This is a genomic window from Burkholderia sp. IMCC1007 (assembly GCF_027257875.1).
Classification (GTDB): domain Bacteria; phylum Pseudomonadota; class Gammaproteobacteria; order Burkholderiales; family Burkholderiaceae; genus Burkholderia.
The window spans coordinates 27,816-84,848 of record NZ_JAPVQY010000005.1 but is presented as its reverse complement, the minus strand read 5'-3'; the positions used below and the strand labels follow the sequence as shown (position 1 = coordinate 84,848).

Genomic DNA, 57,033 nt, shown 5'->3' with positions numbered 1-57,033 from the left:
CTCTCGATATTCCCCCGTTTTTTGCCCCGCGCCACGCATGCGTGCGCGGCATTGCGCACCACAGCGGTGCAACACCGGACGCGACGGGCGCTCGCGGTGCGTCGCGAACGTGCATGGTGGATGCTGCGGCGCGTCCGACGATCATAGTTCTCCCGCGTGTCACGGATATGCAATCTGCACTGCACCAAAAGCGGCAGCCCGAGCCCCCGGAACGACCGCGAATGGGGCGGGCCGGCACGCATACGGCGCAGCCGGCCCTGGGGGAAGTGCCGTCCCGGCAGCCGCGGCAGTCCGACGCGATGAACTGTCCGGTTAACCGGTCCGACCCCTCCACGCTATGCAGCCGTAATGCCGCCGACAACGCCCATGCATATTTCGACTGACACCGATCGAAAAAAAACATCGGGCCGACCGGCGCGAGGCGCGGTACGCTAGAACGTTGGTGCAGCAGACGGCGCCGCCTTTCAGGCGCCCGACTATAAAAAGCGAAGATCGAAATGGAAGCAAAGTGGCTGGAAGATTTCCTGAGCCTTGCGGATACCAAGAGCTTTTCCCGGGCCGCGCGTCACCGGCACCTGACGCAGTCGGCATTCAGCAGACGAATCGCCGCGCTTGAAACCTGGATGGACGCGAAGCTGGTCGACCGGAGCATCAACCCGATCACGCTCACGCCGGCCGGCCAGATGTTCCGCGCGCTCGCCGCGGACATCCTGCGCAGCATGTATGCGGCGCGCAATCTCGTGAACGGCTACGACCAGTTCGCGGCGAGCGACCAGGTCGTGCGCTTCGCGGTCGCGCATACGCTCGTGTTCACGCTGTTTCCCGAATGGCTCAAGCAGCTCAACAACGAGCTCGGCCACGTGACCGCGCGCGTCAATGCGGTGAACGTGCCCGAGGGCGTGCAGCAGCTCGTCGAGGGTGAATGCGACCTGCTGCTCGGCTATCACCACCCGCAACTGCCGATCGTGCTCGATCCGAACCACTTCCCGTTCGTCACGCTCGGCGTCGAACGGATCCTGCCGGTATCGACACCCGACGCACGCGGCAAGCCGGTGTTCGAACTGCCGGGCACACCGGACGCCCCGCTGCCGCTGCTCGCGTATTCGTCGGGCGCGTTCCTCGGCAACGTCGTCGAGATGCTGCTGCTGAACGCGTCCGAGTCGTATGCGCTGCATCGATGCTTCGAGACGCACATGTCCGAAGCGCTGAAGGGCATGGTCGTGGCCGGGCACGGCATCGGCTGGCTGCCGGAGAGTTGCGTCGCGAAGGAGCTCGCGGAAGGCTCGCTCGTGCGCGCCGGCTCGGAACACTGGATCACCGAGCTCGAGATCCGCCTGTACCGGTCGGCCCGCAAGCGCGGGCTCGCCGCCGAACAGCTGTGGACCTACATCATGAACCGGCCGCGTGCGACGGCCGAGCGCACGATCGCCGCCGATTCGCCGATCACGCCGCTCGCACCGGCCGTGCGCATCGCGCGCCGCAGCGCCGGCGGCAGCCGCTGACGCGCTGCATCGGTCGTCCATGCTCCCGTTCGCCACCGCGCGGCGCGAATAAAAACCTCCGGTCGTCCGGCGTTTTCGCGCTCCGCGGGATAGCGCGTTTTTCCGACCTCGCTTCAGCCCGACGATTATCCGCACGATTAATCAATACTACGAATGCGCCAAACGTTTGCGCGTCCGGACGGATTTTCTGCTCATTGCCCTCTTGAAGCCGAATTAATTTCCGATTCGTCAGGCGGAAATACCCTGTTACAGAAATCAATCGAAGTTTCGATTTTCATGCGATGACGGGTTTTTGAAAAAACGTCGCACCCTCTTTCCTGCCCCTCCTCCCCTGTGCTTCGAGGGTCATCATATTGCCTCGATGACAGAGGCAAATCTGCCTTTGATCAGTCGTTATTTTTCGGCAAAAAATTCGGTACGACTTACATCGGAAGTTACTGCACCGGTCACCTCTACTGCTCAGCAAATTGCGTGTCCGGCAATATCGACTTTGTTCAGTGCTAATCCATTTCGTCGAATAAATGCCATTCCTGTGTAAATACGACATTTAAAGTATGTGCCATTCGGGCTACACGCAGTTGTTTGTTCAAAACCCATCGTGTATCAATATCGTGTCGCAAAAGAACGCAGTTAATTCGACTCGGAATAATGCGTTGTCATCGATTCCGGATGGAGGTTTGCAATGTGTTCCTCGATGTTTGAACAGCAAGCTCGCGCGCTTCTCGGCATCGTCGTAACCGCCTTCTGCATCAATGCCGGGGCACAGACTCCGACCCAGACCCAACCCGCGACGCCTGCGTCCGGTGCGGGCCCGGATCGGTACACGATTTCGTACATCTGCGGTGATGCACGAATCGACGGTACGGCGCCGCTCCCCCCCGACGGCCGTCCGTACAACCTGGGTGTGTCGTTCGTATCGGGCGGCACGGGGCAACCGCTGTCGAACGTGCAGGTGCGGCTGAGAAGGCATGGCCGCGTCCTCGTCGAGTTCAAGGCAACGGGGTCGCGCTGTCTGTTCAGCGTGCCCGAAGCAAGCTACCGGGTCGAAGGGACTTATCAGGGGGCCACGCAGTTCGCGATCGTCGAAACGGGTGCCCTCACCACGCAGTTGAAATGGTGAACCGCATCCGAGCCCGCGTGCCGACAGCGCGCGGGATCGCACCGTTCCCCGCCATCCATCATACGAGGAGGATTGAATGACTCGTGCAGAACGACCGGACGGCGCACCCGTCCGTGAGCCCAAACCCTCATGGGGTCCGGGAAGGAGTGCGGCGCTCAGCATCGTTGCGTTTGCCGCGATCTTCGGGGCCTTCGCGTATGTCGAGCGAGACACGAGGGTCGGCCATGCGAGCGTGACGCACGACATCGCCGGCGCAATCGGAAGCACCGTCGGAAAGTACCGCAGCCTCGTCGAGACTGCGGCAACGGGCGCATCCGGCGCGGCCGCGCCCGGCGGCTCGACGTCGACCGTCGCGCAAGCCGCGACGCTCGCGCCCCCTGCATCGGCCACGGCGTCGGTATCGGCGACGCCCGAGCCGGCCGTGGCGCCCCAACCCGCAGCCCGCTCCACCGCGCGACACACGCGCCGCGCACATGCGCCGTCCACCCGGCTCGCAGCCGACGCGTATGCCGCGTCGGCCAGCGGTCGCCCCGCGCGGACGGCCGACGCGCATCGTACGTCACGTACGCAGACCTTGGCGCGCACGAGAAAACATGCCGACCCGGCACCGGGGATGCAGCCGCAGTCGTATACCGCCGACACCGCGCACATGGAGGCCACCAGCGTCACACGCGACGAACTGGAAGGCGCCCGCGCGCTGGCCAAGGCGCGCTCGTGCGCACAGGTCGACGCATGGAACTGCGTGGAGCACAACGCGAGCCGCGCGCTCGCCATCGACCCGACGAACAGCGAATCGCGCGCGCTGCTTGGACAAGCGATCCGCAACCGCCTGTAAGCCGGTCGGATGCCGCCGGGTCTCGCTGCCCGGCGGCGCGACGGCCGGCGCCATGCTCGTCGGGCGTGCAACCGACGTGCTCGTTACATAGTGAGGACACACCGTGGCCAACAATCGGAAACAACAATGCACCACCGTCGTTCCGCCCACCCGGCGGATCCTCCTGCATGCGCCGCTGCTTCTGCTGCTCGTCGCGTCGGGCTCCTGCCTGGCCGCCGAAGGCGACGAGCAGCCGCGCGGCACCAGCGAAATCGCCGGAACGAGCGGCGCGCCGGACGCGCCGCCGCCCGACATGCAGCCGGCGGGTGTGTCGATGCAGCGTGCCCGGACTCCCGGTGCGCTGCCCCCTAATGCGCCGACGCCGATCGCGCAGGCGTCCGATGCGTCGATGCAGCTCGCGCAGGCTTCGGCCCCGCGGCCACCGGCGAAGCCGACCACGGTCGTGATCGAACCGGAGGCGCCGCCGCCGAGCAATCCGGCGCCGGCCGCGCAACCGCCGGGTGCGCCGATGCCGGCCGCGCCGGCATCGGACACCACGTCCCCGACCATGCCGGCGCCTCATTCGCAGACGTCGGACGCGCCGATGCAGTTCGCGCAGGCAGCCGAAACCGCGGCTCCGGACAGCCCGGCATCCCGTTCGCAGATGTCCGATGCGCCGATGCAGTTCGCACCGGCGGCCGATCCCGCGGCGCCGGAGATCCCGGCACCTCGTTCGCAGACGTCGGATGCACCCATGCAACTCGCACAAGCGTCCGACATCGTGCCGTCGGGACCGTCCGCACCCGTGTCGCACGCGGCCGACGCGCCGCTGCCGCTCGCCCAGGCAACGGACACCGGGTCGCCCGAAACACCGGCACCGGCGCCGGCACCGGCCCCCAGCGCGCCCGCGCCGAGTGCTCACCCGTCCGACGCCGCGGTACAGGTCGCGCAGACGGCGGACACCGCACCGACCCATTCACCGACCCAGACCGCGCAAGTCTCCGGCACGCCGATGCCGAACTCGCCGGCGCCCGTTACCACGGCGCCCGGTGCGCCGCCGCCGTCGACGCAGGCGCCCGGTTCGCAATCGCCCGGCGCCGAGCTGCCCGGCCAGGCAACGCAGCGCTCGCAGGGGCCTGACGTCGAGACGCCGAACGCGAAGGCGCCGAACCTCCGTACCGCCGACGTCGCGACCGTGCGCAACGACGTGTTCGGCCTCGCGGCGAGCGGCGGCGCGGTGCAGGCGCTCCACGAAGCGAAGGCACGGCCCGATGCGTTCTCCGCGGTCGACATTGCGCAGCTGGAAGAACTGAAGATTCGCCAGCAGGTACGCGGCGGCCGCGACAAGTCGCGCTCGATGACGAGTCCCGACCGCTTCGACGACCTCAACAACGCATTGGCAGCGGCGGACGACCTCGACAAGCGGACGCCGGCCACCCCCGAGTACACGCCGGTCCGGACCGCGCTCGCCGGCGACCGCACGGTTGCCCTTGCCGCGCGCGGCGACATGAAGCAGGCCGTCGCGACGTTCGAGACGATCCCGTCCAACGCGGAAATCTCGATCGACGCACTGGCGGCCGTCGGCGATGCGTACCTGTACCTGAGCGAGCCGGCGAAGGCGAACGTGGTCTACGCGCGGGCGCTGCAGCAGGCGACCGCGTCGCCGACGGATCGCGCGACCCGCGGCTTCCAGTACGGCGCCCGCACGCAGCCGATCGAGCTGCGCGAAGGGCTGTTCTGGTCGTACGTCGACCAAGGGCGCGCGCCCGAAGCGAAGCAGGTGCTCGACGACATGGAGAAGTCGCTGCCGCCGGTCAAGCAGGTGACCAACGTCGGTCCGGGAGAAAGCGACTACCTCCGCTACTACCGGCTGCGCGCGCAGTACCTGATCTTCACGGGGCACGTCGACGAAGGGATCGCCGCGCTCGAGCAGCTCGAAAAAGAGGTGCCGTTCAACTCGGAGGTTCGTGCGGCGCATGCGGACGCGGTATCGGGCCAGTCGCATCCGCGCCAGGCGATCGCGATGTACCGCGCGTCGCTGACCGATCATCCGGACAGCGTCGAGATGCTCGCGGGCCTCGGCCGCGCGGCGCTCAACGCAGACGACTACGAGACCGCGAAGACCGTCGACCAGACGGTGGACAACACGTTTCCGGACAGCGGCGCCGTGCGCGCCTTCAAGCGCGATTACAAAGCGTATCGCAGCCCCGTGTTCACGACCGACCTGAGCTACGAACACGGCAACAGCGCGTTGGCCGACAACAGCTTCACGTCGGACAGCTACGTGTATTCGCAGCCGTTCGGCGACAACTGGCGCGTGTTCTCGCATACGTTCTTCGGCTACGCGCAGACCGACAGCGGCAACATCAAGCGCACGCGCACCGGCGTCGGTGGCGACTACCGGCACGGGCCGCTCACCGTGCAGGCGGAAGTCACGCGCTCGTTCGGCACGGACGGCCGCACCGGCGGCCGCGGGACGATCGCGTACGCGCTGAACGACTACTGGACGGTCAGCGCCGGGGTCGACAGCAACGACAACTCGCTGCCATGGAAGGCGTACGCGGCGCACATCTGGGGCCGCTCGGCGAACGCTTCGGTCGTGTATCGGCAGAACGACCGGCGCGAAGTCAAGCTGACCTACGGCGTGAGCCGCTACAGCGATTCGAACTTCCACCAGGAGATCGCGGCGACCGCCACGCAGCGCGTGTACACGTCTGCCCGGCAGCTCGTCAACGTATCGCTGGACCTCGGCACCGACAGCAACACGCGCAACGACGCGCCGTACTTCAGCCCGCGCCGCGACTACGCGGCCGCGGCCACCGTCATGCACCAGCTGCAGTTGTGGAAGAAGGGCGACATGGGCCTGCAGCAGCGCATCTCGGTGTCGGGCGGCGTCTACAACGAGCGCGGGTTCGGTTCCAGCGCGCTGTGGAGCGCGCGACTCGAGCATGCGTGGACGTTCAAGCACGACATTACGCTGAGCTATGGCATCGAGGTCAACAGCCATGCGTACGACGGCCAGCGCGAGCGCTCCGAAACCGGCTTCATGTCGGTCAACCTGCCGTTCTAACCAGGAGATCGCGTAATGCAATCCAGACGGACCTTCATGTGCGGATGCCTTGGCGCATTTGCTGCATGTTCGCTGTTCCCCGGCGTGTCCAACGCCAAGATGATCGACCTGCTGCCGCCGTCCGATCCGGCCGACGGCAAGACGTTTCGCGTGATCTGCCTGCACGATGTGCGCGACAACCTGATGGCGCAGTTCTCGTCGCCGTCGGCCATCATCGATCCGTTCGCGGTCGATACCGGCACGCTGACCGCGATCTTCTCGTGGCTGCAGACCAACAACTACCACACGATCACCGTCAAGCAGATCGAGGAGTCGCGGCGCGGCGGCAGGCCGCTGCCGCCGCGCTCGGTGCTGCTCACGTTCGACGACGGCTTTCGCAGCCACTACACGAAGGTGCTGCCGCTGCTCGAGCGCTTCAAGTATCCGGCCGTGATGGGCCTCGTTACCGCGTGGATCGATACACCGCCGGATACGCCGATCCGCATCAGCGACAAGGTGCAGGTGCCGCGCGAATATTTCCTGTCGTGGGACGAGGTGAAGAAGCTCGGGCAGTCGGAATTCGTCGAGCTCGGCTGCCACACCCACAACCTGCACCACGGTGCGGTCGCGAACCCGCAGGGCAACGAATTGCCGGCGACCACGTCGCACTTGTACCTGCAGGACCAGAAGCGCTATGAGACCGACGCCGAATTCCACGCACGCGTGCACGACGACCTGCAGACCTGCATGCGGCAGATCCACGAACGCACGGGCATCGTCCCGCGCTCGATGGTGTGGCCGTACGGCGCGGAAAATCAGCCCGTGCGCCAGATCTCGACGTCGCTCGGCATGAACGTCCAGTTCAGCCTCGACGCGGGCCCGAATACGCCGGACGTCCCGATGGATCGTCTGAGGCGGATCCTGCTGATGTACGACGTGGACATCGGCGGCTTCGAGCGCTCGATGCGGGAGCCCGCGTCGAACCGCGGCGACGTCGACGTGCCGGAGCGTATCGTGCAGATCGATCTCGATCAGGTCTACGATCCCGATCCGGCGCGGCAGGAAGCGAATCTCGGCAAGCTGATCGAGCGCATCTACCGGATGCAGCCGAAATCGGTGTACCTGCAGGCGTATGCGGACCCGAAGGGCACCGGCGTGGCGGAAGCGGTGTATTTCCCGAACCGGCACCTGCCGATGCGTTCCGACCTGTTCTCGCGTGCCGCGTGGCAGCTCAACACGCGCGCGAATGTGCAGGTGTACGCATGGATGCCGGTGCTCGCGTTCCGGCCGCCGGCCGACAAGCTGCGCGGGCTCGAAGCCGTCAGCGCATATGGCGGCGCGCCGGCCCGCGAGAACGGCACGCGCGTGTTCCGGCTGAGCCCGTTCGATCCGAATGCGCGGCTGATGATCGAGCAGGTCTACGAGGATCTCAGCAAGCACGCGTCGTTCAGCGGCATCCTGTTCGGCGACGATGCCGTGCTCGACGACTACGAGGACGCGGGCCGGCATGCGCTGAGCATCTATTCGCAGTGGGGGTTGCCGGCCGACGTCGGCAAGATCCGCGAGAACCCCGACATGCTGAAGCGCTGGACGCGCCACAAGTCGCGCTACCTGGTCGACATGACCAAGCAGCTCGAGCAGATCGTGCTGGCCTATCAGAACGTGGGCGACGTGCTGACCGCGCGCAACATGTTCGCGATGCCGCTGCTCAAGCCCGAGTCGGAAGCATGGTACGCGCAGAACTACGACGACTTCCTCGCGACCTACGACTACGTCGCGCTGATGGCGATGCCGTACATGGAGCAGGCGAAGGATCCCGACGACTGGCTCGACGAGCTCGTCAAGGCCGTGCGCGGGAAGCAGCGCGGGCTGCAGCGCACCGTCTTCGAACTGCAGTCGTACGACTGGCACGGGCGCAAGGCGGTGCCGGCCAGCACGCTGCTCGGTCAGATGCGCCGGCTGCGCCGGGAGGGCGTCGTGAACTTCGGCTACTATCCCGACAACTACCTGAACGACCAACCGCAGCTCGACGCGATGCGCGACGTGATGTCGCTGAAGAGCCGCCTCGACCCGACCTCCATCAACGCGCTGATGCAGATGCAGCAAGCACCTGGGACCAAGAAGCCATGACCACCCACAGCATCATCCAGCGCCTGCAGGACTTCGTCTTCTACTATCCGTTCTTCATGTCGTATCTGTGGATGATCGGCGGCGTCGTGCATTACTTCCTGCTCGAGGAAGGCCGCGAGCTGTCGACGCGCACGATCGCGTCGAGCGGCATTCCGAAGATATCGATCGTCGTGCCGTGCTTCAACGAAGCGGCGAACGCGCGCAGCGTGATCCGCCACCTGAACGGGATGGACTACCCGAACTACGACATCATCGCGGTCAACGACGGCAGCAAGGATCGCACCGGCGAGATTCTCAACGAGCTGGCCGCCGAGATCCCGCGGCTGCTCGTGATTCATCACGCGCGCAACGAAGGCAAGGCGGTCGGGCTCACCACCGCGGCGGCCGTGTCGACCGCGGAATACCTGCTTTGCATCGACGGCGACGCGCTGCTCGCGCACGACGCGATCGGCTGGATGCTCGAGCATTTCCTGAACGATCCGGGCGTGGGCGCGGTGACCGGCAACCCGCGCATCCGCACGCGCACATCGCTGCTCGGCCGCATGCAGGTCGGCGAGTTCTCGTCGATCGTCGGGCTCATCAAGCGCACCCAGCAGGTGTATGGCCGCATCTTCACGGTGTCGGGCGTGATCACGATGTTCCGCAAGACCGCGCTCGCCGACGTCGGCTACTGGAGCTCGGACATGCTGACCGAGGACATCGACATCAGCTGGAAGCTGCAGTGCCGCGACTGGCGCGTGGTGTACGAGCCGCACGCGCTCAGCTGGATCCTGATGCCCGAGACGGTCAAGGGGCTCTACCGGCAGCGGCTGCGCTGGTCCAAGGGCGGCATCCAGGTGCTGATGAAGTACGCGGGCACGCTGATGCGGCCGACGCAGATGATGATGTGGCCGCTGTTCGCCGAGTACCTGATCGGCATCACGTGGGCGTATTCGATGTCGTTCATCCTGTTGCTCGCGCTGGTCAACGTCGTCTACCCGCTTCCGCCGGACTGGCATGTATCCGTGGTGCCGCATTGGCACGGGATGCTGCTGGTCGCGACCTGCATCCTGCAATTGATCATTGGCAGCATGATCGATCGTCGTTACGACGAAAAACTCCTGATGTACTTCCTTGACACCATCTGGTACCCCGTCGCGTTCTGGTTGATCACCATGATCACCACCGTCGTCGCCCTGCCCGCCGTCGTACTGCGGGGCCGCGGCAAACGCGCCGTTTGGGTCAGTCCCGACCGAGGCATTCAACATGAAGAACGCGCCGATTATTGACCTTTCCCTGCGCGCACCGCGCGAAATGATCGCCGAACGCGGCAACATCGTCGGGCCCGTGCTCGTCGCATGGTTCCGGTTCGGGCGACCCGCACTGGTCGGCGGCGTGTGGGCATCGATCTGCATCTACACGTACCGCTACCTGCTGCCGTTCAACGAAGCGGAGATGCCGATCGAGCAGATCGTGTTCTACGTGACGAGCATCGCGCTGATCGCCGGCACGATCGTCACGTGGCTGATCGCGGGGCGCGTCGTGCATCCGTTCGCGTATCGATTGCGGGTATCGAAGATGTTGCGGCGCTCGGCGAGCGTGAAGGTGCGCTCCGTGCCGGCACACGCGCTCGCCGGCGAACGCCGGCGCGGCGCGCGGCGCACGACGCGCATCCTGGTCGCGTCGCACGATGCGAACGGCTCGATCTCGGGCATCGAATGGATCGCGCACGCGGAGCCGCAAACGCGCAAGTAGATCATCGGAGACGTGTCGTGCCGTGCGGATCGCGTTCCGCGCGGCGCGGCATCACTCCCGACATCGTGCCGCCGCGCATCGCGCGTCGGCCGGCCATTTCCTGTAGACGAGGTGAACCATGTGCGGAATCGTCGGAGCAAGCGGCCTGAAAAATCAGGTACCACAACTAGTCAACGCGTTGAGCCGGCTCGAGTATCGCGGCTACGATTCGTGCGGCATCGCCGTGCTGCGCGACGGACGCCTGCGCAGCGAGCGCACGCTGCGCCGCGTCGCCGATTTGCAGGACCGCGTGCTGACGCTCGGTCTCGAAGCGCAGACCTGCATCGCGCACACGCGCTGGGCGACTCACGGTGCGCCTTCGGAAATGAACGCGCATCCGATCATGTCGGGCGACACGATCGCGGTCGTCCACAACGGCATCATCGAGAACCACGACGAGTTGCGCGCCGAGCTGCGGCAGCGCGGCTACACGTTTCGCGGTGAAACCGACACCGAGGTGATCGCGCACCTGATCCACAGCGTGTATCGCGACGATCTGTTCGATGCGGTGCGTCGCGCGGTCAAGCGGCTGCGCGGCGCGTATGCGATCGCCGTGCTGAGCGCGCGCGAGCCGCAGCGGCTCGTGGCCGCGCGCGCCGGTTCGCCGCTCGTGATCGGCATCGGCGCCGAGCAGAACTATCTCGCGTCGGACTGCGCGGCGCTCGGCGACCTCACCGATCGCTTCGTCTATCTGGAAGACGGCGACGTCGCGCTGATCACGCCCGACCGGATCGCGGTGGTCGACGCGCTCGGCCGCGAAGCGCAGCGTCCGCTGTGCGAAGTGCAGGCGCGCGAAGGCGACGCCGCGCTCGGCCCCTACCAGCATTTCATGCAGAAGGAAATCTTCGAGCAGCCGCAGGCGATCGCCAGCACGATCGACGGCATCGACACGATCTCGCCCGCGCTGTTCGGCGCCAGCGAAACCGCGCGCGGGTTGCTGTCGAAAGCGAAGAGCGTGCTGCTGCTCGGCTGCGGCACGAGCTACTACGCGGGCCTGACCGCGAAGTACTGGCTGGAGAGCATCGCGGGCATCCCGGCGCAGGTCGAGATCGCGAGCGAATACCGCTACCGCGATAGCGTGCCCGACCCGCGTACGCTCGTCGTCGGCATTTCGCAGTCCGGCGAGACGGCCGACACCATCGGCGCGATCGAGCATGCGCGCGGGATGGGGCAGGACATGTCGATGGCGATCTGCAACGTGGCGACCAGCACGATCGCGCGCTCCGCGCCGCTGTGCTTCCTGACGCGCGCCGGCATCGAGCTCGGCGTTGCGTCGACCAAGGCGTTCACCACGCAGCTCGTCGCGCTGTTCCTGCTGACGCTGACGCTCGCGCAGCAACGCGGCCGGCTCGACGCGGCGCAGGTCGCCGCGCATCTGAAGCAACTGCGCGAACTGCCGGATCGCATCGGCCATGCCCTCGCGCTGGAAACGCAGATCATGGGCTGGGCCACGAAATTCGCACGCACCGAGAACGCGCTGTTCCTCGGCCGCGGCATTCACTACCCGATCGCGCTGGAGGGTGCGCTGAAGCTGAAGGAAGTGTCCTATATCCACGCGGAAGGCTACCCGGCCGGCGAGCTGAAGCACGGCCCGCTCGCGCTCGTCACGAGCGCGATGCCGGTCGTCACCATCGCGCCCGACGATCAGCTGTTCCACAAGCTGAAGTCCAACATGGCGGAAGTACGGGCCCGCGGCGGCCGGCTCTACGTGCTCGCCGGCCATCAGCTCGAGATCGACGCCGATCGCGACACGCACCTGATCCGCGTGCGCGAATCGGGCGCCGCGCTGTCGCCGATCGTCAACGTGATCCCGCTGCAGTTGCTCGCGTATCACGTCGGGCGCGCGCGCGGCGCCGACGTCGACAAGCCGCGCAACCTCGCGAAGTCGGTCACGGTGGAATGACGCGGGCGCCGGTCGTGACACGCGCGCTCGCGCGCGCGTTGCCCGCCCGCGCGGCCCGGCGCGCCGCCGCGTGGCGCGTGGCGGCCGCGCTGTGCGGCGCGTGCGGTGCCGTCGCGGTGCCGTCCCACACGTGGGCCGACAAGCCGGTCGTGCATACCGTCACCGTGGAGGCGCCGGCGCCAGCGCCGGCGTCGCCGCAGGAAAGCGGCGACCCGCGCCGCTTCATGCACGGGATCGGCGTGGCCGACGCCGGCGACGGGCGACGCTGGGTGTTCTTCAGCAGCTCGGGCGTCCCGCCGCGCGGCGCGCTGCGCAACGGCAACTGGCCGCACGACGTGTACGTCGGCGAATCGCTGCCGGGCGAGCCGCACCTGATGCACGTCCATACGTTCATCAGCCGCCCGGAAGCGCAGGAACCCGTGTCGATCGCGCAGAATCCGCGCGGCGACATCTTCGTCACGTTCGAGGACGGCTGGAACACGCCCGACCTGGTCAGCCAGCGCTACGGCGTCTATCGGCGCGACCTGAAGCCGATCAAGCCGTACCCGAACGACGTCGAGGCGGGCGGCCACTCCGGACACGTCGCCGCGGTGGGCGAACGCTTCGTCGTGTTCTATTCGGCGGACTGGGTCGACGGCGGCGGCGTCGACAACCTCGGCACCGGCGACGGCGTCTACGTGAAAACCTACGATGCCGAAGGACGCGTGCTGAACCACGTGCCGGTGGTCGCGCACCGCCGCGAGTGGTGGCCCATGATCGCGGGCTCGCCGCATCGCGCGCTGCTGGTCTGGCAGAAGTACATCGAAGGCAGCACGGACGCGGGGCTCGAATACGCGATGTTCGATCCGGTCACCGCGAAACTGGAAAAACTCGGCGCGCTGAACGATGCGATCCAGTACTACGTGTATTCGGCGGCGTACGTGCCGGCGGTCGACCGCTTCGTCGTCGTGACGACGACCGCCGCCAATCGCGGCGTCGCGATGCTGATCGATCCGGGCGGCCGTCGTCTCGCCACGCTCGATTGCCTGCCGGCGTCGGTGCGCGAGTCCGCGATCGGCGTCGACGGCACGCATGCGTATGTGCCGACCCGCGACGGGCGGCTGCTGACGCTCGCGCTTTCGCCGACGAGCATGTCGGTGAGCGGCGTGCAGCGCTCGCCGATTCCGTGGGGCGCGACCGGCACCGCCGCATTTCCGGCACGCGCAGGCGCGATGCATTTCGTGTCGCTGACGCCATCCGGTATGCGCGAAGCCGATTTCGACACGGCGCGCGACACACCGTTGCCGAAGGCCGACGCTCAGTGTCCGGCCAAGTGACGGCGGCGCGGCACGGCGCGGCGCGCCGGCGCGATGCGATGCGATCGCCCCATGCGTTCGTGCCGCTGCGTGCACCGCGCAGCGCGATCTCGCGCCGTCATCCGTCGGCCGGTTAGCCACGCAACCTGCCGGCGGCCGGCCCGATTCCTGGCACCACGCCGCTTGCGCGCCGAAGTCGCCAGCGCCGCCCGTACCGGATAGACTGTCGCCCGATTCCATCCATCGGCCGCGGCGCTCGCCTTCCTGCCGCCGCCGGAACGCCCTTCCCCGGAGAACGAATGCTGAAGCGCCAGTGGTTTTCGCTGTTGCTGCTGACGATGTGCTTGATCGCCACGCGCGCGTCCGCGCAGTCCTCGCTCGAACTCGATACCGACGGCACGCCGCGCGTGCTGACGCGGCAGACGCTGCTGGCCCGCCCCGACGCGACCGACATCCACGTGCCGCGAGACATCGCGTACGGCCGGCCGATGACGTTCCGCGCGGTGCCGTTTGCCGCGCTGCTCGGCGACACGCCGCTGCCCGCAACCGGCGTGCTCGAAACGCGGGCGGCCGACGGCTTCGCCGCGCAACTGCCGCTGGAGCTCGTGCGCCGCGCCGCGCCGGCCGGCGCCGTCGCGTGGCTCGCGATCGAGGAGCCAGCCCGTCCGTGGCCAAAGCTGCCGGGCAAGCCGGTCAGCGCGGGGCCGTTCTATCTCGTATGGCTGGGGCCGGACGCGTCGTCGGTGCGCGGCGAGCAGTGGCCTTATCAGATCGTGCGGATCACGGCCGAAGCGTCGCCGCTCGCGCGCTGGCCGTCGCTCGCCGTCGATCCGGCGCTGGCGGCGAACGATCCGGCCCGCGCGGGCCAGCGGCTGTTCGTCACGCAATGTCTCGCGTGCCACCGGCTCGACGGCGCGGGCAGCAGCCATGCCGGCCCGGACCTGAACACGCCGATGAACCCGGTCGACTACTTCCAGCCCGCCGCGCTGCGCCGCTACATCCGCAACCCGGCGTCGGTGCGCGACTGGCCGGGCCGCGTGATGCCGGCCTTCCCGCCCGATCAGTTGAGCGACCGGGAACTCGACCAGATCGTCGCTTACCTCAGCTACATGGCGCGGCGCAAGGGCGACAAGTAAGCCGCGCCGGCTCGCCGCTCAGACGTCCGGCTCCTGCGCGCTTTGCAGCACCGCGCGCAGCAGCACGTCGGCACCGGCCGCCGCCCATTCCGGCGTGATCGCCTCGGCCTCGTTGTGGCTCAAGCCGTCGACGCACGGCACGAAGATCATGCCGGTCGGCGCGACGCGCGCGACATAGCACGCGTCGTGGCCCGCGCCGGACACGATGTCCATGTGCGACAGCCCGAGCGCCTGCGCCGCGTCGCGCACCGCTGCGATGCAGGCCGGTGCGAACGGCACCGGCGGATACTTGAAGATCTGCTCGATCTGCGCGCCGAGCCCGGCGGCGTCGGCCACGCGCGCCAGTTCCGCCCGCAACGCGGCATCGAGCGCGTCGAGCACCGCATCGTCGGGATGACGAAACTCCACCGTGAAGAAGCAGGCGCCCGGCACCGTGTTGCGCGAATTCGGCCGCGCCTCGATCATCCCGACCGTCGCACGGGCGTGCGGTGCGTGGCGACGGCCGAGCGCATCGACGAATTCGATCATCCGCGCGGCGCCCACCAGCGTGTCGCGGCGGAACTCCATCGGCGTCGTGCCCGCGTGCGCATCGACGCCCGTGAGCGTCACCTCGTACCAGCGCTGCCCCTGCCCGGCCGTCACGACGCCGATCGTCCTGCCGGCGCGCTCCAGAATCGCGCCCTGCTCGATATGCAGCTCGTACGCGGCATGCAGCGGATAACCGCCGACCGGCTCCGTGCCCGCGTAGCCGATCCGCTCGAGCTCCTCGCCGATCGTCCTGCCCGCGACGTCGGTGCGCGACAGCCCGTATTCGAGCGTATAGACCCCCGAGAACACGCCGGCCGAAATCATCGCCGGCGCGAAGCGCGAGCCTTCCTCGTTGGTCCAGATCACGACGTCGATCGGGCGCTCGGTCTCGATGCCCGCATCGTTGAGCGCGCGCACGACTTCGAGGCCGCCGAGCACGCCGTAGATGCCGTCGTAACGGCCGCCCGTCGGCTGAGAATCGGCGTGCGAACCGGTCAGCACCGGCGCGGCATCGGGATTGCGGCCCGCGCGGCGCGCGAACACGTTGCCCATCCGGTCCACGCGCACCGTGCAGCCGGCGTCGCGCGCCCACTGCACGAACAGGTCGCGCGATTCGCGATCGAGATCGGTCAGCGCGAGCCGGCAGACGCCGCCCTTCGGCGTCGCGCCGATCTGCGCCATCCGTTCGAGCGACGCCCACAGGCGCTCGCCGTCGACGCGCGGCGCAAGTGCGAGGTCGTCACGCATTGCCGCTCTCCGGTGCGTCGTCGCGCGGCGCGGCCTGCAGCGCATAGCGGAAATCGCAGCGCTTGCCGCCCTGCATGATCGTGCTCGTGCGCGTCAGCGCGATGCGCGGGTCGTAGCCTTCGATGAAGTAGCTGTCGCGCGCGCAGCTCAGCAAGTGGCCGATCTCGCCGAGCCCCATCGCGTGGTACATCTCCGCGTAGCTGCAGCGATGCACGTCGTAGTCGTAGTGCGCGTCGTCCGCGCGCCGCACTTCGACGTCGAGCGCGTCGTCCTTCTCCCACAGCACCTGCAGCGCGATGAACGACTGCACGCTCGTGCCGTTCGGTTCCTGCGCGGCGAACGAGCGGCCCGCGTCGACGGCCGCGCCGCGCACCGCTTCCGCGATCACGGCCTGCGCGCGTTCGGTGCCGAATTCGCGCTTCATGATCTCGTAGATCGGCTTGATGATTTCCGCTTCGATGCGGCGCCGCGCGAGGATGCCGAGGCGCGTGTCGTCGGGCGCCGCGGCCGCGGATGGCTGGGTGGTATCGGTCATGGGGGCGTCTCCGTCGTTATTTCGCTGGGGTGCGCGCGCCGCCGAGCACGTCGACGACGGTCCACTTGCCGCCGCGCACCTGGTAGATCGTGAATGCCGGGTTCTTCAGGTTGCCTTCGTCGTCGAACGCGATCCGGCCGGTCACGCCGGAACGGTCGACCGCACGCACGGCCGCGACGAGCTTCGCGGGCTGCGTGGTGCCGGCCTTTTGCGTGGCGGCGATCAGCGTGGCGGCCGCGTCGTACGCGAACGGCGCGTGCAGTTCGATCGGCGCGTGAAAGCGTGCGCGGTATTGCGCGTCGAACGCGCTGCCGCCCGGCATCCGGTCGAGCGGCAGGCCCGGTTCGAGCGCCGTCACGCCGTCGCCGTCCTTGCCCGCGAGCGACAGGAAGGTCTGGCTCACGAAGCCGCCCGCGCCGAGCAGCGGCGCGTTCACGCCGAGCTGGCGCATCCGGCGCGCGATCGGCGCGGCCTGCGCGTCGAGCCCGCCGAAGAACACGAGATCCGCGCGCTTGCCCTTGATCGCGGTCAGCACGCCGCTGAAGTCGGTGGTCTTGTCGTTCACGTACTGGCGATCGACGATCGCGCCGCCGTTCGCCTGCACGCCCTTGATGAACTGGTCGGCCAGCCCCGCGCCGAACGACGTGCGATCGTCGATCACCGCGATACGCTTCGCCTTCAGCGTCTTCACCGCATAGGCGCCGGTGAAGTTGCCGCCCGCATCGTCGTGCCCCATGATCCGGAACGCCGTCGCGTAGCCCTGCTGCGTGTACTGGTGGCCCGTGGATGCCGGCGCGATCTGCGGAATGCCCGCATCGCGATAGACGCGCGACGCCGGCACGCTGCAGCCCGTGTTCCAGTGACCGACGACGCCGATCACGTGCCGGTCGACGAGTTGCTGCGCGACCGCGACGGCCGTGCGCGGGTCGGACTGATCGTCGGCCGCGACGAGCTTGTAGACGACCGGCTTGCCGCCGATGCTCGGATGCTTCGCGTTCGCGTCATCGATTGCGAGTTGCGCGCCGTTCTGCAGATCCTTGCCGATCCGTGCGGACGGGCCGGTGAGCGGCGCGGCGAGACCGATCAGGATCGTCTGCGGCGCGGATTGCGCGACGGCGGGAACGGCAGCGAGCAGCGTGGCCGCGGAGAATGCGAGGCTGGCGGGAAGGAAAGCGATTTTCATGTGCAGGGATCGGGAGCTCGAATCAAAACATGAAAAATATTAAATATTCAGCACCCACACCCCAAATATTCAATTGTTGGATGCTTATGCCGTTCCCGACACAATAACGCAATCCCATGTAAATAAAGGATATTTCTATGTTGTCGCTTACCCTGATTTTTCGATAAAATTCTATACATGAAAAATATCGAACAATTGCCGCATGATCCGCCGCTGCGCGCCGTCCGCGCGTTCGAGGCGTTCGCACGTCTGGGCTCGGTCACCGCGGCCGCGCATGAACTCGACATCACGCCGTCCGCGGTCAGTCATCAGCTGCAACTGCTCGAGGCATTCATCCAGACGCCGCTGACCGTGCGCGAAGGCCGGCTGCTCGCGCTCACCGACGAAGGGCGCGACTATTACCGTTCGATCAGCGCCGCGTTCTCGGTGCTGCGCAGCGCGACGCGCTTCGTGCGCGATCGTTCGTCGCTGCGGCAAATCACGATCAGCCTGATCCCGCTGCTCGGCATCGGCTGGTTCATTCCGCGGCTGCATGCGTTTCTCGCCGCCAACACCGACGTGGACGTGACCGTGCTGTATGCGCACCACCGCAACTACCGAAGCGACGCGTCGGACCTGTCGATCCGCTTCGGCACCGGCGACTGGCCCGGCTACCGCTGCGAGCGGCTGCTGCCGGGCGCGATGGTGCCGATGTGCAGCCCGTCGTTCCTGAAGCGCCACGGGCCGTTCCGCACGCCGGCCGACCTCGCGCAGGCGCCGCTCGTGCACGACGAGGATCGCAGCACGTGGGTCAACTGGCTGCAGGGCGCCGGCGTGCGCCATGTGTCGCATGCGGTCGGGCCGATGTTCGAGGACGGACAGCTCACGCTGAGCGCGGCGCGCGCGGATCTCGGCGCCGCGCTGCTGCGCGCGCCGCTCGTGGAACGCGAACTGGCGAGCGGCGAGCTCGTGAAGCTGTTCGATCACGCACTCGACGACGGGCGCGACTACTACCTGTGCACGCGCGAGGATGCCGACATGCCGGACGGCGCGCGACGCCTGGCCGAATGGCTGAGGAAGATGGCGGCGTAAACGCGCGGGCGGCCGGTTGTCCGCGCCCCGCCAAGCCTCGCCGGCGCCTTGCGGGTGGCCGCGGGTATATATATGATATGCATATCGTATATCGGAGGTTGCGATGAGCCGTATTCTGATTGATCTGTCGAATGGCCAGCTCGACGAGCTGGCCGCCATCGTCGAGACTGAGCAACGCCCTCGCGCTGCGATCATTCGCGATGCGATCGACGCGTATATCGCGCAGCACAAGCATTCGCATGCCGACAACGTGTTCGGTCTCTGGAAAGATCGTGCGGTCGACGGGCTCACCTATCAGGAGGCATTGCGCTCAGAATGGTAAAAGCACTCATCGACACCCATGGTGCGGCCCGGCATCCCGGCCGCCCGACTCCGGCCGACGCCTGCGTCGCGCAGCACCGGCGGCACCCCGCCGACACCGTGTTCGGCCTCTGGAGAACCCGCGCGCCCGACGGGCTCGCCTATCAGGAGGCACTGCGCGCGGAATGGTAAAAGCCCTCTTCGACACCAACATCCTGATCGACTACCTGGGCGGCGTGGAGGCCGCGCGAGCGGAGCTCGCCCGCTACGACTACCGCGCGATCAGCATGATCACGTGGATGGAAGTCCTGGTCGGCGCGACGGCGAGCGACGACGCGGCGCTCCGCGCGTGGCTTTCGTCGTTCGCGATCATCCCGCTCGATGGCTCGGTCGCGAATCGCGCTGTAACGATTCGCAAGGAACATCGGATGCGCCTGCCCGACGCGATCATCTGGGCGTCCGCGCAAGTGAACGGCCTGCTGTTCGTGTCGCGCAACACGAAGGATTTTCCCGTCACCGAGCCCGGCGTGCGCGCGCCTTATCAGATCTGACGTGAGCGGTGTCCGTCGAGCGCGACGGGCACCCGCCCATCCGTATCACGCCGCTTGTCCCAAAGCCGTGCGCGGGCGCATGCGCTAGCGGCGCGTCGTGCATCGCGCATGCCGCGATCGGAATTTCCGTGCCGCCGTTGCCGCGACGCTGACGACCCGCGCGTGCGCGTCGCTTGCGCGCGTCGATCGCGTCGATCGCTTCGACCACTTCGATTGCTTCGATCCCTTTGATCCCTTCGACCGCTTCGATCGCTTCGATCACTTCGATTGCTTCGACCGCTTCGACCACTTCGATTGCTTCGATCGAGTCACGCGCTTCATGAAGTCAACCGCGCCTAGCGGCCCAATTCGGTCCAACACGCCTACGAGCGCTGTGGTGTGTGTCTCGCCCTTCCTAAGCACGCCGGAGGCGTGCAGAGGGCCGCTATGGCCGCCCGATTGCTCTTATCCGCCTCAGCCGGGCCCGCGCTGGTGCCACGCGCCGCGACGAACCGGGGCCGGAAGAGATAGAAATTCCCGATGCCGCGGATTGAAACAAGCAATTTCCCAAACCTGGGGTGAACCCGGATACTGGCAACACTTCATCACCACCCAAGCAAAAGGAACTCGCAAGATGCCGATCATCAACACCCAAATCAAGCCGTTCAAGGCAACCGCATACCACAACGGCGATTTCGTGCCCGTGACCGAAGAGAACTTCAAGGGCAAGTGGTCCGTCGTCGTGTTCTACCCGGCCGACTTCACGTTCGTCTGCCCGACCGAGCTGGGCGACCTCGCCGACCGCTACGCGGAATTCCAGAAGCTGGGTGTCGAAATCTACGGCGTGTCGACCGACACGCACTTCACGCACAAGGCCTGGCACGACACGTCGGACACGATCGCCAAGATCAAGTACCCGCTGGTCGGCGACCCGACGCTCACGCTGTCGCGCAACTTCGACGTGCTGATCGAGGAAGAAGGGATGGCGCTGCGCGGCACGTTCGTGATCAACCCGGAAGGCGAGATCAAGCTGTGCGAAATCCACGACAACGGCATCGGCCGCGACGCAGGCGAACTGCTGCGCAAGGTGCAGGCCGCGCAATACATCGCCGCGCACCCGGGTGAAGTGTGCCCGGCCAAGTGGACGCCGGGTGCGGAAACGCTGACCCCGTCGCTCGACCTGATCGGCAAGATCTAAGGTCGCTGCGCGCCTCGCACGGGGCGCGCGACACGCATCACCACGGGCCGCCTCGCGCGGCCCGCGCCCTCCTCCGGCACGACGTGCCCGACCAGAATGATCAATACGGAATCCGAAACGCCATGCTCGATGCCAATCTCAAGAACCAACTGAAAGCGTACCTCGAAAAGATCACGCGCCCGATCGAACTCGTCGCGTCGCTCGACGACAGCGCGAAGTCGCAGGAACTGCTTGCGCTGCTCAACGAGATTGCGTCGCTGACGTCGAGCGTGACCGTAACCGAACGCCGCGACGACGCGGAGCGCAAGCCGTCGTTCTCGATCGGCGAGCCCGGCAAGCCGGCCGGCATCCGTTTCGCCGGCATCCCGATGGGCCATGAATTCACGTCGCTCGTGCTCGCGCTGCTGCAGACGGGCGGCCACCCGATCAAGCTCGACGACGACGTGATCGAACAGATCCGCGCGCTCGATGGCGACTACGCATTCGAAACGTATTTCTCGCTGTCGTGCCAGAACTGCCCGGAAGTCGTGCAGGCGCTGAACGTGATGTCGCTGATCAACCCGCTTATCCGCCACGTCGCGATCGACGGCGCACTGTTCCAGAGCGAAGTCGAAAACCGGCAGATCATGGCCGTGCCGACGATGTTCCTGAACGGCGAATCGTTCGGCCAGGGCCGCAGCAGCGTGAAGGAAATCCTCGCGAAGCTCGACACCGGCGCCAGCGCCCGCGCCGCGAAGTCGCTCGAAAACAAGCCGGTGTTCGACACGCTGATCGTCGGCGGCGGCCCCGCCGGCGCGGCAGCCGCGATCTATTCGGCACGCAAGGGCATCGCGACGGGTGTCGTGGCCGAGCGTTTCGGCGGCCAGGTGCTCGACACGATGGCGATCGAGAACTTCGTGTCGGTGCAGGAAACCGAAGGGCCGAAGTTCGCGACCGCGCTCGAGCAGCACGTGAAGCAGTATGAAGTCGACATCATGGACGTGCAGCGCGCCGATGCGCTGATTCCGGGCGACGTACACCAGATCCGCCTCGCGAACGGCGCGGTGCTGAAGGCGAAGACGATCGTCCTGGCGACCGGCGCGCGCTGGCGCGAAATCAACGTGCCGGGCGAGCGCGAATACCGCAACCGCGGGGTCGCGTACTGCCCGCACTGCGACGGCCCGCTGTTCAAGGGCAAGCGCGTCGCGGTGGTCGGCGGCGGCAACTCGGGCGTCGAAGCCGCGATCGACCTGGCCGGCATCGTGAAGGCAGTCACGCTGATCGAATTCGGCGCGCAACTGCGCGCGGACGAAGTGCTGCAGCGCAAGCTGCGCAGCCTGCCGAACGTGACGATCGTCACACAGGCGCAAACGATCGAGCTGACCGGCGACGGCAGCAAGCTGAACGGGCTCGTCTACAAGGATCTGCGTTCGGGCGACACGCAGCGCATCGATCTCGAAGGCGTGTTCGTGCAGATCGGCCTCGTGCCGAACACCGAATGGCTGAAAGGCACGATCGAATTGTCGAAGCACGGCGAGATCGTCGTCGATGCGCGTGGCGCGACGTCGGTGCCGGGCGTGTTCGCGGCCGGCGACGTGACGACGGTGCCGTTCAAGCAGATCGTGATCGCGGTCGGCGAAGGCGCGAAGGCATCGCTCGGTGCGTTCGACTACCTGATCCGGCAAGACGCGACGCCGGCCGCGGCCGCTGCGCCGCAGGCCGAAGCAGCGATCGCCGCGTAACGCGCGACACGCCGCACGGAATCGTCTCTCTTGGCCCCGCATGCCCTGGTCGGCATGCGGGCCTTTTTCATCCGGTGTCGGTTTGCGATGCGCGAGCGCACTTGGCGGCGGCGCTTGCCTTACTGAGCCACGACGGGGCCGGCGTTCGCCGGGGCCGGGGCCGGGGCTGCGGCCGGCGCCTTGAAGCTGCTCGACTGGCGGACCAGCTGTTCCGTCATCGCGGCACCCACCGCGTTCGGGCCCGCCGACGCGTGCTGACGCTCGGGGTTCGATGGCGGCACCGATGGCGGCACGTATTGCGGCGGCGGCAGCGACGGATCGAGCTTCGCGGATTCGCGCACGAGCTGAGCCGTTTCCGGCGTTTCCGTATTTCTGTTCGTGGTCGCCGCCGCGTGGCGCTCGAGGCCGTCGCGCTTGCGCATCGCGTGTTGCGTCGGCTGATACGCCGGCTGGCTCGGCCGGCTCGCCTGCGCCGCCTGAACCGGCGGTGCGGATTGCACGGGTTGCACGGGCTGCGCCGGTGCGACCTTCGGCGGGGTCGCGCCGTCCGGCTCGACCGTCACGACATGGACGGTCGGCGGCGGCGCACTGGGCTTCGCCGGCGCTGCCTGCGCGGCGATCACCGGCACGACGGCAGCCGATGCCGGCGCCGAACCCGCGCGCGCGGCGGGCACTTGTTGCGGCACGGAATCGTCAACATGCGCGGACGGGACGGCGACCGCCGCAGGCGGCGCAATCGACCCTTCCGCGGTATGGCCGTCGTTCGCGGCCGCTACGGCGGCAGCAGGCGCGGCGGAATCGCCGATGCCGGCTTCCGCGATCGCGCGGTGGTCCGCACGCAGCAGCATCACGTAGCCGGTGCCTGCCGCGGCCACCAGCAATCCGCCGGCGATCATCAAGTTTTTTCGGGTACGAGTCATGCTTGCTCACCGAGCCTGTCGATGGGAACAAGCCATCATACGCGTGCGTTCGCGCTTGATCTCGCGCGAATACATTTCGTTGCATTGATGCCGACCACCGGTCGCCCGGGACGTGCTACAGCGCGCTGCCCTATCGTCTGACGGATCGACGCCGCCTGATTCCGCCCTTCAGATGCAGAAGACGGCCACCGCGATCCCGCCGAACAACGCCCACTTGACGATGTAGTACACGGTGCGATTCCACGCCTTCAGCCGCTTGCCGGCGCGGCGAATCGCATACAGGTACTTGAATGCATGATTGAGTCCGCCGGTGCGGTCCCCCGTTTCGTTCGGCGACGCGGCCGCGCGCATCAATAGTTGTCCGAACGCATCGTTGATGCGCTGCGCCCACCGATATTTCATCGGCCGGTCGATATCGCAGAACAGGATCACGCGATCGTGTGCGGTGCGGTTCTCGGCCCAATGCAGATAGGTCTCGTCGAACATCACGGCGTCGCCGTCGCGCCATGCATACGACTCGCCGTCGACGACGATCCGGCACGCATCGTCGTTCGGCGTGTCGAGCCCGAGGTGATAGCGCAGCGAGCCTGCATACGGATCGCGATGCAGCCCGAGCTTGCCGCCCGGCGGCAGCTGCGCGAACATCGCGGCCTTGATCGACGGAATCCGCGAAAGGATCTCGACCGAGCGCGGACACAACGCCTGCGCGGACGGGTGCGGCGCGTCGTACCACTTCAGATAGAAGCGCTTCCAGCCGTTGCGAAAGAACGAATTGAAGCCGATGTCGTTGTACTCGCCCGACGCCTTGATCCGGCTTGCGTCGCGCAATGCGAGCGCTTCGCGGCGGAACGTCTGCCATTCGCGCTGCAGCACCGCGAGCTCCGGAAAGTGCCGCGTGTCGAGAAACGGCGTGGTCGGCACCGACGAGAACGCGTAGGAAAAGCAGTTCAGCGGTGCAGTGAAGGTCGAGTGATCGGATAGTTGCCTGAACAACCTGTGCCGAACCTTGCCGCGCCGATGCGTGTACACGACACACGCAATGAACACGATCAACAGGACCCAGCGCATCGTGATATCCCCCGTAAGCTGTTTGCCAAAATTCTAGGTACGGGGAAAATTTCCTGCGCTGACGCGCCGGCGGTGCGATGCGCGTCAGCACGACGCGGCGAGCCTGCCGATGAAGCCAGCCCAAAACGCCGAAAAGCCCGTGCAGACGGGCTTTTCGGGGCAATCGGAACGCACGCGCGGCGTGTGCCGACGCGCGTGCATGCGGCGATTATTCCGGAAACGGCAAATCAGTTTGTCCGTCCGCGCGCATGCCGAACGTGTTGAGCGTCATCGCGACGAGCGCGTAATAGCCGAGCAGCGCGACGAGGTTCACGACGGTCTCGTGACCGAACCGCGCCTGCGCACGCGCGAAGGTTGCATCGCTCACGCGCTTCGTGTCGTACAGCTCGGTTGCGAACGCATGGATCAGCGCATCGTCGTCCGATTCGAACACCGGCTCGACGCCACGCCGGATCGCGTCGGCCGTCGCGGCCGGCACGCCGGCATCGAGCGCGATCGGATGATGGATGTGCCACTCGGCCTGCGAGCGCCAGCGCGCGGCGGTCACGAGGATCGCGAGCTCCGACAGCCGCAGCGGCAGCCCCGTGCGATAGCGGCAGAACGCGCCGAGCTTCTGCGCGTGCTGGGCCAGCTCGGGGCTCGCGATCCAGCCGAGGAACGGCCCGTTCAGGTTGCCGCGCGGGCCGCTCAGGATCTCGGCGAGCACGGCCTTCTGCTCGTCGGTGGCCGATGCGGGATCGAACGGAGGGAGTCTGTCTGTCATGGCGAGAATTCCGTGAGGTCGTCGTTTACGCGCCGGCCGATGCGAGCGCCGCATCGATCGCGCCGGACAGCCGCTCGACGATCGTGTCGATCTGCTGCGCGGTGCAGATGAACGGCGGCGCAATCAGGATGTGATCACCGTGCACGCCATCGATCGTGCCACCCATCGGATACACCATCAACCCGCGCTGCATCGCCTCGCGCTTGACCGCCGCATGCAGCTTCAATGCGGGGTCGAACGTCGCCTTGGTGTCGCGATCGCGCACCAGCTCGACGCCGACGAACAGCCCGCGGCCGCGCACGTCGCCGACATGCGGATGTGCGCCGTAATGCTCGCGCAACGACGCGCGCAGTTGCTCGCCGCGCGCCTGCACGTTGTCGAGCAGCTTCTCTTCGGCGATCACGCGCTGCACTTCGAGCGCGGCCGCGCATGCCGTTGCATGGCCGAGATACGTATGGCCGTGCTGGAAGAACCCCGAGCCGTCGACGATGGTCCGGTAGATGCGGTCGCTGACGAGCGTCGCGCCGATCGGCTGGTAGCCCGCGCCGAGCCCCTTGGCGATCGTCAGCAGATCGGGCGCGACACCGTCTTCGTCGCACGCGAACAGATAACCCGTGCGCCCCATCCCCGACATGATTTCATCGAGAATCAGCAGCACGCCGTACTTGTCGCACACCGCCCGAATCTTCTTCAGGTAGGTCCGCACCGGCGGCACCGCGCCGGCCGTCGCGCCGACCACCGTTTCCGCGACGAACGCGGCGACGTTTTCCGCGCCGAGTTCGACGATCTTCTGCTCGAGCTCATCGGCCAGACGCTGCGCATACGCGTCGTCGGTTTCGCCGGCCAGCTGATCGCGATACGCATAGCACGGGCTCACGTGATGCGCTTCGATCAGCAGCGGCAGGAACGGCTCGCGCCGCCATGCGTTGCCGCCGATCGCGAGCGCGCCGAGCGTATTGCCGTGATAGCTCTGCCGGCGCGCGATGAAATGGCGGCGCGACGGTTCGCCCTTCTCGACGAAATACTGGCGCGCGAGCTTCAATGCGGCTTCGATCGCCTCGGAGCCGCCCGACACGAAATACACGTGCTCGAGGCCGGCCGGCGCCGCGTCGACGAGCCGGTCGGCGAGTTCCTCGGCGACCTCGGTCGTGAAGAACGACGTATGCGCATACGGCAGCTGCTGCGCCTGCCGCTTGATCGCGTCGATCACGCGCTGGTTGCTGTGCCCGAGACACGACACCGCCGCGCCGCCGCACGCGTCGATATAGCGTTTGCCGGTCGAATCGATGATCTCGATGCCGTCGCCTGCAACGGCAACGGGCAAGGTGGCGCGCGGAGCGCGATGAAAAACGGTCGTCATGCGTTGCCTCATGGTTCAGGACGCGCTCGGCGCGTGCGCTACCGGCACGATGCGCGTCGCGAAGCGCTGCGTGCCGGGTTGATGGACGGTGAAGTCGATCGCGGTGTCATGAATCTCGAACACCGCGGTGGCCAGTGTGTTCTCGTCGTCGGGGTCGGCCGGGTCGTCGCGATAGATCGGCAGCCCTTCCGGCGCGCGATCGCCGAGCACGCGCAGCAACGCGGCTTCGTCGAGCGCGTCGATGTGCGGCGTCAGCGCATCGACCCGACGCTGGCGATCGCCGGACGACTGCGTGACGATCTGCGCTTCCGCGTCGCAGCCCGGATGCACGAGATGGTTCGCGTGGCCGGTGAGGTGCGCGACATCGACGACCGAGCAACGCGCGACGCTCGCCTCGATGCTGAGCACCCGCGTGCCGCCGGTCGCGCCGAGCGTGTGATGGAAACCGCTCGCGCGGGCATGCGTGCGCAGCACGTCGGCTGCCGCATCGAGCGACGTCGCGTCGAGCACCGCGCGCGCGAGGATCATCCGCGGCACGCCGGCCGCCGGCGTGCGGATGCGCAGGTTGTTGATCGCCTGCGCGATGCCCGCACGGTTCGTGGCGAACGTATGGCCGGGCAGCGAGCCCGGGTAATAGAAACTGATGAAGCCGGGTTTGCCGTGCGGCTGCACGTCGACGAGCAGGCACCGTTCGCGCAGGTACGGATCGCCGTCCTCGTTGTGCGCGATCCAGCGTGTGCCGTCCGCGCCGCGCGCGGCGAGCGTCGTGCAGCCGTCCGGCGCGTTGTGGATCAGTTCGCCGCGGCAGTTCCACAGGAAAATGTCGTCGGCCGGCCAGCCGATGCCCGTGGCGATCCCGTCCAGCTCCGCGACGAGGTCGGGGTACGCGGCCAGCGCGGCCTGTCGCAGTGTGTCGACGAACGGATGGCCGCGCCAGCGGCGCACGGCCTGCCATGCGCCGCTCTGCTGCATGTACGTGTCGAACACGGGGCGCGCGAGCTCGCCGAGACGCACGCCGATGTCGAACGGCGTGCCGGCGATGACGGGAGAAAGGAAAAGCGGCATGTCGGGCGTTAGGGTCTGATTCCGGTGGCGTATCGTCCACCCGGCCGGCGCCGGCCGTCAAACGATGCCGGGGCGCCCGCCGCACGTGACAGGCAATACGCGATGAGGAATTAGACAACCACACAACATATGTTGTCAATATTAAATTAATGACAACAATAAGTGCAGCGACTGCCGCCCTTCAGCAGGCCGTCTCACGCCGCCACCCCGCTCGCCTGATGCGCAACCAGCCGCGCATACGCGCCCTGCCGCGCGATCAGCTGCGCATGCGTGCCCGCCTCGATGATCCTGCCGTGCTCGATCACGAGGATCTTGTCCGCATTGCGCACGGTCGACAGCCGGTGCGCGATGATGACCGACGTGCGCTGCGCCATCAGGTCCTCCAGCGCCGCGCGAATCTGCTGCTCGCTGATCGTGTCGAGGTGCGACGTCGCTTCATCGAGGATCAGCACCGGCGCATCCTTCAGGAACGCGCGCGCGATCGCGACCCGCTGGCGCTGCCCGCCCGACAGCTGCACGCCGCGCTCGCCGACGCGCGTCGCGAGCCCGTCCGGCAGCCGCGCGACGAAGTCGCCGAGCGCAGCCTGATCGATCGCACGCTGCACGTCGGCGGCGGACGCGTCGCTCGCCGCGAGCCGGATGTTCGCTTCGAGCGTGTCGTTGAACAGGTAGGTATCCTGCGCAACGAGTGCGATGTGCTGGCGCAGATCGTCGAGCCGCAGGTCGCGCAGATCGATGCCGCCGAGCGTCACGCGGCCCTGCTGCGGATCCCAGAAGCGCAGCAGCAGGCTCGCGACCGTCGACTTGCCGGCGCCCGATGCGCCGACCAGCGCGAGCGTGCTGCCGGGCGGCACCTCGAAACTCACGCGATCGATCGCCGGCACGCTGCGGCCCGGATACGTGAAACCGGCTTCCTCGAACCGCACGGTCGCATTGCCGGACAGCGCATGCGTGCCGTCGACGACCGTCACCGGCTCCTTCTCGAGCACACGCAAGCGCCGCGTCGACGCGATCGTGTCAGCCAGTTGCCGCGCGACCTGACCGATCTCCGCAACGGGCATGAATGCGGCCACCGCGACGAGCACCAGCAGCGGCAGCGACTCGTGCGCGAACCAGCCGCGCGCGCAGAGCAGCGCACCGAGTGCCGCGACGGCCAGCCCGCCGAGCCCGCTCGCGACTTCGAGCGCGGCGCTCTGCGTCGACAGATCGTCGAGCAGCTTCGCGCGCTGCTGCCGGTACGCATCGGCTTGCGCGACGAATCCGGCGCGCCGCCGCGCGATGGCCTGGAACGCGGTCAGCTCCGCGAGGCCCTGGATCGTTTCGGTCAGATGCGCGCCGAGCTGGCCGAGCGCTTCGCGCGCGCCGGTGCCGAGCCGGTCGACGTCGCGCCGCGCCAGCACCGGGGCCAGCCCGGCCCACAGCAGGAACGGCAGCAGCACGAGCGCGAGCGGCCATGCGATCGACGCGAGCAGTACCAGCACGCCGGCCGGCACCAGCACCGCGACGAACGCGGGTGCAAGCGTATGCGCATAGAAGTACTCGACGGTCTCGACGTCCTGCGTCGCGAGCGCGACCAGATCGCCGGAACGACGGCGCAGCAGCCCGGCCGGCGCGAGCCGGTCGAGGGTCGCGAACAGCGCGATGCGCATTTCCGCGAGCATCCGGTACGCCATGTCGTGCGCGAGCCACGATTCGAGCCAGTGCAGCACGGCCGCGACCGGCGCAACGACGAGCAGCGCCGCGACGAGCGCGCCGTTCGCATGCCCGCTCGACACGCCGCCGACCACCAGCGCGCCGATCACGCCGACGCCGATGAACGCGAGCACGCGGCCGATCCCGAACAGCACGGTCAGCACGACCTTGCCCGTCCACGGGCGTACGAAGCGCAGCAGCGTGCGCAGGGTTTCGGGCCAGCCGATCGTCGCCGCGTCGTCGTTCAGCGGCGTCACCTGCGGGCCCGAGGCCGCACGTGAGCCCGCGCCGCCGGCGGCCGCGGCCGTGCCGACGGCTTCGGCGGCCGCTTCCATCTGCGGCCCCATCAGCCGGCGATACGGGCCGTCGCGCACGATCAGCTCCGCGTGCGTGCCCGCGTCGACCACCCGCCCCTGATCGAGCACCAGGATGCGATCGGCGCCGATCACGCTGGACAGCCGGTGCGCGAGCACCAGCGTCGTGCGGCCGCGCGTGAGCCGGTCGAGCGCCTGCTGGATCAGCGCCTCGTTCTCCGCATCGACCGACGACAGCGCCTCGTCGAGCAGCAGGATCGGCGCATCGCGCAACAGCGCGCGGGCGATCGCGATCCGCTGGCGCTGGCCGCCCGACAGCATCAGCCCGCGCTCGCCGATGCGCGTCGCGTAGCCTTCGGGCAGCGCCGAGATGAAGTCGTGTGCGTTGGCCGCGCGGGCGGCCGCGATCATGTCGGCGTCGCTCGCGTCGGGACGGCCGAGCCGCAGGTTGTCGGCGACGCTGCCGTCGAACAGCGTCGCGTCCTGCGCGACGACCGCGATCATTTCGCGGACCTGATCGGCGTCGAGCGCGCGCACGTCGTGACCGCCGATGCGAATCGCGCCGCCCTGCGCATCGTGCTGGCGCAGCAGCAGACGCACGATGGTCGACTTGCCCGCGCCGCTCGGGCCGACGATCGCGACCGTCTCGCCTGCGCGGACCGTGAAGCTCAGCGCCGCATGCGCATCCGCGCGCCGCCCCGGATACGCGAAGCTGACACCGTCGAACGCGATCTCCGGCCGCACGTGCGGCACGCGCGGCGCGACGGTAGTCGGCGTCTCGCTGCGGGCGTCGAGCAGCGCGTGGATCGCGTTCGCCGCCGACTGGCCGATCATTCCCTGATGCAGTACCCCGCGCAGGTCGCGCAGCGGCCGGAAAATCTCGCTGCCGGCCATCAGCACGATCAGCAGCGCTTCGAGACTCATGTCGCCGTGGCGCACGCGCCATGCGCCCACCGCGATGACCGCCGCCGCGCCGAGCCCCGTGCCGAGATCGGTGAAGAGCCGCGTCAGCAGCCCGAGCGCGAGCACCCAGAACGTGCTGTCGGACAGCGCGCGCGCCTTCTCGGCCAGCTTCGCGCCGAACGCGCGGCTCTGGCCGAACGCCTTCAGCGTCGGCAGCCCCTGCACCGCATCGAGAAATTCCTCGCCGAACGCCTTGAACGCCGACGAACGCGCGAGCGCCGCGCGACGGTCCGCGCGATGCACGAGCTGCGGCAGCGCGAGCGTGACGAGCGCCGCGACCAGCAGAATCGCGGCCGTCGGCACGTCCCACCATGCGAGCACCGCGAAGATCATCACCGGCGCGCACGCGGCGATCACGAGCTGCGGCAGGTAGACGCCGAAGAAGGTCTGCAGCTGCTCGACGCCGTCGACGACGGCGAGCATCACGCCGCCCGTGCGCTCGCCGCTGAACCACGCGGGGCCGAGCGCGGCGATCCGGTCGAACAGCCGCGCGCGCAGCGCGGACTGCACGCGCCCGGCCGTATGCTGCGCGAGCAGCGTGCGGCGATGGTCGAGCCACGCGCGCAGCAGCACGCAGGCCGCCGTCACAGCGACGGTTTCGGCGATATCGCGCGCCGGTGCGCCGGCAAACACGAGCGCCAGCACGCGGCCGAGAAACACGAAACGCAGCATGCCGACGCCCATCGCGAGCAGCCCGAGCGCGACCGCGGCGGCGACCCGCCCGCGCAATCCCGCCATCATCGCCCATAGTCGTCGGTCGAAATACATGAAGCCCTCCGGTCGGTTTTTCGTTGCGGTTTTATTGACCGAACCAAGGCTACCTGCGCGCCCGACACGCGGCAAAAGATGATTTTTCAACGGGTGTTGAGTCAACTACAATACCCCGCATGTCGCACCTTCCTCCGCTCAGCGCATTGCGTGCTTTCGAGGCGGCCGTCCGCCTCGGCGGGTTCGCGCGCGCGGCGGCCGAGCTGAACGTGTCGACCAGCGCGATCAGTCATCAGATCCGTGCGCTGGAAGAATCGCTGGGTGCACGGCTGCTCGAACGCAGCACGGGGCTCGGCGGCATCAGCCTCACATCGGCGGGCGCGCGCCTGCTGCCGGCCGTCAGCGACGCGCTGTCGAAGCTGACCGACGCATGCGCCGAGATTCGCGGCACCGCCACGCAACGGCTGACGGTGTCCGCCAACGCGCCGTTTTCGTCGATGTGGCTCGCACGCCGTCTCGCCGAATTCTCGTCGCTCCACCCTGACACGCCGCTGCACGCGGTCGTGGTCGACGACGAACCGGATTTCGCGCGCAGCGGCGTCGATCTCGCGATCGTGCACGTGCCCGCGCATCGGCTGCGCGCCGACGACGACATCCTGATGCGGGAAACCGTGTTTCCGGTCTGCAGCCCCGAGCTGTTCCCGTATGCGTCGGGCTACGTGTGCCGCTCGCGGCTGCTGCAGGAGATGCACGAGGACAGCCCCGAGATCGACTGGCGCAACTGGGCGTCGGAATTCGGGCTGCCGGGAGACTTCGAAACGAAGATCGTCCGCTACAGCAGTTTCAGCCAGGTGATCGGCGCGGCGGTCGGTGGCGCGGGCATCGCGCTCGGCCGCGTGCCGCTGATCGAGCCCGAACTGCGCAGCGGGCGCCTCGTGCCGCTGGTGCCGGGCCTCGCGCGCGATGCGTCATGGCGCTTCGTGCTGCGCCGCAATCCGTCGACGCGGCACCGGCTGCTCGATCCGTTGATCGCGTTCCTGCATCGCGAAGCGGATGCGCCCGCGTTCAATGTCGCGAAGATCGTTGCGCCCGCATCCAACGACAGTCATGCGCGCGGCGCGGGCGGCGCATGACGGGCCGGCACGCGAAGCCGATGCCGGCCGCCCGCCATCGCGTCACGGCGTAGCGAAGAACAGCGCGACGACGCAAGCCATGCCGGCAAACCACACGACCGAGCGCAGCGACGCCCAATTCAGCAGATACATCAGCGCATAGACGACGCGGATCGCGACGAACGCGATCGCGAGCTGGTCGACGTGGTGCGCGTTCGCGCCGTTGTGCCATGCGACGACCAACGCAGCGGTGAACAGCGCCAGCGCTTCCCACGCGTTCTGATGCGCGGCCTGCGCCCTGGCACGCCAGCCGGCGAGCTTCGCCAGGTACTCGCGCGGCGCATGGTTGTCGTAACCTTTGCGCGCCTTGGCCAGGAACGTCATCGGGAACGGCAACAGCGCCACGATGAACAGGCACAGCTGGGACGTCGTCATCAAAGTCTCCTCCTTTATGCTTACATCGTTCAATGACATGATCGCCGGAAGCCTAGCATTGCACCGCGCCGATCGCGCACCGGTTTTCTAGACGGCAGACTCGGCATTCGCGGCCGCCGGAAGCCGCGCCGCCAATGGTTCGGCGCCAAAAATTCCACCAAATCATCGACAAAAACGTTAATTAAAACTGGTCGAACACCAATAAGATAGCGCTCGACACTGGCTCAGCGCATCGCCGCGCGAGCCTGCCGACCCGAACCGCGCCGCCGCGCGCACCGAACGACTTTCGACCCGAGTCCGACCATGCCCCGTCCCATCGTCGCCCATATCCGTCCTGACGCCGTCCGCCACAATCTCGACTTCATCCGCCGCACCGCCGCGCAGTCGCGGGTGTGGGCCGTGGTCAAGGCCAACGCATACGGTCACGGCATCGAGCGCATCTATCCGGGACTCGCGGCCGCCGACGGCATCGCGCTGCTCGATCTCGACGAAGCCGTGCGCGTGCGCGAGCTCGGCTGGGACAAGCCGGTGCTGCTGCTCGAAGGGATCTTCGAGCCGGCCGACGTCGAACTCGCCGATCGCCACCGGCTGACGGTGGCCGTGCACTGCGACGAACAGCTCGACCTGCTGATCGCCGCGAAGCCGCAGCAGCCGATCGACATTCAGCTCAAGATGAATGCCGGGATGAACCGGCTCGGCTACCGGCCGCACGCATTCCGCGCCGCGTGGGAACGCGCGGCGAGCGCGCCGACGATCGGCACGATCACGCTGATGATGCATTTCGCGAACGCCGACGAAGGCGAAGTCGACTGGCAGCTCGACCAGTTCGATGCGGCCACCGCCGGGATTCCGGGCGAGCGCTCGGCGTCGAATTCGGCGGCCGTGCTGTGGCATCCGCGCGCGCATCGCGACTGGGTGCGGCCCGGCACGATCCTGTACGGCGCATCGCCGACCGGCGCGGCGCGGCACATCGCCGACACGCCGCTGATGCCCGCGATGACGCTCACCAGCAAGATCATCGGCGTGCAAACGCTCGCGCCGGAAGAAACGGTCGGCTACGGTCGTCGCTTCACGGCGGACCGGCCGATGCGGATCGGCGTCGTCGCGTGCGGCTATGCGGACGGCTATCCGCGCCACGCGCCGACCGGCACGCCGATCGCGGTGGACGGCGTGATGACGCGCGTCGTCGGCCGCGTGTCGATGGACATGCTGACCGTCGACCTGACGCCGTGCCCGCACGCGGGCATCGGGTCGAGCGTCGAGCTGTGGGGCGATCAGGTCAAGGTCGACGACGTCGCGGAAGCCAGCGGCACGATCGGCTACGAGCTGATGTGCGCGCTCGCGCGCCGCGTGCCGGTCGTGATCGTGCCGCCGGGTGCGTCGACGGCCGAGCCGGCGTTGCGCACGGGCAGTTACGGGCGCTGACGCGCGCAGATCGCGGAGGCGGCGGCATGCGCGCGTGGCGTTGCGGCGTCCGGATCACCCGGACCGTCCGGGTTCATGCGCGGGCCGCTCGTCGCCAGCGACCCGTTTTTGCTGAGGAGCCTTGACGACGCTCGACGACGGCTGATGACGTGACGACGCTTGACGACGCGTGCGGAACGCAAGCGCCGCTGGCGAGAATGCGCTACCGCCGTGCCGCCGCGCTTCGCGTCACGAACGCCACGTCGGCTTGCGCTTCTCCAGGAACGCGTCGATCCCCTCGCCGGCGTCCTCTTCCATCATGTTGCGCGCCATCACGTCGCCCGCGAACGCGTACGCGTCGTCGAGCGACAAGTCGCGCTGCCGGTAGAACATCTGCTTGCCGTAGCGCACCGCCGCCGGGCTCTTCGCGACGATCTCCGCGACCTTGCGCGCGACGGCCGCGTCGAGCGCATCCTCGGGCACCGCTTCGTTGACGAGCCCCCACGCGGCGGCCGTCGCCGCATCGACGAAACGCCCGGTGACGAGCATGTCGAACGCGCGCTTCGTCGCTACATTGCGGCTCAACGCGACAGCAGGCGTCGAACAGAACAGCCCGACGTTGATGCCCGATACCGCGAAGCGTGCGGTGTCGGCCGCGATCGCGAGATCGCACGCGGCGACGAGCTGGCAACCGGCCGCCGTCGCGATGCCGTGCACGCGTGCGATCACCGGCACCGGCACGGCGCGCATCGCGACCATCACGCGGCTGCATTGCGCGAACAGCGCGCGGTAGTAGTCGAGTTCCGGCTTGCTGCGCATCTGCCGCAGGTCGTGGCCCGCGCAGAACGCCTTCCCTTGCGCGGCGAGCACGACGCAGCGCACCGTCGGATCGGCGGCCAGCGATTCGAATGCGTGCTGCAGGCTCTCCAGCATCGCCTCCGACAGCGCGTTGAACTGCTGCGGCCGGTTCAGCCGCAGCGTGACGACGCCGTCGCGGTCTTCGCGCAGCAAAATGGGTTCCGATGACGAGGGATTCGAATCCATGATGGGTCCACCTGGTTGACCGGGTCACGATAGGCTAGCGGCCCAATATAGTCCAATCCGTGGCGCGCGGGCGTGAACGCGCAACCTGCCGCGCATCAGCACGGCACCCCAGATCGCGTCGAACGTGTTTAGCCGCGCCGTCATTTCCGGTTCGTCCGGCACATAACGGGTAGAGACCGTCGAGCCGTCCCTCACGCTGACGTCGCCGCCCGCCGCACGCGTGTCAGCCCGCGAGCTTCTTCAGCGCGTCGAGCACCGCGTCGCCCTTGAACGGCTTCACGATCCAGCCCTTCACGCCGGCGGCCTTGCCGCGCTCCTTCATCGCCGGGCTGCTTTCGGTGGTCAGCATCACGACGTTGACGGATGCGTTCGCCAGTTCGCCGCGAATCTTCTCGACCATCGTCAGGCCGTCCATGTTCGGCATGTTCACGTCGCTGATCACGAGGCGCACACCGGGCGTCGCCTTGAGTTTCGCGAGTCCGTCCTTGCCGTCCACCGCCGTCGCGACGTCGAGCCCGTGATTGCGCAGGAAACCCGCGACTTCGTCGCGCACCGTGCCCGAATCGTCGACCACCAGAATCTTTGCCATGTTGTCTTCCCCTTTCGTCGTTGCCGACTTCAATGTTCAAAACAGTTCGAGTTCGCCCGCTTCAACCATCGGCCCCACGTCCTGCACCGATTCGCGGAAATCCTCCGGCGACCAGCTCAGGCTGAACACGAAACGCTGGTCGAGCTGCACCGATCGCCCCGATGCCCGGTCGGTCATCCGGTACTTGAAGCAGAGCTGCGGACAGTCGCCGCCGAACGAAATGAACTTCTGCTTGTGGTTGACGACGAGCGGCACCTGCACCGGATGGCGGGCAAGCGCCTCCGCGTCGCCGAGATAGCGGTTCTTGAATGCACCCCACACGAGGTTCGTCAGTTCGCCGAGCACGCTGTTCACGTCGCGGAAATCGGGTGCGCGGCCGTCGTCGCGCGTGCCGCCGATCATGTCGAGCAGCGGCTGCTCGCTCGTCTGCAGCAGCATGTAGCCGCGGCACCACGCGCTTTCCAGCGCGATCAGGCTGAACACCTCGCCGAAGATGATCTGGTCGCGCACGATGCACGGCGTGTCGCGCTCGATCGCGAGGCCCGGGAACAGGCTGTCGAGCCGCGCCTCGGTGATCTCCGCGATGCCGCGCACGAGCGCATTCGGGTAGTCGCGGCCGAACAGGTATTCGTCGATCGCGCGCTTGAGCGGCGTCAGGTCGTCGGCGCCGTAGGCCGCGCATGCGACGCGCGCGAGTGCATCGGGCAGCCCGTCGTGCGATGCGGCAGACGTACGGCGCAGGATGATCGGCAGCTCGGGGCGCAGCGCGTCGATCTGCGTCGCGATGATCGCGCTCTCGGCCGGCGAGCCGCCGTAGTCTTCGGCGAGCAGGATCGCGCCGAGATCGATGTTCGAGCGCAGCACCTTCAGCAGCCGGTTGCGCCGCACGGTCAGGCCGACCAGATTGTGCTCGTCGCAAAAGCGCTTGATCGTCGCGGCATGCTCGCGGCTTTCGTCGAGCACGAGCACCTTGCTCACGGGTTGGTCATCGGTCATCTCGCGCAATCCTCGGTATCGGTCAAAATAGTTCGAGCTCGCCGCCCGTGTCCACCGCGGCCGCTTCCGGCACGTGGAAATCGACCGGCGCGTTCGCGCATACGCACAGCGTCGCGCCGATCCGCACGTCGCCGCCGAGCGTCACGTCGTACGCCGCCACGTGATCGGGATTCAGCGCCGGCAGGTAATCGATGCTCGCGCCGCTCAGCAGGTACGGCGTCGACATCCCGAGATCGGGAAACGGCGCGATCAGCGCCTGGTTGATCGCGCCGCAGCACAGGTTCGCGATTTCCATGAACGCCTCGGGCAACGGCCGTTGCGAGCTTGCGCCCGGCATTGCGGCGGCGAAATGACGGCGCGTCGCATCGTCGTCGCGAAAGCGCAGCGCGAGCAGCAGCCGGAAGTGCAACGCGGAAATCGTCAGCACCGCGACGTGCTCCGGCACCTTCGGCGTCGAGCGCGACTTCGCGCGCGACGGATCGTGCGATGCAGCGTGTGCATCGTCGTCGTCGGCGGCGGCCGGCCGGATCTCGCACGCGCCGCCGGCTGCGAGCCGCGTGCGCGCCGCATCGAAGAAGATCCGCTCGAAGCCGGCCCGGGCCTGCGCACTGATCACGCCGCCGCTCCTTCGAGCCGCGCATGCAGTTGCCCCGCAAGCGTCTCGACGGTCGCGAGCGCGGCCGTGATCATCTTGCCGCCGGCCTGGATGTCCTGGAACGTCGCGGCCGTCACGAGATCGTTGCGGTTCAGGCTGTCGCGATAGCTGTTCGACAGTTGCTGCGAGCGCGCGGCAAGCCCGCGCACCTCGCTCGCGACGATCGAGAAGCCGCGTCCGGCGGCGCCCGCGCGCGCGGCTTCGATCGATGCGTTCAGCGACACGATCGACACGTGCGCGACGATCGCCGACAACTCCTGGTTCTTCGTGCGCATGTCCTGGTTCTGCGTGGTCAGCGAGATCATCTGCTCGTGCCAGCGCTCGAACGTGCCGGCCAGTCCGCGCAGCCGCGCAGCTTCGTCGGCGAGCTTCGTCGCATGCTGCGACAGCGCGGCGCGCTCGGCCGCGAGCGCCTGCAACGCGTCGTGCTGCTCGGCAGCGCCGGCCGTTGCGCGTGCAAGCGCTTCCTCGAGCGCCGCTTCCCGCTGCGCCCATGCGTCGGCCGCGTCGGCATGCGCTGCCGTCGCCGCAGCAGCGCGCGCGTCGGCCGCGCCGAGCGCGTCGCGCAACACGTCCGCTTCGCGCGTCATCGCAGCGACGAGCCGCGCGCGCGCCATCCGGCACACGATCGCGGCAAGGGCCGCGACCACCAGGCCGCCTGCCAGCGCGGCACCGATCGGGATCATCCACGCTTGCACGGTCACTCCGTTGCGTCGGCGTTCGCGACGCCAGCGGACACATGCGCGGCTTCGTGCGTGGCTTCTTGCGCGGCTTCGTGCGCCCCGCCGTTCGCCGCAAAGCGCTCGGGCAGCGACACGATCGTCTGGAAGGCGCGATACGGCGCGCCGACGCAGTCGTCGGTGAAGCGCAGCGCGATATCGCCGCCGTCGCGCTTCAGGAAGTTGCGCACCGCATCCATCCCGACGCCGCGCCCCGACACTTCGGTCACTGAGCGCGCGGTCGAGAAGCCGGGCCGGAAGATCAACTCGGCAACGGCCTCGTCGGACAGCGCCGTTTCGTTGTCGTCGTCGATCCAGCCGCGCTCGCGTGCGATGCCGCGAATGCGGTCGAGCGCGAGGCCGCGACCGTCGTCGCCGAGCACGAAGCGCAGCGCACCGTTGTCGACGTCGACCGCGATGTCGATCGTGCCGGCCGGCGCCTTCCCTGCCGCGCGACGCTCGTCGGACGTTTCGATGCCGTGGTCGACCGCATTGCGCAGCAGGTGCATGAACACGTTCTTCAGCGTCGCCGCGATCTCGCTGCGCACGCGATGGCCGTGGCCGTTGACATGCACGACGGGCGCCGGCTTGCCGAGTTCGGCCGCGAGCGACGGCAGCGACTCGATCACGCCGCCCAGCGTTTCGCCGATGCCCTGCGTGCCGAACTGGCTCAGCAAACGGCGCACCGAATCGCGCGCCGCGTGCCAGTCGCCCGCGTTCGCCGGATCGGCGTGGTCGAGCATGCGCAGGCTCTCGCTGATGTGCGCGCGTTCGACCATCAGATAGTCGGCGCCGCCATGCTGCGCCGGTTCGCCGTGGCGGCCGAGCGTGACCGCGTTGATCGTCGCGTAGTGATCGACGGCCTCGCGCACGCGGGACAGGTCTTCCATCAGCGCGTCGCGGTTCCACTCGGGGCCGCCGTCCACGCGGCGCAGCGATTCGTACGCCTGCTCCGCTTCGTGGACGATGTTCGTCAGGTGCTGGAGGCTGTAGGTGCGCGCATTGCCCTTGATCGTATGCATGTTGCGGAACAGCGCCGCGACGATCGAATGATCCGCGCGTTCGTGCTGGCGGATCATCCGCTCGTTCTCGCTGAGGAAGCCCTTCGCGCTGTGCACGAAGTCGTGGAACTTGTCCTGGCTGATCGACAGGATCTCGCCGATCATCTCGAGACGGCGCTGCTGCTCGCCGGCCTGCGCGGTCAGCTCGCGGATCTCGGTCACGTCGCGCACGCACAGCATCAGGCGCGCGACCGTATCGGTCTCGTCGGTGATCGCCGACCAGCTCAGGTCGAGCCATTTCTCGCGGCCGTCCGGCATCCGCTTCGCGACTTCGTTGACGAGCAGATGCGCGTTGAACGCGAAATTCATGCTGTCCTCGCCGAGACACGCATGCACGGCCGCATCGATCTGCGAGCGCGCGTCGGAGCCGATGCTCGAATCGTCGAACACGAGCGCCATCAGGTCGCGGCCCGCGATGTCGCTCGTCTCGAAGATGGTTTCGAGGTAGGCCGAATATTCCGCATGCACGACGCCGCCTTCGACGACGGTCAGGATCCCTTGCTGCATGTTCTGCAGCATGGCCTGGATGTCGGCCGTCTTCTGCTTCAGTTGCGCGGCGTTCTCCTGGATCTTCTCGATCATCCCGTTGAACGCGACGATGGAGTGACCGATCTCGTCCATCCGGCCCACCGGCACGCGGCGCGTGAAGTCCTGGCTCGTCGCGATCTCGCTCATCATCGTCTGCATCCGGCTCAGCGGACGCGTGATCTGGCGATACAGCACGAAGCCGAGCGCGGTCAGCAGCACCACGACGGTGCCAGCCACAACGGCGATCGCGGTCGCCGTGGTCGACAGCATCCCGTTCAGCGCGCGGATCGCGTCGTCCTTCTGGCGATTCTTCTCGACCCGCAGCGTGTCGACGATGCTTTCCAGTTCGTCGCGATACTGCGCGACGTTCGCGAACAGGTAAGCCTGCGCCATCTCCGGCTTGCCGTCCGTCTTCATCTTCACGGTATCGTCGATCGCCGAGAAATAGTTCGTCGCGCTGTCCTTCGCCTGCGCAACGAGGCCTTCCTGCGCGTGCCCGACGGCGGACTTCGCCTGCGCGTCGAGCGCGGCGCGCAGTGCGCGCTGCTTCGCCTTCAGCTCGGCGCGTGCCTGCGCGGCGGTGTTCGCGTCGGGCGCGTAGACCAGCGTCATCGTCGCGATCTGGATGTTCTTCACGTCGGCGACGAGATCCGCCGATGCGAGCGCGCTCGGCACGATTCCCTGGGTAACCTGACGCACTTCGGACGCGCTCTTGCGCGTCTGGTACACGGCGTATACGCCGATCGCGGACAACGCGAGAAACGTCAGGACGACTAGCAGCGTAATGCGATGACGGATGGTCATGAGTACAGCTCCCCGCAGCGATCCGGCTTCGATCGCCCCTTGGCCTGTTGAAAGAATGTGAGCGGCGAATTATCGGGGATGGTGTATGACGGTCCGATGACTGAAAATCAATCAGTCATTGAGGAAATCGCAATGATTAATTGCAACGAGAAAAGGCTAAAGTTTTTGCGGAATTTGCCGTTAACTTCCGGTCTACCCCGCTCCATCGGGCCTCCCGGCCGACCAAGCGCGTCGAATTGCGGATATTCATTCTTATACTCATGATCCGCGAACTTGATCCGATCGAATATCGGTAAAACGTTTGCGCATTATCCACGGGTCGCATTCTTTCTGAATGTCTTTACGCGTGACGCAGAATCGAATGCGCGGGCTGTCGCCAACCCGCGCCGCCGTCGCTCAGGGATCGAGCGCGCCGCCCGACCAGCCGGCCGACGGCCGCGAGCCCGTCAGCTTCAACGCGACGTCGCCCTGCGCGACCAGCCGCTCGCGATTGCGCGTGACGATGCGCCCCGCCTGCGGCGCGACCAGCACGTGCTCGCTGCCGGGCACGCCGGGATGCGCGACGATCCGCGCAATGCGTTCGCCGGCATCGACCATCGCGCCGAGTTCGCGCTCGTACACGAGCACGCCCGACACCGGCGCGAGCACCGTCTCCATGTGCGCGATCGGCACGGCCGCGCCGCGCCATGCGTGCACGCCGGCCGGCTCGGCGATCACGCCGCGGCCCCGCAGGAAGGCAAGCAGGCCGTCGGCATCGCGCTCGGCGAGCGCATCGGATACGTCGGATTGCCCGCGCAGCTCGACGGTCGCGACGAGCCGCTCGCGCAGCGTGCCGCCGCGCGCCCAGTGCGACGCGATCGCGCCTTCGAACGCGCCGTCGTCGTCCTCGTCCCACAGGATCGCGACATCGGCATCGAGCGCCGCCGCGAGATCGCGGCCCGCGGGCCATAAATCGTGGTGAAAATACACGTACGGCAGCGCGTCGGAATCGGTGTGCAGGTCGAGCACGATGTCGGCGTCGCATGCGGCGTCGAACAACGTGCGCTGCCACGCGGCGAACGTCGTCGCGGGCCGGCGCGCGGCGGCCGACTCATGGAAATGCCGGTTGAAATTGCGGTGCGTCGCATCGTGGAAGCGGCCGAGCAGCCGCCCTTGCCGGAACTGCGCGAGCCCGAGCGGGTTCGCCTGCGGAACGACCGTCACCGTGCCGCGCAGCACGCCGCGGTCATGGGCCGCACACAGTTGCGGCAGCAACCGGTGCAGCACGAGCATGCCGGCGATCTCGTCCGCATGCACGCCGGCCTGCAGGTGCACGCGCGGCCCGTCGCCGCCCGACAGCCGCCACGCGCGAATCGCGAGCGGCTGCCCGCCATCGCCCGGCACCGGCCATGTCAGCGTTTCGATCATCGTCTGCCCTCCATTCGAAGCCACCCGTGCATCACGACGCCGCGCGCAGGCTCGCGACGAATGCCGCGATGCGCTCGCACGCGTCGGCCAGCGTCGCATCGTCGACGACGAAGCCGAAGCGCACGAAGCCGGACGCAGTATCGCCGAATGCGCTCGCGTCGAGCAATGCGACCTGCTTCGCGCGGAACAGCCCCCACGTGAACGCGTGGGCGTCCAGCCCCGTGCCGCGCACGTCGACCATCATGAACATCCCGGCCTCCGGCAGCAGGCAGCGCAGCCCCGGCACGTCGCGCAGGCGCGCGTAGGCCAGGTCGCGGCGGCGCCGATACAGCTCGCGCATGCCGGCGACGATCGCCGCCTTGTTGTCGAGCGCGGCGACGGCCGCCTGCTGGATGAAGCCCGGCAGCCCGTACAGCATGCACAGCGCGAGCCGCTCCGCGTGCTCGATCAACTCGGTCGGGCCGATGGCCCAGCCGACCCGCCAGCCGGGCATCGCATGCGACTTCGACAGGCTGCCGATCGTCACCGTGCGTGCGGCCATCCCCGGCAGCGATGCGATGCCGACCATGTCGCGCTCGAACGTCAGTTCCGCGTAGACCTCGTCGGACACGACCCACAGATCGCGCTCGCACGCGAGCCGCGCGATCCGTTCGAGATCGGCGCGCGGCATCACGACGCCGGTCGGGTTGCACGGCGTCGCGAAGAAGATCGCCTTGGTGCGCGGCGTCACCGCCGCCTCGAGCGCGGCGAAGTCGAGATGAAAGCCGCGCGACGCATCGACGGGCACCGGCACGAGCGTCGCGCCCGAGGCGCGCACGCTCGCTTCGTACGTGAGGTACATCGGCTCGGGCACGATCACCTCGTCGCCGGCCTCGCACAGACACATCGCCATCGCGAACAGCGCGTTCTGCGCGCCGGCCGTCACGATCACGTGCTCGGCGCCGACCGGCTGCCCGGACGCTTTCGCATGCTCGCGCGCGATCGCCGCGCGCAGCTCGGCGCGCCCGCGCACTTCGCTGTAGTGCGTATCGCCGCCGCGCAGCGCGGCGACCGCGCGCTCGACGATCACGTCGGGCGTCGAAAAATCCGGATCGCCGACGCTCAGGATGATCGCCGGCTGCCCTGCCGCGACGGCGCGCTGCGCCGCGTAATGAATGTCCCATGCGGTCGTGCGCTTGCCCTGCAGGCGATCGACCAGCTTCGAATAGTTCATGCGTTCTCCATCGCGCGGCGCCAGGCAGCGGCCGCGCCGTCAGTGGTTCGTTCAACGCGGCATGCGCACCGGCACTCGCCGCTCGAGCCGGCCGAATGCGCGTTCGATCGCGAACGCCAGCACGACGTAGATCACCGCGATCGCCAGCAGCGGCTCGTAGGTCCGCAGCGTCTGCGCACGAATGTAGTTCGCGGCGCCGAGCACGTCCATCACCGCGACGGTCGATGCGAGCGCGGTCGATTTCAGCAGCATCACGGTCTCGCCGGCCAGCGTCGGCAGCAGGATCTGGATCGCGCGCGGCAGCCACACGCGCCGCGCGATCAGCGACGGCCGCATCCCCATCGCGCGCGCCGCCTCGATCTCGCCCTTCGGCACGCCGCGCAGGCCCGCGCGCAGCACCTCGCCGACATACGCGCCGACGCTGATCACCAGCGCGAACGCGACATACCAGAAGCCGTCGCGCAGGAACGGCCACAGCACGCTGTCGCGCAATGCGGGCCAGCCGGCGAACAGCGAGCCGACGCCGTAGTAGATCAGGTAGATCTGCACGAGCAGCGGCGTGCCGCGGATCACTTCGGTGAAGGCCTTGCTGACGCGCGCGACGACCGGATTGCCCGACAGCCGCGCGAACGCGACGGCGATCGCGAGCGCGAAGCCGAACCCGGCCGAGATGACGAGCAGCTTGACGGTGGTCAGCACGCCGAGCAGCAGCAGCGACCCGTAGGAGGACAGTACGCTCAGATCCATGACGTTGATCCGGTTCGATCGAAAAATCCGTGGAAAGACGCGACGCGGTTCACGATGCGGGCATCCAGCGGCCGAAGCGCCGCTCGATCTCGCGGAACAGCATGCCCGACAGCGACGTGATCGCGAAGTACACGGCCGCGACCATCAGGTAGTAGTGCAGGTACTCGCGCGTCGAGCCGGCCGCCTGCTTCGCGGTGTAGAGCAGCTCGCTGTAGCCGACCACGCTGATCAGCGCGCTGTCCTTCACGAGGATCAGCCACAGGTTCGTGAAGCCGGCCAGCGCATACGGCGCCATCGCCGGCAGCGTCACGCGCCGGAACACGAGTGCCGGCGATGCGCCGAACGCGCGCGCGGCCTCGATCTGCCCGTACGGGATCGCGAGGATCGCGCCGCGGATGATCTCCGCCGCATACGCGCCCTGCACGATGCCGAGCACGATCACCGCCGCGGCAAAGCCGTTGACCGCCACCGGCCCGACGCCGATCGCCGTCATCAGCAGGTTGATCGCGTCGGTGCCCGCGTAATAGAGCAGCAGGATCAGCAGCAGTTCGGGCACCGCGCGGCACACCGTCGTGTAACCCTGCGCGAGCCGTTGCAGCACGCCCACGCCGGACAGTTTCGCGGCCGCGCCCAGCAACCCGAGCACGACGCCGACGACGAACGCGCCGAGCGAAATCTCCAGCGTGACGCCCGCGCCCTGCAGCAGCGCGACGCCCCAGCCGTCCGGATCCATGCCCAGGTAGCCCACCCATCCCCAACCGTCCATGCCGCCTCCTCCTGTTCCGTGCGTGGCGCGCGTCTGCGCGTATCCGGGCGATCAGTGCGGCCAGAGGTCGATCGGGAAGTACTTCTTCGCGATCTGCGCGTACTTGCCCGATGCGTGCAGCTGTTCGAGCGCCTGGTCCATCTGCTGCTTGAGCGGCGCATCGGCCTTGCGCATGCCCGCGCCGACGCCGTAGCCGAAGATCGCCGGATCCATCTTCACGCTGCCGGGGCCCTTCAGCTCGAACGCGGAACCGTCCTTCGACTTCAGGAAATCGAGAATGCCGAGCTGGTCGAGGTACATCGTGTCGATGCGGCCCGCGACGAGGTCCGAGTTGCAGTCGTCCTGCGTGTTGTACAGGCGCACCGTCGCGGTCTTGCCGTACGCCATCTTGATGAATTCGGCGTTCGCGGTGGAGCCCTGCACGCCGATCACCTTGCCCTTGAGGCCGTCCGGCGTCAGCGTGAGCTTCTGGTTCTTCGCGCCGACGAACGTGCCCGGCGTCTCGTAGTACGGCCGCGAGAACGCGATCACCTTCTGGCGCTCCGGCGTGATCGACATCGAGTTGAAGATCACGTCGATCTTGCCGCTCTGGAGCGCGGGGATGATGCCGTCCCACGCGACTTCCTTGATCTCGCACTTCGCGTTCATCTGCTCGCACAGCGCGCGGATCAGGTCGGCCTCGAAGCCGCTCCACTGCCCGGTCGGGCTCTTCATCAGGAACGGCGGATACGGCTCGGCGGCCACGCCGAAACGCAGCACGCCCGGCGACGCGTGCGCGGAACCGAACGGCGCGAGCGCCGCGACAACGAGACTCAACAGACACAGCAGATTGCGTACGACGCGTTTCATGGTCGGACTCCTTGCGGGAAAGATAGGGATCGGTGGGACCGGCATCGGGCGACCGGCATCGGTCGGGACGGCCGCGCACGCATGCACGGGCCGTGCCCGCGGTTCAGTTGCGTTGCCGATGTGCATTGACGAACTGACGGCAGCGTTCGCTCTGCGGCGCATCGAAGATTTCACGCGGCGTGCCGCTCTCCTCGACGCGCCCTTCGTGCAGGAACAGCACCTTGTTCGACACGTCGCGCGCGAACGCCATCTCGTGCGTGACGAGAATCATCGTGCGGCCTTCGCACGCGAGATCGCGAATCACCTTCAGCACTTCGCCCACGCGTTCGGGATCGAGCGCGGAGGTCGGCTCGTCGAACAGCATCACCTTCGGCCGCATCGCCAGCGCGCGCGCAATCGCGACACGCTGCTGCTGGCCGCCGGACAGGAATGCGGGATAGACGTTGCGCTTGTCGGCGAGACCGACGCGCTCGAGCAAGTGCTCGGCGCGCACGATCGCTTCGGCGCGCGGTTCGCGCAGCACGTGCACCGGCATCTCGATCACGTTTTCGAGCACGGTGCGGTGCGCCCACAGGTTGAAGCTCTGGAACACCATGCCGAGGCGCGTGCGGATGCGCTCGACCTGGCGCGGATCGGTCGCCACCGTGCGACCCTTGCGGTCGACTTTCAGCCCGATCTCCTCGCCGTCGACGACGATGCGCCCACGGGTCGGCGTCTCCAGCAGGTTGATGCAGCGAAGCAGCGTGCTCTTGCCCGAGCCGCTCGCGCCGATCAGCGAGATCACTTCGCCCTCGTGCGCGCTCAGCGACACACCCTTCAACACCTCCAGCTCACCGAACCGCTTGTGCAGGTCCGTCACCTGCACGCGCTCCTCGACGGCTGCCTTCACGCTCTCCACCCGCGCCAACATGCTGTCTCCTGTGTCGAATTCTCACGCCCGTCCCGCGCGGGATCGCGGCGTCTTGTTGAATGGCCGACCAACCTCATGCGGAGTCGAGTATAGGCCCTGTTGAACAGTGGTTCAACAGATTTCAATAATCTGCGAGCAAGGGTTTTCGCGGGTTCCGTCGCTGTAATTGAACAAGCGTCCGACACTCCCCTATAATCGGTGCCATGACGATTCCGTAAGGTCACTCCGTGAAAAAGACTCCTGGCAGCGCACCGGTTCAGACCCGCAGCCGCGGCATCCGAGAAACGCCCGCCGTGCGGCAGCAATCGATCATCGACGCGACGATGCGCTGCATCGCGCGCTACAGCTATTCGGAAACCACGATCGACCGCATCTGCGCGGAAGCGAAAGTGTCGCGCGGGCTGATCAACCATCACTTCCAGTCGAAAGACGAGCTGATGGCGCAGACCTACAAGCGGCTCGCGGCCGACCTGCTCGACGTGTCGCGCGCGGCCGCCGCGAATGCGGCGGGCCCCGAGGACAAGCTCGACGCGATCATCAAGGTATGTTTCGCCGCGCCGGTGTTCACGCCGAAGAACGTGAAGGTATGGCTCGGCTTCTGGAGCGTCGCGCACAGCGACCCGGTGATCCGCAAGGCGCACAAGGAGCTGTACGCCGGCTACCGGCAGGCGCTGAAGAAGCTGTTCGACCAGATCGCGGAAGTGCGCGGCGGCAGCGTCGACAGCGATCTCGCCGCGCTGACGCTGACGGCCGTGATCGACGGGTTCTGGCTCGAACTCGCGCGCGACCCGACATCGTTTACCGCGGAAGACGCGCTGACGAGCTGCCTGCGCGTCGTCGATTCGTTCCTGCCGCCGCCGAAGACGGCGCGCAAGCGCGCGTAACGGACGTCATGCACCAGGCCGCCGGCGCGTGTCCGGCGGCGGACGCTACGGCCTCGCACTGCGAGGCCGTTCGCGTTTTCAAGCCGCGCGAATCTCGATCAGATATGGCGCATCGTGAGCGGCCGCTTCATTGAGCGCACCGGCCAGCGACGCGCCCTCTTCGACGCGCTGCGCGCCCCATCCATACGCGCGCGCGATCGCGACGAAATCGGGCGTATGCAGATCCACGCCGACCGGCTCGACGCCACCGTCGACCATCGCCCGCTTGATTTCCCCGTAGCCGCCGTTGTTCAGCAGCACGACGATCACGCGTGCGCGATGCTGCACCGCGGTGCCGAGCTCCGCGAGCGTGTACTGGAACCCGCCGTCGCCGGCGATGCAGACCACCGGCCGCGACGCATCGCCGAGGCTCGCGCCGACGGCGGCCGGCAGCCCGTAACCGAGCGAGCCGAAGCCGACCGACGCGTTGAACCAGCTGCGCGGGCGCGGTGCAGCGAAGCCGACGTTGCCCGCGTAGACGATGCGTGTGGAATCGCCGACGATCGCCGCATCGGGCAGCGCGTCGCGCACGCCGTCGAGCAGCGCGAGATCGCGCCGCATCTCGTCGTTCAGTTCCTGCCGCGCCGCCGCACGGCACTTCGCCGCGCGCTCGGCACCGTCGCCGCCGCCGTCGCCGTGCACCCGTAGATCGGCCGGCCATACGCGCCGCAGCGCACGCAGGGTTTCGCCGACGTCGCCGAGCAGCGGCAGCGCCGGCACCGCGTTGCGGCACAGCTGCTGCGGATCGATGTCGATCCGCACGAGCGGCGCGGGCATCGAGAAGCTGCGCGTCGCATACAGGTCGTAATCGGTCGGCCCGAGCTCGGTGCCGAGCGCGACGATCAGGTCGCTGTCGCGCATCAGCGCGCGCACCGCGTCGCTCGATGCCGACCACGCGATGCCGAGCGGATGCGCGGGCGGCAGCACGCCGCGTCCGTTGATCGTCATCACGACCGGCGCATCGAGCGCTTCCGCGAGCCAGCGCACGTCGTCGGCCGCGTCCAGCGCGCCGCCGCCCGCGAGGATCAGCGGCGCGCGTGCGGCGGCCACCTTCGCACGCAGCGCGTCGATGCCGTCGGCCGATGCGGGCCCCGGCGCGATGCGCGGCGGCACGGCCGGCACCGGCGGCAACGTGTCGGCGGGCGCCGCGAGCACGTCGAGCGGAATCTGGATGTGCACCGGGCGCGGCCGGCCGCCCGAAAACACCGCGAACGCGCGCGCGATCGCCTGCGGCAGCGCGTCGGCGCGCGGCACCGTGTAGCTGAACGCGGCGACATTCTCCGCGAACGCGTGCTGGTCCGGCAGTTCGTGCAGATGGCCGTTGCCGGAGCCGATATCGCCGGACGCGTTGACGCTGGAAATCACCAGCATCGGAATCGAATCCGCATACGCCTGCGCCATCGACGTCGCGATGTTCGTCATCCCCGGGCCGGTGATCACGAAGCACACGCCCAGCTTGCCGGTCGCGCGCGCGTAGCCGTCCGCCATGAAGCCGAGGCCCTGCTCGTGGCGCGCGCTCACGTGGCGCAGCGTGCTGCCGGCCAGCCCGCGGTACAGCTCGATCGTATGCACGCCGGGAATGCCGAACACGGTGTCGACGCCGTATGCGGCGAGCAGGTCGACGAGGTACATGCCTACTGTTTTCATTTCGCTTCCATCATCGAGGATAGGTTTCTGGATCACGCTTGCGCCACCGGCGATGTCAATGCGCGAGCCCCGGCAACAATTCGCGCACGCCCTGCGCGAGCATCTGGAACGCGATCGCGGTCAGCACGATGCCCGACAGCCGCTCGACCAGCGTCCTGCCGATCTCGCCGAGCCGGCGGCACCACGATGCCGAGCACGCATACGTGAGCCCGATCACGCCCGCATGCAGCACACACGCCGCGCTCAGCGCCAGCAGGTCGGCGGGCGTATGAAAGCGTGTCGCGGTCGTGATCACGAGCGACATCACCGCGCTGCCGATCGACAGCGGGAAGATCAGCGGCACCGCGATGTAGTTGCGCCACTGCGCATACTCGAGCCGCGTGTCGCCGCCGCTGCGTTCGTCGTTCGCCGTGCCGCGCATCATCGGGATCGACCACAGGCACAGCACGAGCCCGCCCGTCAGCGTCAACGCACCGAGCGTGAGGCCGAGCATGCGCAGCAGGAACTGGCCGCTCCACACCGCGCCGACCATCAGCGCCGCGATCCATCCGAACAGCCTGAGCGCGATCTGCCGCTGTGTCACGTCGGGAAAATGCCCTGTGACGGCCGCATACATCGGGATCGCGACCGGCGGACAGAACAGCGTCAACAGGCCGGTCAGGAACAGCAGCACGTCGCTCGACGTCAGGGTCATCGCTGCAACTCACATGCGGTCGGGTGATTGAAAAACGCAGCGGCATCGCGGCCAGCTCTCGCGCTCATTCCTGCGCGGCTTCCTGCGGCGCGCGCTCGCGCGGCCGCATGTCGCCGTCGAAATCGTCGAGCGTCGGAAACGCCATCGGTTCGAGCCGGTCGAGCTGCGCGAGGTACGCGTCGTACCGGTCGAGCACGGCCGCGCGTTCCGCATCGCCGATATACGGCACGTGATAGCCGACGAACGACGGCAGCACGTCGAAGCCCGCGTAACCGAGCGTGCCGCGCAGCACGTGGCGCAGCATCAGGTCCATCTCGCCGTGCACACCGTCCGCGCCGAACATGTAGTCGCGACCGCCGCACGTGTACGCGAGCAGCGCGCGCTTGCCGCGCATCCCGCCGCGATCGTAGAAGCGCACGCCGCCGTACACCTTGCCGGACACGAGCACGCGGTCGATCCAGCCCTTCATGATCGCCGGCACCGAGCACCAGAACAGCGGGAAGCTGAGGATCAGCAGATCGCATGCGGCCAGCTTGTCGAGCTCCGCCGCGATGTCGGGCGCGATCGCATGCGCGGCGACGTTCTCGCGCTGCTCCAGCGCATAGACGAGATAGTCGGGGTTCTTGCGCACGCCGAAGTCGGCCGCGCTCGCCACCGGATTCCACTGCATCGCATACAGGTCGGACACCGTCACGGTATGCCCCTGCGCCTCGAGCGTGCTCACCGCGCGGTGCAGCATCGACGTCGTGAACGACTGCGGCTCGGGATGGGCGTGAACGATCAGGACTTTCATGGTGCGATTTTTCTCCGCAACGTAACGTTGAAGGGTTGAATTCAGACGGACCCGGCCGCGCGCTTGCGCAGCAGCGACAGGCCGATCGCCACGCAGGTCGCGACGAGCAGCAGCGTGGACACCGACGCGATCGCCGGATCGACGTTCTCGCGCATCCCGTCCCACATGCGGCGCGGCAGCGTATATACGTGGCGGCTCGAGATGAACAGCGTGACGACGAGCTCGTCCCAAGACAGGATGAACGCGAACACCGCGGCCGACAGCACGCCCGGCCTGATCGACGGCAGGATCACGTAACGCAGCGTCTGCGCGACATTCGCGCCGAGGCTGCGCGACGCCTGCTCGATCCGCAGCCCGACGGTCGCGAGCGACGCGGACACGGCTACCACCACGTACGGCACCGACAGCACGACGTGCGACAGGGTCGCGGCCGGGAAACTGTCGAGCATGCGCAGCTCGCCCCACAACCGGTAGAACGCGAGCGCCGACACGATCGGCGGCACGATCAGCGGGAACAGGATCACGCCGCGCACGAACTCGCCGCGCTTCGACGCGACCTTCCACAGCCCGATCGCGCACAGCGTGCCGAGCGTGACGGAGATCGCCGACGACACCAGCGCGATCACCGCGCTCTGCACGAAGCTCGACAGCCAGCCGTCGTCGTCGAGCAGCGCGCCGTAGTGCCGCAGCGACAGCGTGCCATCGGGCATCGACAGGTAATCGCTCGGCGTCAGCGACACCGGCACCGACACGAGCAGCGGCAGCATCAGGAACAGGATCGCGGCCCATGCGATGCCGACCACCAGCGCGCGTCCTGCGGTCATTCGGGTTTTCATCGGTTCGTTCTCCGATCGGTCAGCGCGCGCCGAACAGCTCGCGCAGGTCGACGAAACGCGCAAGCAGCGCGAGCGCGGCCAGGATCGACGCCAGCAACAGCGACGCGAGCGCCGCCCCGCTGCCCCAGTTCACGAGCTGCAGGATCTGCGTGCTGATGTATTCGGCGATCATCACCGTGCGGCCGCCGCCGAGGATCACCGGCGTCACGTAGAAGCCGAGCGAGAAGATGAATACGAGGATCGCCGCGCCGACGATGCCGGGCCGCGTCTGCGGGAAATACACGTTGCGGAACGTGACGAACGCCCCCGCGCCGAGCCCCTGCGAAGCGCGTGCGAGCTGCGGATTGATGCCCTTCATGTTCGCGTACAGCGGCAGCACCGCATACGGGATCATGAAATGGATCATCCCGATCACGACGCCGATCTCGTTGCGCATCAGCGGCAGCGGCGCGTCGATCAGCCCGATGCGCATCAGCAGCGTGTTGACGAGCCCTTGCTCGCCGAGCAGGAACAGCCACGAGAACGCGCGCACCAGCACCGATGCCCAGAACGGCACGAGCAGCCCGAACATCAGCGCCATCCGCTGGCGCGGGCCGACGTGCGCCATCGCATACGCAATCGCATAGCCGAGCGCGACGGAACCCGCGGTCGTGACCGCGCACACGCGCAGCGTCGTCCATAGCACGCGATGCACGCCGTGGTTGTCGAGCAGCCGCGCGTAGTTCTGCAGCCCGGGCTCGGGCACGGTGAAGCCGAGCCACAGCACGCGCACGAGCGGATACACGTACAGCACGATCAGCACCGCGAGCAGCGGCACGACGAGCAGCCAGTAGCGATCGGCCTTCGCACGGCCGAGCGGGACGGTGCCCGCGACGGGAGTAGACAGGGTATTCATGGGCTCATGCTCACGCGGCGGCAGTTCAGGACGACATCAGGTCGGTGTACTGCGCAAGCGTCGCTTCGTAGTGCTGCGCCCACCACTCGGGATTCACCTTGCACTGCTTCGCCCAGTTCTCCGGCGTGCCGGGATTGTCGGCGCGCAGCGCCTGCGGCACCGCCGCGGTCGCGGCCGGCGTGACCGGCCCGTTGCCGAGCAGCGACAGCAGGCGCACCTGCGGCTCGATGCCCTGCACGAACTTGATGAACTGCCACACCGCATCGCCCGACGGATTGTTCTTCGGCACGCCCCACACGTCGCACGACGCGAGCCCCTGCTCCCACGTATAGCGGAACCGTCCGTTGCTCTCGCGCTGGATCACGTTCGCACGCGTGTGCCAGATGCACGCCATGCTCACTTCGCCGCTGCGCAGCAGTTGCAGGCTGTCCGCGCCCGAATCCCACAGCAGCACGTTCGAGCGCAACTCCTTCAGCTTCTTCAGCGCGCGCGGCACGTCGATCGGGTAGACCTTGTCCTTGTCGACGCCGTCGGCCATCAGCGCGGCTTCGAGCGCGCCGCCCATCCACTTCCAGAGCCCGCGCTTGCCCGGAAACTTGCCGACGTTCCAGAAATCGGCCCAGTTCTTCGGCGGATTCGCGCCGAACTTGCGCGCGTCGTACGCGAGCACGTAGCTCAGCAGATACGACGGCGCGCCGAAGTCCGACGCGAGCCCCGGCAATGCGTTGCGGCCGACCACCGAATAATCGATCGGCCGCAGGAAGCCCTGCTTGCCGAGCTTGATCGCCGCGAAGCCGTCGAGATCCATCACGTCCCAGATCACGTTCCGGTTCTCGACCATCGCCTTGATCTTGCCGTCCTCCGGCGACGAGTCGTAGCCCATCCGGATCCCGCTCGCCTTCGTGAACGGATCCATGTACGCGGAGCGGAACGCCGAACGCGCTTCGCCGCCCCATGCGCTGAGCACGATTTCCTTCGGGTTCGACGCCCGTGCGTCCTTCGCGCCGAGCGACAGCAGCGTCGGCGCGATGCCTGCGGCCGCGCACAGCCGCAGGAACTCGCGGCGGCGCTGCGACGTCGCGGGTTGAAGGTCGCGTACTTGGTCGAGCAGGTCCTGCAGATAGCGGTTCGTCATGGTGTCTCCTCCAGGCTGGACAGCGCCCGCACGCGTGTCGTTTGTCGTCGTTTCCGGGCACCGGTGAATCGGTGATTCGGTGAATCGGCCGCCGACGGCGGCGCACGCCGCGTCGTGCGGGATGCAAGCTTTGCCGCGTCAGTCGGCCGCGATCCGGCAGGTCGCGTCGCGCTCCCACTGCACGAACACGTCCATGCCGGTGCGCGGCGACGCGAGCCCGCGCCACGCAGGCACGTCCGCCGTCATGCAGCCGAGCGCGGACGTGTCGATCTCGAAGCGGTACGACGAACCGAAGTAACTCCAGTGACGAATGCGCCCCGCCACTTCGTTGTGCGCGCCACCACATGACGTCGCCGATACGGCGATCTTCTCCGGGCGCAGCGCGAACAGCAGCGTGTCGTCGGCGCGCGCGCCACATGCGGGCGCGACGAAGCGCGCGTCGCCGACGCGGTAATGCGTCGCCGTCGCATCGCCGCCGAGCGCGACGCCTTCGATGAAGTTGCTCTTGCCGAGGAAATCCGCGACGAAACGGTTGGCCGGCTGTTCGTACAGCCCGTCCGGCGTGCCGATCTGTTCGAGCCGGCCGTCGCGCATGATCGCGATCCGGTCCGACATCGACAGCGCCTCTTCCTGGTCGTGCGTGACGAACAGGAATGTCGCGCCGAGCCGTTCGTGCAGCGCCTTCAGTTCGACCTGCACCTCGCCGCGCAGCTTGCGGTCGAGCGCACCGAGCGGTTCGTCGAGCAGCACGAGATCGGGATCGAACACGAGTGCGCGCGCGATCGCGACGCGCTGCTGCTGGCCACCCGACAACTGGCGCGGCAGGCGATCGGCGAGATGGCCGAGCCGCACCAGATCGAGCGCGGCCTTCACGCGCTTCACCGCGTCGGACCCCTTCTGCTTGCGCACCATCAGCGGATACGCGACGTTCTGTTCGACCGTCATGTGCGGAAACAGCGCATAGCCCTGGAACACCATCCCGAAGTTGCGCCTCTCCGGCGGCAACGCGACGATGCTGCGGCCGCCGACGCGCAGGTCGCCGGTACTCGGATGCTCGAACCCGGCGACGATCGTCAGCAGCGTCGTCTTGCCGGAACCCGACGGCCCGAGGATCGTCAGGAACTCGCCGCGCGGAACGTCGATCGTCGTTTCGCGCAGCGCATGCACGCTGCCATAACGCTTCGACACGCGGTCGATCTGCAGCCCCGCACCGCTCGCGCCGCGCGCCGTCGATGCCGTGCGCGCCCCTGCCGCAGCAGGTCGCCCCGCCTCCACACCTGCCGACGTCTCCATCACCACGCTCATCGTGTGTCTCCTGGTCGACTCACAATTGGGTTGAACGTTCATTTAACAGAACTTATACTATGCCGAAATGCGGTCCGCAAGTAGCGGCGACCCTTGCCGGCTCTGACACAACCCGACACACAACGACCAGGAGACAGTGATCAGCATGAGCAACGAGGACATCCGAATCGAACGGCACGACGGCGTCGTGACGCTTCGACTGAACCGCCCGGCGAAGCGCAATTCGCTCGCGCGGCCGCATCTCGACTTTCTGCGCGAGACGCTCGACGCGCTCGCGCAGGATTCGTCCGTGCGCTGCGTCGTGCTGACCGGCACCGGCAGCGCGTTCTGCGCGGGCGCGGACGTCGACGAATGGGCCGAAGCCGAGCGCAACGGCGAACTGGACACATACGGCTGGAGCGAGCGCGCGCACCGCTTCGTGCAGGTGCTGGCCGCGTTTCCGCGCCCCACCGTCGCCGCGCTGAACGGCTCGACGGTCGGCGCGGGCACCGACATCGGCTTCGCGTGCGACTTCCGCATCGCGAGCACGGCCGCGTCGCTGCGCTGCGGGTATACGGGCATGGGCTACAGCCCGGACATGGGTGGAAGCTGGTTCCTGCCGCGTCTCGCGCGCCCCGACGTCGCCCGCCGCTTCATCTTCCTCAACGAACGCTGGAACGCGCAGGACGCGCTCGCGGCCGGCCTCGTGTCCGAAGTCGTGGATGCCGATGCGTTCGCGGAACACGTCGCCGCATTCGCCGCGCGTCTCGCGCAGGGCCCAAGCGTCGCGTTCGGCCATACCAAGGCGCTGCTCGCGCAGTCGCTCACCCATACCCTCGCCGAGCAACTGCGCGGCGAGCTGGCAGCCTGCGTCGCGTGCGGTCACAGCGAGGACGGTCAGGAAGCGCTTCGCGCGTCGGTCGAAGGTCGCGCACCTCATTTTGTCGGGAGATGATCGATGGATTTTTCGCTGACCCAAGAGCAGGACATGCTGGTGACGTCGCTGCGTCAGTTCGTCGAGAAGGAACTGCAGCCGCATGAATTCGCGGTCGATCGCGCGGACGACGTGCCGCCCGAGCTCGCGGAATCGATCCGCCGCAAGTCGCTCGAACTCGGCTTCTACGCGTTCAACATGCCGGAAAGCGCGGGCGGCCCGGGCCTCGACTACGTGACGCAGGCGCTCGTCGAGCGCGAACTCGGCCGTACGAGCTGGGCGCTGCACGTGTTCGTCGCGCGGCCGAGCAAGATCCTGATGGCGTGCAAGGGCGACCAGATCGAGCGTTACCTGAAACCGGCCGTGCGCGGCGAGCGCGTCGACTGCTTCGCGCTGACCGAACCGGGCGCAGGCTCCGATGCGATGGGCATCCGCACCCGCGCGGTGCGCGACGGCGGCGACTACGTGATCAACGGCAGCAAGCACTTCATCAGCCATGCGGACACGGCCGACTTCGTGATCCTGTTCGCCGTCACCGGCGAAGAGGAAGTGCGCGGCCAGAAACGCAAGCGCGTGACCTGCTTCCTGATCGACAAGGACACGCCGGGCATGACCGTGCGCCGCGGCCCGCACTGCACGAGCCTGCGCGGCTATCACCAGTCGGAGATCTTCCTCTCCGACTGCCGCGTGAGCGCCGCGCAGATCCTCGGCGAAGAGCATCGCGGCTTCGAGCTCGCGAACGACTGGCTCACGGCCGGCCGCGTGATGGTCGCCGCGAACAACATCGGCCGCGCGCAGCGTGCGTTCGAGATGGCCGCCGAATGGGCCGCGACGCGTCACCAGTTCGGCAAGCGCATCGGCGACTTCCAGGGCACGTCGTTCAAGCTCGCGGACATGCAGACCGAGATCCGCGCGGCCGAACTCGTCACGCTCTACACCGCGCAGAAGCTCGACCAGGGCACGATGACCGACGGCGATGCCGCACTCGCGAAACTGCTCGCGACCGAGACGCTCGGCCGCGTGACCGATCACGCGGTGCAGATCTACGGCGGGATGGGGCTGATGGACGAACTGCCGATCGAGCGCTTCTGGCGCGATGCGCGCATCGAGCGCATCTGGGAAGGCACGTCCGAGATCCAGCGCCATATCCTGTCGAAGGAAATCCTCCGCCGCTACAGCTGACGCGAACCGTCGCGCCCGCCACCCCCGCGCGCCGTACCCAAAGGCCACAAAAGACCGAAGCGACCCCCCTCAGGGCGGGCCCC

50 protein-coding genes are annotated in these 57,033 nt (G+C 67.7%); 21 read left to right on the top strand and 29 right to left on the bottom strand.

The window, feature by feature from the left end:
- Window positions 1-497: 497 nt before the first annotated feature.
- The 10 genes from O1Q03_RS07215 to O1Q03_RS07170 all read left to right on the top strand — a co-directional run bounded on the left by O1Q03_RS07215 (window position 498) and on the right by O1Q03_RS07170 (window position 14,722).
- A complete protein-coding gene (locus O1Q03_RS07215; protein ID WP_269502463.1) occupies window positions 498-1,502 on the top strand; it encodes a LysR substrate-binding domain-containing protein in 1,005 nt (334 codons plus the stop codon).
- Window positions 1,503-2,184: 682 nt separating this feature from the next.
- The gene (locus tag O1Q03_RS07210) at window positions 2,185-2,622 is read left to right on the top strand and encodes a hypothetical protein (protein WP_269502461.1); all 438 of its coding nucleotides are present in this window, start codon (window positions 2,185-2,187) and stop codon (window positions 2,620-2,622) included.
- A 76-nt stretch (window positions 2,623-2,698) separates the two neighbouring features.
- Window positions 2,699-3,457 carry a hypothetical protein gene (locus tag O1Q03_RS07205; RefSeq protein ID WP_269502460.1) on the top strand — a complete coding sequence of 253 codons (759 nt, stop codon included), beginning with the start codon at window positions 2,699-2,701 and terminating at the stop codon, window positions 3,455-3,457.
- Window positions 3,458-3,560: 103 nt separating this feature from the next.
- Complete coding sequence (pgaA, locus tag O1Q03_RS07200; RefSeq protein ID WP_269502459.1) at window positions 3,561-6,506, top strand: poly-beta-1,6 N-acetyl-D-glucosamine export porin PgaA; 2,946 nt, start codon at window positions 3,561-3,563, stop codon at window positions 6,504-6,506.
- Window positions 6,507-6,521: 15 nt separating this feature from the next.
- Window positions 6,522-8,615, top strand: coding sequence for a poly-beta-1,6-N-acetyl-D-glucosamine N-deacetylase PgaB (pgaB, locus tag O1Q03_RS07195; protein ID WP_269502458.1), 2,094 nt, complete (start codon window positions 6,522-6,524; stop codon window positions 8,613-8,615).
- Entirely contained in the window at window positions 8,612-9,883 is a 1,272-nt protein-coding gene (pgaC, locus tag O1Q03_RS07190; protein WP_269502457.1) for a poly-beta-1,6-N-acetyl-D-glucosamine synthase, read from the top strand. The genes pgaB and pgaC overlap by 4 nt, the downstream gene beginning before the upstream one ends.
- Window positions 9,861-10,349 carry a Biofilm PGA synthesis auxiliary protein PgaD gene (locus tag O1Q03_RS07185; RefSeq protein ID WP_269502456.1) on the top strand — a complete coding sequence of 163 codons (489 nt, stop codon included), beginning with the start codon at window positions 9,861-9,863 and terminating at the stop codon, window positions 10,347-10,349. The genes pgaC and O1Q03_RS07185 overlap by 23 nt, the downstream gene beginning before the upstream one ends.
- A 118-nt stretch (window positions 10,350-10,467) precedes the next feature.
- Window positions 10,468-12,291 carry a glutamine--fructose-6-phosphate transaminase (isomerizing) gene (gene glmS, locus O1Q03_RS07180; RefSeq protein WP_269502455.1) on the top strand — a complete coding sequence of 608 codons (1,824 nt, stop codon included), beginning with the start codon at window positions 10,468-10,470 and terminating at the stop codon, window positions 12,289-12,291.
- A complete protein-coding gene (locus O1Q03_RS07175; RefSeq protein ID WP_269502454.1) occupies window positions 12,288-13,607 on the top strand; it encodes a hypothetical protein in 1,320 nt (439 codons plus the stop codon). The genes glmS and O1Q03_RS07175 overlap by 4 nt, the downstream gene beginning before the upstream one ends.
- A 278-nt stretch (window positions 13,608-13,885) precedes the next feature.
- Window positions 13,886-14,722, top strand: a complete 837-nt coding sequence (locus O1Q03_RS07170; protein ID WP_269502452.1) for a cytochrome c — start codon at window positions 13,886-13,888, stop codon at window positions 14,720-14,722.
- An 18-nt stretch (window positions 14,723-14,740) separates the two neighbouring features.
- On the opposite strand, the gene O1Q03_RS07165 is transcribed toward O1Q03_RS07170, so the two are convergent.
- From O1Q03_RS07165 to O1Q03_RS07155, 3 genes are read right to left on the bottom strand one after another with little or no spacing between them, the layout of a single operon-like run.
- Window positions 14,741-15,997 (bottom strand): Zn-dependent hydrolase, encoded by a 1,257-nt coding sequence (locus O1Q03_RS07165; protein ID WP_269502451.1) that lies wholly within the window; start codon window positions 15,995-15,997, stop codon window positions 14,741-14,743.
- Complete coding sequence (locus O1Q03_RS07160; RefSeq protein WP_269502449.1) at window positions 15,990-16,532, bottom strand: L-2-amino-thiazoline-4-carboxylic acid hydrolase; 543 nt, start codon at window positions 16,530-16,532, stop codon at window positions 15,990-15,992. The genes O1Q03_RS07165 and O1Q03_RS07160 overlap by 8 nt, the downstream gene beginning before the upstream one ends.
- Before the next feature lie 16 nt (window positions 16,533-16,548).
- Window positions 16,549-17,715: a branched-chain amino acid ABC transporter substrate-binding protein gene (locus tag O1Q03_RS07155; RefSeq protein ID WP_269502448.1), complete on the bottom strand. Its 1,167-nt coding sequence runs from the start codon at window positions 17,713-17,715 to the stop codon at window positions 16,549-16,551.
- Between the two features lie 177 nt (window positions 17,716-17,892).
- Between O1Q03_RS07155 and O1Q03_RS07150 the strand changes: the two genes are divergently transcribed.
- The 6 genes from O1Q03_RS07150 (at window position 17,893) to ahpF (ending at window position 22,535) form a co-directional block, all read left to right on the top strand.
- Entirely contained in the window at window positions 17,893-18,786 is an 894-nt protein-coding gene (locus O1Q03_RS07150; protein WP_269502446.1) for a LysR substrate-binding domain-containing protein, read from the top strand.
- A 103-nt stretch (window positions 18,787-18,889) separates the two neighbouring features.
- Window positions 18,890-19,108 carry a ribbon-helix-helix protein, CopG family gene (locus O1Q03_RS07145; protein WP_269502444.1) on the top strand — a complete coding sequence of 73 codons (219 nt, stop codon included), beginning with the start codon at window positions 18,890-18,892 and terminating at the stop codon, window positions 19,106-19,108.
- Window positions 19,102-19,278, top strand: coding sequence for a hypothetical protein (locus tag O1Q03_RS07140; RefSeq protein ID WP_269502443.1), 177 nt, complete (start codon window positions 19,102-19,104; stop codon window positions 19,276-19,278). The genes O1Q03_RS07145 and O1Q03_RS07140 overlap by 7 nt, the downstream gene beginning before the upstream one ends.
- Entirely contained in the window at window positions 19,272-19,637 is a 366-nt protein-coding gene (locus O1Q03_RS07135; RefSeq protein WP_269502442.1) for a type II toxin-antitoxin system VapC family toxin, read from the top strand. Before O1Q03_RS07140 ends, O1Q03_RS07135 begins: the two co-directional genes overlap by 7 nt.
- Before the next feature lie 613 nt (window positions 19,638-20,250).
- A complete protein-coding gene (ahpC, locus tag O1Q03_RS07130) occupies window positions 20,251-20,814 on the top strand; it encodes an alkyl hydroperoxide reductase subunit C (RefSeq protein ID WP_269502441.1) in 564 nt (187 codons plus the stop codon).
- A gap of 122 nt (window positions 20,815-20,936) precedes the next feature.
- Window positions 20,937-22,535: an alkyl hydroperoxide reductase subunit F gene (gene ahpF / locus O1Q03_RS07125; RefSeq protein ID WP_269502440.1), complete on the top strand. Its 1,599-nt coding sequence runs from the start codon at window positions 20,937-20,939 to the stop codon at window positions 22,533-22,535.
- A 119-nt stretch (window positions 22,536-22,654) separates the two neighbouring features.
- On the opposite strand, the gene O1Q03_RS07120 is transcribed toward ahpF, so the two are convergent.
- The 6 genes from O1Q03_RS07120 to O1Q03_RS07095 all read right to left on the bottom strand — a co-directional run bounded on the left by O1Q03_RS07120 (window position 22,655) and on the right by O1Q03_RS07095 (window position 31,448).
- Window positions 22,655-23,455: an extensin gene (locus O1Q03_RS07120; protein WP_269502438.1), complete on the bottom strand. Its 801-nt coding sequence runs from the start codon at window positions 23,453-23,455 to the stop codon at window positions 22,655-22,657.
- A gap of 168 nt (window positions 23,456-23,623) precedes the next feature.
- Window positions 23,624-24,523, bottom strand: a complete 900-nt coding sequence (lpxO, locus tag O1Q03_RS07115) for a lipid A hydroxylase LpxO (RefSeq protein ID WP_269502437.1) — start codon at window positions 24,521-24,523, stop codon at window positions 23,624-23,626.
- A 208-nt stretch (window positions 24,524-24,731) separates the two neighbouring features.
- Window positions 24,732-25,286 (bottom strand): carboxymuconolactone decarboxylase family protein, encoded by a 555-nt coding sequence (locus O1Q03_RS07110; protein WP_269502436.1) that lies wholly within the window; start codon window positions 25,284-25,286, stop codon window positions 24,732-24,734.
- 25 nt (window positions 25,287-25,311) lie between these two features.
- Window positions 25,312-26,646, bottom strand: a complete 1,335-nt coding sequence (locus O1Q03_RS07105) for an aspartate aminotransferase family protein (RefSeq protein WP_269502435.1) — start codon at window positions 26,644-26,646, stop codon at window positions 25,312-25,314.
- Between the two features lie 15 nt (window positions 26,647-26,661).
- Window positions 26,662-27,711: a C45 family autoproteolytic acyltransferase/hydolase gene (locus tag O1Q03_RS07100; protein ID WP_269502434.1), complete on the bottom strand. Its 1,050-nt coding sequence runs from the start codon at window positions 27,709-27,711 to the stop codon at window positions 26,662-26,664.
- 194 nt (window positions 27,712-27,905) lie between these two features.
- Window positions 27,906-31,448, bottom strand: coding sequence for an ABC transporter ATP-binding protein/permease (locus O1Q03_RS07095; protein WP_269502432.1), 3,543 nt, complete (start codon window positions 31,446-31,448; stop codon window positions 27,906-27,908).
- Between the two features lie 119 nt (window positions 31,449-31,567).
- Between O1Q03_RS07095 and O1Q03_RS07090 the strand changes: the two genes are divergently transcribed.
- On the top strand, window positions 31,568-32,521 hold the full coding sequence (locus O1Q03_RS07090) for a LysR family transcriptional regulator (RefSeq protein ID WP_269502431.1): 954 nt from the start codon (window positions 31,568-31,570) through the stop codon (window positions 32,519-32,521).
- 42 nt (window positions 32,522-32,563) lie between these two features.
- Here O1Q03_RS07090 and O1Q03_RS07085 read toward each other — a convergent pair whose 3' ends face one another.
- Window positions 32,564-32,935: an MAPEG family protein gene (locus O1Q03_RS07085; RefSeq protein WP_269502429.1), complete on the bottom strand. Its 372-nt coding sequence runs from the start codon at window positions 32,933-32,935 to the stop codon at window positions 32,564-32,566.
- Between the two features lie 303 nt (window positions 32,936-33,238).
- Between O1Q03_RS07085 and alr the strand changes: the two genes are divergently transcribed.
- On the top strand, window positions 33,239-34,360 hold the full coding sequence (gene alr, locus O1Q03_RS07080; protein ID WP_269502428.1) for an alanine racemase: 1,122 nt from the start codon (window positions 33,239-33,241) through the stop codon (window positions 34,358-34,360).
- A gap of 228 nt (window positions 34,361-34,588) precedes the next feature.
- Here the strand turns inward: alr and O1Q03_RS07075 are convergent, their stop codons facing one another.
- The 12 genes from O1Q03_RS07075 to O1Q03_RS07020 form a co-directional block, all read right to left on the bottom strand.
- Window positions 34,589-35,383, bottom strand: coding sequence for an enoyl-CoA hydratase (locus tag O1Q03_RS07075; protein ID WP_269502427.1), 795 nt, complete (start codon window positions 35,381-35,383; stop codon window positions 34,589-34,591).
- A gap of 223 nt (window positions 35,384-35,606) precedes the next feature.
- Window positions 35,607-35,972 (bottom strand): response regulator, encoded by a 366-nt coding sequence (locus O1Q03_RS07070; RefSeq protein WP_060238818.1) that lies wholly within the window; start codon window positions 35,970-35,972, stop codon window positions 35,607-35,609.
- Window positions 35,973-36,008: 36 nt separating this feature from the next.
- Entirely contained in the window at window positions 36,009-36,968 is a 960-nt protein-coding gene (locus tag O1Q03_RS07065; protein WP_269502425.1) for a chemotaxis protein CheX, read from the bottom strand.
- 22 nt (window positions 36,969-36,990) lie between these two features.
- A complete protein-coding gene (locus tag O1Q03_RS07060) occupies window positions 36,991-37,584 on the bottom strand; it encodes a hypothetical protein (RefSeq protein ID WP_269502424.1) in 594 nt (197 codons plus the stop codon).
- Window positions 37,581-38,321, bottom strand: coding sequence for a methyl-accepting chemotaxis protein (locus O1Q03_RS07055; RefSeq protein ID WP_269502423.1), 741 nt, complete (start codon window positions 38,319-38,321; stop codon window positions 37,581-37,583). The genes O1Q03_RS07060 and O1Q03_RS07055 overlap by 4 nt, the downstream gene beginning before the upstream one ends.
- A gap of 2 nt (window positions 38,322-38,323) precedes the next feature.
- Window positions 38,324-40,735 (bottom strand): MCP four helix bundle domain-containing protein, encoded by a 2,412-nt coding sequence (locus O1Q03_RS07050; protein ID WP_269502420.1) that lies wholly within the window; start codon window positions 40,733-40,735, stop codon window positions 38,324-38,326.
- Between the two features lie 396 nt (window positions 40,736-41,131).
- The gene (locus tag O1Q03_RS07045; RefSeq protein WP_269502419.1) at window positions 41,132-42,142 is read right to left on the bottom strand and encodes a succinylglutamate desuccinylase/aspartoacylase domain-containing protein; all 1,011 of its coding nucleotides are present in this window, start codon (window positions 42,140-42,142) and stop codon (window positions 41,132-41,134) included.
- 31 nt (window positions 42,143-42,173) lie between these two features.
- Complete coding sequence (locus O1Q03_RS07040) at window positions 42,174-43,355, bottom strand: pyridoxal phosphate-dependent aminotransferase (RefSeq protein ID WP_269502417.1); 1,182 nt, start codon at window positions 43,353-43,355, stop codon at window positions 42,174-42,176.
- A 51-nt stretch (window positions 43,356-43,406) separates the two neighbouring features.
- Window positions 43,407-44,102: an ABC transporter permease gene (locus O1Q03_RS07035; protein WP_269502415.1), complete on the bottom strand. Its 696-nt coding sequence runs from the start codon at window positions 44,100-44,102 to the stop codon at window positions 43,407-43,409.
- A 49-nt stretch (window positions 44,103-44,151) separates the two neighbouring features.
- Complete coding sequence (locus tag O1Q03_RS07030; RefSeq protein WP_269502414.1) at window positions 44,152-44,868, bottom strand: ABC transporter permease; 717 nt, start codon at window positions 44,866-44,868, stop codon at window positions 44,152-44,154.
- 51 nt (window positions 44,869-44,919) lie between these two features.
- Window positions 44,920-45,717, bottom strand: a complete 798-nt coding sequence (locus O1Q03_RS07025; protein ID WP_269502413.1) for a transporter substrate-binding domain-containing protein — start codon at window positions 45,715-45,717, stop codon at window positions 44,920-44,922.
- A gap of 103 nt (window positions 45,718-45,820) precedes the next feature.
- Window positions 45,821-46,627: an ABC transporter ATP-binding protein gene (locus tag O1Q03_RS07020; RefSeq protein ID WP_269502411.1), complete on the bottom strand. Its 807-nt coding sequence runs from the start codon at window positions 46,625-46,627 to the stop codon at window positions 45,821-45,823.
- 227 nt (window positions 46,628-46,854) lie between these two features.
- On the opposite strand from O1Q03_RS07020, the gene O1Q03_RS07015 reads away from it, so the two are divergent.
- The gene (locus O1Q03_RS07015; protein WP_269502410.1) at window positions 46,855-47,511 is read left to right on the top strand and encodes a TetR family transcriptional regulator C-terminal domain-containing protein; all 657 of its coding nucleotides are present in this window, start codon (window positions 46,855-46,857) and stop codon (window positions 47,509-47,511) included.
- A gap of 78 nt (window positions 47,512-47,589) precedes the next feature.
- On the opposite strand, the gene O1Q03_RS07010 is transcribed toward O1Q03_RS07015, so the two are convergent.
- From O1Q03_RS07010 to O1Q03_RS06980, 7 genes are all read right to left on the bottom strand, one after another.
- On the bottom strand, window positions 47,590-49,197 hold the full coding sequence (locus tag O1Q03_RS07010) for a 5-guanidino-2-oxopentanoate decarboxylase (RefSeq protein ID WP_269502409.1): 1,608 nt from the start codon (window positions 49,195-49,197) through the stop codon (window positions 47,590-47,592).
- Window positions 49,198-49,252: 55 nt separating this feature from the next.
- A complete protein-coding gene (locus O1Q03_RS07005; RefSeq protein WP_269502408.1) occupies window positions 49,253-49,891 on the bottom strand; it encodes a MarC family protein in 639 nt (212 codons plus the stop codon).
- A 64-nt stretch (window positions 49,892-49,955) separates the two neighbouring features.
- Complete coding sequence (locus O1Q03_RS07000) at window positions 49,956-50,684, bottom strand: NAD(P)H-dependent oxidoreductase (RefSeq protein WP_269502407.1); 729 nt, start codon at window positions 50,682-50,684, stop codon at window positions 49,956-49,958.
- Window positions 50,685-50,725: 41 nt separating this feature from the next.
- Window positions 50,726-51,508, bottom strand: coding sequence for an ABC transporter permease (locus tag O1Q03_RS06995; RefSeq protein ID WP_269502406.1), 783 nt, complete (start codon window positions 51,506-51,508; stop codon window positions 50,726-50,728).
- 31 nt (window positions 51,509-51,539) lie between these two features.
- Window positions 51,540-52,415, bottom strand: coding sequence for an ABC transporter permease (locus O1Q03_RS06990; protein ID WP_269502405.1), 876 nt, complete (start codon window positions 52,413-52,415; stop codon window positions 51,540-51,542).
- 25 nt (window positions 52,416-52,440) lie between these two features.
- Window positions 52,441-53,550: an ABC transporter substrate-binding protein gene (locus tag O1Q03_RS06985; protein WP_269502404.1), complete on the bottom strand. Its 1,110-nt coding sequence runs from the start codon at window positions 53,548-53,550 to the stop codon at window positions 52,441-52,443.
- A 138-nt stretch (window positions 53,551-53,688) separates the two neighbouring features.
- A complete protein-coding gene (locus tag O1Q03_RS06980) occupies window positions 53,689-54,855 on the bottom strand; it encodes an ABC transporter ATP-binding protein (RefSeq protein WP_269502403.1) in 1,167 nt (388 codons plus the stop codon).
- Window positions 54,856-55,000: 145 nt separating this feature from the next.
- Between O1Q03_RS06980 and O1Q03_RS06975 the strand changes: the two genes are divergently transcribed.
- Both O1Q03_RS06975 and O1Q03_RS06970 read left to right on the top strand, forming a co-directional pair.
- Window positions 55,001-55,789 (top strand): enoyl-CoA hydratase/isomerase family protein, encoded by a 789-nt coding sequence (locus tag O1Q03_RS06975; RefSeq protein ID WP_269502402.1) that lies wholly within the window; start codon window positions 55,001-55,003, stop codon window positions 55,787-55,789.
- 3 nt (window positions 55,790-55,792) lie between these two features.
- On the top strand, window positions 55,793-56,950 hold the full coding sequence (locus tag O1Q03_RS06970) for an acyl-CoA dehydrogenase family protein (protein ID WP_269502401.1): 1,158 nt from the start codon (window positions 55,793-55,795) through the stop codon (window positions 56,948-56,950).
- Window positions 56,951-57,033 lie beyond the last annotated feature (83 nt).

Excerpts from the sequence above, each read along its gene's own strand:
- O1Q03_RS07140 (WP_269502443.1), top strand. The coding sequence starts at position 19,102 with ATGGTAAAAGCACTCATCGACACCCATGGTGCGGCCCGGCATCCCGGC.
- O1Q03_RS07145 (WP_269502444.1), top strand. The coding sequence starts at position 18,890 with ATGAGCCGTATTCTGATTGATCTGTCGAATGGCCAGCTCGACGAGCTG.
- pgaC (WP_269502457.1), top strand. The coding sequence starts at position 8,612 with ATGACCACCCACAGCATCATCCAGCGCCTGCAGGACTTCGTCTTCTAC.
- O1Q03_RS07010 (WP_269502409.1), bottom strand. The coding sequence starts at position 49,197 with ATGAAAACAGTAGGCATGTACCTCGTCGACCTGCTCGCCGCATACGGC.
- O1Q03_RS07085 (WP_269502429.1), bottom strand. The coding sequence starts at position 32,935 with ATGACGACGTCCCAGCTGTGCCTGTTCATCGTGGCGCTGTTGCCGTTC.
- O1Q03_RS07100 (WP_269502434.1), bottom strand. The coding sequence starts at position 27,711 with ATGCCGCTTTTCCTTTCTCCCGTCATCGCCGGCACGCCGTTCGACATC.
- O1Q03_RS07035 (WP_269502415.1), bottom strand. The coding sequence starts at position 44,102 with ATGGATCTGAGCGTACTGTCCTCCTACGGGTCGCTGCTGCTGCTCGGC.
- lpxO (WP_269502437.1), bottom strand. The coding sequence starts at position 24,523 with ATGCGCTGGGTCCTGTTGATCGTGTTCATTGCGTGTGTCGTGTACACG.
- O1Q03_RS07105 (WP_269502435.1), bottom strand. The coding sequence starts at position 26,646 with ATGACGACCGTTTTTCATCGCGCTCCGCGCGCCACCTTGCCCGTTGCC.
- O1Q03_RS07185 (WP_269502456.1), top strand. The coding sequence starts at position 9,861 with ATGAAGAACGCGCCGATTATTGACCTTTCCCTGCGCGCACCGCGCGAA.
- O1Q03_RS07025 (WP_269502413.1), bottom strand. The coding sequence starts at position 45,717 with ATGAAACGCGTCGTACGCAATCTGCTGTGTCTGTTGAGTCTCGTTGTC.
- O1Q03_RS07205 (WP_269502460.1), top strand. The coding sequence starts at position 2,699 with ATGACTCGTGCAGAACGACCGGACGGCGCACCCGTCCGTGAGCCCAAA.
- O1Q03_RS07150 (WP_269502446.1), top strand. The coding sequence starts at position 17,893 with ATGAAAAATATCGAACAATTGCCGCATGATCCGCCGCTGCGCGCCGTC.
- ahpF (WP_269502440.1), top strand. The coding sequence starts at position 20,937 with ATGCTCGATGCCAATCTCAAGAACCAACTGAAAGCGTACCTCGAAAAG.
- O1Q03_RS07090 (WP_269502431.1), top strand. The coding sequence starts at position 31,568 with ATGTCGCACCTTCCTCCGCTCAGCGCATTGCGTGCTTTCGAGGCGGCC.
- O1Q03_RS07170 (WP_269502452.1), top strand. The coding sequence starts at position 13,886 with ATGCTGAAGCGCCAGTGGTTTTCGCTGTTGCTGCTGACGATGTGCTTG.
- O1Q03_RS07110 (WP_269502436.1), bottom strand. The coding sequence starts at position 25,286 with ATGACAGACAGACTCCCTCCGTTCGATCCCGCATCGGCCACCGACGAG.
- O1Q03_RS07160 (WP_269502449.1), bottom strand. The coding sequence starts at position 16,532 with ATGACCGATACCACCCAGCCATCCGCGGCCGCGGCGCCCGACGACACG.
- O1Q03_RS07175 (WP_269502454.1), top strand. The coding sequence starts at position 12,288 with ATGACGCGGGCGCCGGTCGTGACACGCGCGCTCGCGCGCGCGTTGCCC.
- O1Q03_RS07165 (WP_269502451.1), bottom strand. The coding sequence starts at position 15,997 with ATGCGTGACGACCTCGCACTTGCGCCGCGCGTCGACGGCGAGCGCCTG.
- O1Q03_RS07070 (WP_060238818.1), bottom strand. The coding sequence starts at position 35,972 with ATGGCAAAGATTCTGGTGGTCGACGATTCGGGCACGGTGCGCGACGAA.
- O1Q03_RS06980 (WP_269502403.1), bottom strand. The coding sequence starts at position 54,855 with ATGAGCGTGGTGATGGAGACGTCGGCAGGTGTGGAGGCGGGGCGACCT.
- ahpC (WP_269502441.1), top strand. The coding sequence starts at position 20,251 with ATGCCGATCATCAACACCCAAATCAAGCCGTTCAAGGCAACCGCATAC.
- glmS (WP_269502455.1), top strand. The coding sequence starts at position 10,468 with ATGTGCGGAATCGTCGGAGCAAGCGGCCTGAAAAATCAGGTACCACAA.
- O1Q03_RS07050 (WP_269502420.1), bottom strand. The coding sequence starts at position 40,735 with ATGACCATCCGTCATCGCATTACGCTGCTAGTCGTCCTGACGTTTCTC.
- O1Q03_RS06970 (WP_269502401.1), top strand. The coding sequence starts at position 55,793 with ATGGATTTTTCGCTGACCCAAGAGCAGGACATGCTGGTGACGTCGCTG.
- O1Q03_RS07215 (WP_269502463.1), top strand. The coding sequence starts at position 498 with ATGGAAGCAAAGTGGCTGGAAGATTTCCTGAGCCTTGCGGATACCAAG.
- O1Q03_RS07030 (WP_269502414.1), bottom strand. The coding sequence starts at position 44,868 with ATGGACGGTTGGGGATGGGTGGGCTACCTGGGCATGGATCCGGACGGC.
- O1Q03_RS07075 (WP_269502427.1), bottom strand. The coding sequence starts at position 35,383 with ATGGATTCGAATCCCTCGTCATCGGAACCCATTTTGCTGCGCGAAGAC.
- O1Q03_RS06995 (WP_269502406.1), bottom strand. The coding sequence starts at position 51,508 with ATGACCGCAGGACGCGCGCTGGTGGTCGGCATCGCATGGGCCGCGATC.
- O1Q03_RS07000 (WP_269502407.1), bottom strand. The coding sequence starts at position 50,684 with ATGAAAGTCCTGATCGTTCACGCCCATCCCGAGCCGCAGTCGTTCACG.
- O1Q03_RS06975 (WP_269502402.1), top strand. The coding sequence starts at position 55,001 with ATGAGCAACGAGGACATCCGAATCGAACGGCACGACGGCGTCGTGACG.
- O1Q03_RS07120 (WP_269502438.1), bottom strand. The coding sequence starts at position 23,455 with ATGACTCGTACCCGAAAAAACTTGATGATCGCCGGCGGATTGCTGGTG.
- O1Q03_RS06990 (WP_269502405.1), bottom strand. The coding sequence starts at position 52,415 with ATGAATACCCTGTCTACTCCCGTCGCGGGCACCGTCCCGCTCGGCCGT.
- pgaB (WP_269502458.1), top strand. The coding sequence starts at position 6,522 with ATGCAATCCAGACGGACCTTCATGTGCGGATGCCTTGGCGCATTTGCT.
- O1Q03_RS07135 (WP_269502442.1), top strand. The coding sequence starts at position 19,272 with ATGGTAAAAGCCCTCTTCGACACCAACATCCTGATCGACTACCTGGGC.
- O1Q03_RS07005 (WP_269502408.1), bottom strand. The coding sequence starts at position 49,891 with ATGACCCTGACGTCGAGCGACGTGCTGCTGTTCCTGACCGGCCTGTTG.
- O1Q03_RS07155 (WP_269502448.1), bottom strand. The coding sequence starts at position 17,715 with ATGAAAATCGCTTTCCTTCCCGCCAGCCTCGCATTCTCCGCGGCCACG.
- O1Q03_RS07020 (WP_269502411.1), bottom strand. The coding sequence starts at position 46,627 with ATGTTGGCGCGGGTGGAGAGCGTGAAGGCAGCCGTCGAGGAGCGCGTG.
- alr (WP_269502428.1), top strand. The coding sequence starts at position 33,239 with ATGCCCCGTCCCATCGTCGCCCATATCCGTCCTGACGCCGTCCGCCAC.
- O1Q03_RS07045 (WP_269502419.1), bottom strand. The coding sequence starts at position 42,142 with ATGATCGAAACGCTGACATGGCCGGTGCCGGGCGATGGCGGGCAGCCG.
- O1Q03_RS07040 (WP_269502417.1), bottom strand. The coding sequence starts at position 43,355 with ATGAACTATTCGAAGCTGGTCGATCGCCTGCAGGGCAAGCGCACGACC.
- O1Q03_RS06985 (WP_269502404.1), bottom strand. The coding sequence starts at position 53,550 with ATGACGAACCGCTATCTGCAGGACCTGCTCGACCAAGTACGCGACCTT.
- O1Q03_RS07065 (WP_269502425.1), bottom strand. The coding sequence starts at position 36,968 with ATGACCGATGACCAACCCGTGAGCAAGGTGCTCGTGCTCGACGAAAGC.
- O1Q03_RS07210 (WP_269502461.1), top strand. The coding sequence starts at position 2,185 with ATGTGTTCCTCGATGTTTGAACAGCAAGCTCGCGCGCTTCTCGGCATC.
- O1Q03_RS07095 (WP_269502432.1), bottom strand. The coding sequence starts at position 31,448 with ATGTATTTCGACCGACGACTATGGGCGATGATGGCGGGATTGCGCGGG.